Consider the following 56,827-nt stretch of genomic DNA (forward strand, 5'->3'; position numbering starts at 1 on the left):
GGACAGCGGCTCGGTGAACAGCAGGCCGACCATGCCCGAGCGGCCGAGCCGGAGCTGCCGGGCCGCCGGGTCGGGGCCCGGGTAGCCGAGTCGGCGCGCCGCGTCGAGGATCTGCTCCCGCAGTTCGGCGCCGAGCCTTTCGGGCCGGTTGTAGGCGTTCGAGACCGTGGCCCGGGAGACCCCGACGAGGTCCGCGACCGTCTGGAGTGTCACTCGTGAGCCGGCGCCGGCCCTTCTTGTCTGCATGTCATGTGTGCTTACTACGAGGTGGGAGCGAGCCGGTCCGCCAGTGAGCGCAGCGTGCGGGCGAGCCGGAACCGCATGGTCCGTTGCTCCCGGCGGGCGACGGGCGCGCGGCGCTCGGGAGCTGGGTCGTCCTGCGTCGGGGCGTGCGGCAGCGCCGAGTTCGCGACGCCTTCCACCGCGCTCCGCGCTAAAGAGCCGGCCATGCTTTCGAACATAGCGATCCCCCTCGGTCGAGTTCAATCAATCGGTCTACTAGATCGATATAGTCCAGGCCGCCGGTGACCCTGTCAACCGCCCGTGAGGGGGCTGCGACCGCCCCACCTGCCATCGGCGCGGGGAAGAGCAGGCCACGGGGCATATCGCGGTGCGATCGAAGGGTGGGTGGAAGCAGCGGGGCCGGTCCCGCGAACCCTCTTGACGCCTTCGGAGGGGCTTCTGTATCAATTTAGTAGATCGATTCACTCACGTACACCTGCTGCGGCAGCGAAGGGGGAAGTTCCGATGACGTGGACGCGCGAACTCGGCCGTCTCGACAGCGAGTTGCCGCCCATCGGCATGGGCTGCTGGGCGATCGGCGGCCCCTGGACCTTCGACGGAGCCGCCGCGGGCTGGGGAGAGGTGGACGACGAGGAGTCCGTCCGCGCCGTCCGCACCGCGCTCGAGTCGGGCGTGACCCTCTTCGACACGGCCGACGTCTACGGCTGCGGACACAGCGAGCGTGTTCTCGGCAGGGCTCTCGCCTCGGTACGGGACGAAGTACGCATCGCCACCAAGGGCGGGCTGCTGTTCGACGAGGAGTCCCGCTCGGGCAGCGGCGCGGACGCCGGCCGCCGGTATCTGCGCGAGGCGGTGCGCGGCAGCCTCCGGCGGCTGGGCACCGACCGTGTGGACGTCTACCAGCTGCACGCGGGTGCCGAGACGCCGCAGCAGGCCGAGGACGTCGTCGCCGTCTTCGAGGAACTGGTCGCCGAGGGCTTGATCCGGGCCTACGGAACGAGCATCGACGACCCCGCGATCGTCGAGGTGTTCGCCGCGGGAGAGCGCTGCGCCACCGTGCAGCACCAGTGCAACGTCTTCGGGGTGGACGACCGGCTCCTGGACGTCTGCGCGGCGTCCGGGGTGACGAGCCTCGGCCGAAGCCCCCTGGCCATGGGTCTGTTGAGCGGAAAATACAGCGCGCCCCGGGATCTGGCGGACAGCGACGTGCGCCGGGTGACCCCGCACTGGACCTACTTCCAGGCCGGCGCGATGGACGGCTGGCTGGACCGCATCGCGCGCGTCCGCGAGGTCCTCACCAGCGAGGGCCGGTCGCTCGTGCAGGGCGCGCTGGCCTGGGTGTGGGCGCGCAGCGAGGTCACCGTCCCGATCCCCGGGTTCCGTACGCCGGAGCAGGTGCGCGAGAACGTCGCGGCGGTCGGCTACGGGCCGCTCACCCGGTCCCAGCTCGACGAGATCGACAAGCTCCTCGGCAGGTGATCGCCGGCCGCGCCCAGGGCTGAGCCGTACCGGGCCGTACCGGGCCGGGGTGGACGCGGCGGGACCGCCGCCGCGTCGTGCGGGAACAAGTGGCCCCGCGTGCCGAGGGCTTGGGCGGCGGCGACGTTGTACTCGTCCCACAGGTCCGACATGAAGGCGTCCCCGTTCGGGGGCGAGCCGTGCCGCCCCGGCGAATCCCGACGCGGTGACACTGCGGCCTCCCCCCAGGGCAGGGTCAAGCGACCGGCCCGGCCAAGGGGGACAACTCGCGGCCGACGTCGGCGAGTTGCGCTCGCGGCGGTTCAGCCCTGGAGCTGCTCCGTCCCGTCGAAGAGCGTTTCGGCGAGGTCGGGCGGCAGCGCGGGGGTGGAGAGAGTGAGCGGCTGTTCGGCCCAGATCGTCTTCCCGTCGCGCACGTAACGCGTCCCCCAGCGCTGGGCGAGCTGGGCGATCAGGAAGAGGCCGCGGCCGCCTTCGTCCGTGCTGCGGGCGCGGCGCATCCGGGGCGAGGTGCTGCTGGTGTCGGAGACCTCGCAGATCAGGTCCCTGTCCCGGATGAGACGCAGCGTCATCGGTCCGTCCGCGTAGCGGTACGCGTTGGTGACCAGTTCGCTCACGATGAGCTCGGTCGTGAAGGACATCTCCTCCAGTCCCCACTCTGCGAGCCGGCGTGCCGCCAGCGCCCGCGCACGGGCGGCGGCGGTGGAGTGCGCGGACAGCTCCCAGGTGGCGACCTTCTCCTCCGTCAGCGCTCGGGTACGGGCGAGGAGGAGCGCCACGTCGTCGGTGGGGCCCTCGGGCAGCAGCGCCTCCTCCACCGCGGTGCAGGTGTCCTCCAGCGTGCGGCCGGTGCCGGCGAGCGCACCGCGCAGCCGGGCCATCCCGTCGTCGAGGTCCCGCCGCCGGGCCTCGACCAGGCCGTCGGTGAACAGGGCCAGCACGCTCCCCTCCTCCAGCTCCAACTCGGAGGCCTCGTACGGCAGTCCGCCCAGACCGAGCGGCGGGCCCGCCGCGATGTCGGGGACGCTCACCTCGCCGCCCGGGGTGACGACGGCGGGCGGCAGATGGCCCGCCCGGGCCAGGGTGCAGATCCGCGAGACCGGGTCGTAGACGGCGTAGAGGCAGGTCGCGCCGACGAGCTGCGGGGAGTGCGCGTCGGTCGTCTCCCGCTCGGCGGCCAGCCGGTCGACGAGGTCGTCGAGATGGGCGAGCACCTCGTCCGGCGTGAGGTCGAGGTTGGCGAGGGTGTGCACGGCGGTGCGCAGCCGCCCCATGGTGACCGCGGCGTGGGTGCCGTGGCCGACGACGTCGCCGACGACGAGGGCGATGCGGAGCCCGGAGAGCGGGATGGCGTCGAACCAGTCGCCGCCGACGCCGGAGGCCGGGTCGGCCGGACGGTAGCGGTGGGCGATCTCGGCCGCCGGATGCCCGGGGACGTCGTGCGGCAGCAGGCTGTGCTGGAGGGTGAGCGCGGCCTGCTGCTGCTGGGTGTAACGGCGGGCGTTGTCGATGCACAGTGCCGCGCGGGAGGCGATCTCCTCCGCGAGAGTGACATCGTCCTCCTCGTACGGGGCGGGCCGCCGGGACCGCCAGAGGCCGAGCGTCCCGAGCACGATCCCGCGGGCGGCGAGCGGCACCACCATGAGCGAGTGGACGCCCAGGCCCAGCGCCCGCGCGGCCAGTTCGGGGCGGGCGGCGAGCCACGGAAGCCCGTCGTGCAGACGCGGTTCCAGAACGGGACGCTGCTCGAACACGCACTGGAGGTGCGGAGAGCGCGGCGGGAAGGAGATCACGTCGCCGACCGGGGCCATGACCTGCAGCATCTCCGGCTGGACGCAGTGGACCGCCATGCGGCGCGCCGGCCCGTACGCCCCCCTGACGGGCTCGTCTCCGCGGACCACCGGCTCCAGCAGGTCCACGGAGACGCAGTCGGCCAGCTCGGGCACGACCGCCTCGGCGAGTTCACGGGCGGTCCTCGCCACGTCCAGAGTGGTTCCGATGCGGCCGCTGGCCTCGTTGAGCAGCGCCAGCCGCTGGCGGGCGCGGTAGCGCTCGGTGACGTCCTCGACCGTCTGGGCGACACCGAAGACCCGGCCGGCCGGGTCCTGCATGCGGAACGCCGAGACCGACACGAGCATCTCCCTCGCCGGGTCGGAGTTGGTCCGGCAGAGCTGCTCGGCGAAGAGCGAGGACCGTCCCGAGTCCAGCACCTCCCGCAGTTGCGCGTCGACCGCGTCCGCATCGGGCCGGAGCAGGAAGTCGCCGACGCGCCGCCCCCGATGCTCCGCGGCCGAGACCTCGCTGAACTTCGCGATCGCCCGGTTCACCCGCAGGATGCTCAGGTCCGGGGCGAAGACCGCCAGGCCGATCGGGCACTTCCGGAAGAGTCCGTACAGGAGCGAGCGCTCCGTCTCCCACTGGAGCACCTCCTCGGCGGGCGAGCCGACGAGGAACCACTCGTGGGTGGCGTCGGGGCGCAGAACGGCCCTGGCACGGCACCCCATCTCCACCCGGCGGCCGTCGCTGGTCCGCACGGGCACGACGCCGAACCATTTCCGGTCGCGCGTGCACTGCGCGACGGCTGCCATGACCGTGTCACGATCGGCGGGGTCCGTCAGGACGTCGTACGCGGGGCGGCCCAGCACGTCCGCGGGAGCGTGGCCGAGCAGCTCCTCGGCCCGCTCGCTCCACCCCACGACCGTCCCGTGCACGTCGATGACGGCCGAGGCCGCGGGACCGACCGCGAACGGATCCTCCGGCCCCTCGCTGAACAGCGACGCCTCCATCACCACCACCTCGTGCTTTCCGGGCGGAACCACGGGCAGCGCCGCCCGGGACGGCCCCCGGGCGCCGCCCGGCGGCGACTCCCACCGGGTCCGACGGCGGCACCCGCGGTGCCTGTCCCAGTATCGGCCCCCGGGACGATCCTCGCGTTTCCGTCGTGCCCGTACAGAACAGCGCCACACAGCGCCGGTGTGTGTCTCCGCCCGCCGGGACGGCGCCCCCGTGGTCCGGTGGGTGGGCCCGGGAGGGGCGGCGTAGTTTCCCTGCCTGCGGACACCCGGCCCCCACCTGGCGTTGCCGGTCGGATGACGGGTGGTGGGTGAGGTGGTGGGTGACGGATGACAGATGACAGACGGCCAACGCCAGATGACAGATCACAGATGTCCGATGACAGATCGCAGACGGCAGACGGCAGACGGCAGACGGCAGCAGCCCACCCCGGGGGTAGCGATGCGGCAGACCAACCTGAAGGAACCGCCCGAGTACGTCAGCGCCCGCGAGGAGCTGCAGCGTGCGGAGATCGAGCTGATGCGGCAGCGGGAGCGGGTCGCCGAGCTGCGGCGGCGGATGCCGCAAGGCCCCGTCGTCGACGACTACGCGTTCGACGAAGGCCCCGCCGACCTGTCGGAAGGTGACGCGCCTGCGCGGTCCGTGCGCCTGAGCGAGCTGTTCGGCGGGCCCGGACGCGACCTGATCGTCTACCACTTCATGTACGGCAAGCGGCAGACCGAGCCGTGCCCCATGTGCACGATGTGGCTCGACGGGCTGAACGGGGTCGCCCGACACGTCACGCAGAACGCGGACCTCGCGGTCGTCGCCGCGGCAGGGCTGCCCGAGCTGCGCGCCCACGCCCGGGCACGCGGGTGGAGGAACCTGCGGCTGCTCAGCGCCGGGTCCGGGTCGTTCAAGTACGACCTGGGGAGCGAGGACGCGGACGGTGCCCAGGACTCGACGGTGTCGGTGTTCACGCGCGACGAGGACGGGGCCGTGCGGCACTTCTATTCAGTGCATCCGCGGATGTCCGAGGACATCGACCAGCGCGGCATCGACCTGTACAGCCCCGTGTGGCACGTCCTGGACCTCACCCGCCGGGGCCGGGACGACTGGGCCGCCTCCCTCGACTACTGAGCGCGGCGGCAGTGCTGAGGCGGCAGTGCTGAGGCGCGGCGGTTTCGCGGAGCCGCCGCGGCGGTCCGGCGGCGGGCGGCCGGGAAGCGGAGTGTCGAGCTCAGCGTGGCGCCGGTCACGAGCAAACGGCTGTCCAAGTGACCGCGTGCGCCGGACGCTAAGGTCCCAGGCATGACGGCAGAGCATGTGACACCGAGTGACCGCACACTTTTCGACTCCCCGGTCGTCGTGGTGAACCAGAAGGGCAAGCTGGTCGAACTCACCAACGAGTACCAGGTGTTCGACGAGGACGGCAGGAGCCTGGGGTCGGTGGTGCAGACCGGCCAGAGCAAGGCGAAGAAGGTGCTGCGGTTCCTCACCGACGTCGACCAGTACCTCACGCACCGCCTCGAGGTACGGGACGCGGCCGGCGCGCTGCAGCTCGTCCTGACGAGGCCGAGGAAGTTCGTGAAGTCGCGGCTGGTCGTCGAACGCCCCGACGGATCGCAGGTCGGGGAGATCGTGCAGCAGAACGTCTTCGGGAAGATCGCTTTCTCGATGGAGGCGGGCGGACGGCAGGTCGGCACCCTCCAGGCGGAGAACTGGCGGGCCTGGAACTTCTCCATCACCGACAAGGACGGCAAGGAGGTCGCCCGCATCACCAAGAAGTGGGCGGGACTTGCCAAGGCGGCGTTCACCTCCGCGGACAACTACGTCCTGGAGGTCCACCGCCCGCTCGAAGAGCCGCTGCGCAGCCTGGTCGTCTCGACGGCCCTCGCTGTGGACACCGCGCTCAAGCAGGACACCGGATCCGGCGGCTGACCGGACCCTGCGCTTCATGTGACGGGGCGGGGCGACGCCCCACCACCTCTCGGTGGCGGGGCTGTCGCGGTCGGCTTCAGTCGGTGCCGGGTCGGTCCCGGTCCTGGGGGTCGTCGTCAGGTGGTTCTTCGCCGTCCGCCGAGGGCCGGTCGTCGTCGGCGGCGGGCTCGCCCTCGTCCGTGTCGGCGTCCGCGTCGGTCTCCGCGGGTGCGTCCGCGGGCGCGGGCGCGGGCGCGGGTTTGCGGAGGTCGATGGCGATGTCGACGTGGTCGTCGCCCTTAGCCCGCGCTCCGTCCTCGAGCTTCGTCAGAGCCGTCGTGATCGAGTCGTACAGGACCTTGGCCTGGGCCCAGTCGCCCGGATCCTCGCCGGGTGACGGGCAGCGGCGTCCTTCCCGGAGGACCGTAAGGACCGCGATGAGCGAAGGGCCGGACAGTGCTACCCGGCAGCAGCCGTTGCCGGTGTCCTCTGCTTCCCCGGGGAGACGGAAGTGCGCGGCGCCGGCCGCCTTACCGACGAGGAACGCCCAGAGGTCGCGGTGGCAGTCGAGCCGGACGGTGGTGATCCTCGCGGCTGCCCGTAGCGCCGCGAGGTGTTCCTCGTCGTGACAGGCTTCCGGTTCGTGACAGGCGTCCGGCCCGTTGCCGGCTTCGCGTTCGTGGCCGGCTTCGCGCTCGTGGCCGGTTGGTGCCGTCGCGGGCTCGGTCGTCCGAGCCGGCTCGGTCGTCTGGGCGGACTCCGTCGTCCGAGCGGGCTCGGTCGTCCGAGCGGGCTCGGTCGTCTGGGCGGGCTCCGTCGTCCGAGCGCGTCCCAGTCCCTGCGCGGGCTCCGGCTGCGGGCCGGATTCGGCGGTTTCCGGTTCGGGCTTCGACGCCGTTTCCGCTTCGGAGCCGGGTTCGCCTCCGGCGTCGGGTCCTGGCTGCGGCTCGGCCGACGGCGGCGGCGCTGCCGGTTGCGGAGGTTCGGGGCGTTGCAGCCGGGCGACATCTGCGCGGACGGCTTCGATGCGGGAGGCGAAGTCCTGGCGGGTCGCGTGAACAGCGCTGTCGAGGAGCGTGTGGGTCTGGTTGACGGAGCCGTTGACGCTGTCTCGGGTCTCCTGGGATTCGAGTCGGTTGGCGGTTTCGAGACTCTCGACTCGCGCGCTGAGCGCCTGGACTTGTTCCGCGAGGTTGTCGACTGCCGTCTTCAAGCGTTCGATGCCGAAGGCCACGTTCGGGTCTCCTCCTATCGTCGCGCTGACGAGGGAGGCTCCCCACGGAGGACGCGGTCGACGCGGCGGCTTTCGGCCTGCTTGTGACGCACGGAGCGGGCGGTCACGGCAGCGCGCGCCGCCCCTGCCGCTCCCCCCACGCGCGCCGAGGACCCGCCGGGAACGCGCCGGGGGCGCGCCGGAGATCGCCCCGGTGTCGGCCCGGTATCGATCCGCCCACCCAGCGCCCGCCCCCGTGGACGCCTGTGAATACTGGAGCCACCCGGCCACCGGAGGCCAGGGCGTCCGCGTCCGGCCGGGGCACCGGTGCGGTGTGAGTCCGGACGGACGGGTGAACGCGTGACCGGGAGACGGGCAGGACCCGGGCTCTCGCCCGTGGTGCCGGAGCCGCCGGGCCGCGAAGGGGCGGCCGGGCGGCATCACCCGGTACGGGTCCGCGGAGAGCGAAGGAAGGCATGGCTGTGACAGTGCCGGAACCTCAGCAGCAACTCGACGGCGCCGGCCGCGGGGGCTTCGACGCGGCGGTCCGCGTGCGCGGGCTGCGCAAGCAGTTCGGCGAGCAGGTCGCCGTCGGCGGCATCGACCTCGACATACCCGCTGGGCAGTTCGTCGGGCTGGTCGGGCCGAACGGCGCGGGCAAGACCACCACGCTCTCCATGATCACCGGTCTGCTCCGCCCGGACTCCGGCACCGTCGAAGTGGCCGGCCGCGACGTGTGGCGCGACCCCGTGGACGTCAAGTCGCGGATCGGTGTGCTGCCCGAGGGGCTACGGCTTTTCGAGAGGCTCTCCGGACGCGAACTGCTCACCCATCTCGGCGCGCTGCGTGGCTTCCCCCGCGACGAGGCGGAACGGCGCGCGACGCAGCTGCTGGAGACGCTCGACCTCGCCGGCTCGCAGCACAAGCTGGTCGTCGACTACTCCACGGGCATGCGCAAGAAGATCGGCCTCGCCGCCGCGCTGCTCCACAACCCCGAAGTGCTCTTCCTGGACGAGCCGTTCGAAGGCGTCGACCCCGTCTCCGCGCAGACGATCCGCACCGTCCTGGAGCGCTACACCGGCTCCGGCGCGACGGTCGTCTTCTCCAGCCACGTGATGGAGCTCGTCGAGTCGCTGTGCGACTGGGTCGCCGTCATGGCGTCCGGCAGCATCCGCGCGCACGGTCCGCTCGCCGAGGTGAAAGGCCCCGCGGACTCGCTCCACGAGGCGTTCCTGCAGCTCGTCGGGGCGCGCGAGCGGGCGGCCGCCGGGGACGGCCTGGACTGGCTGGGCGGCCGTGCCGGACGGCCGGACGGTGCCGAGTGAGCGCGGCGCCGTCCGTCACATGGACGTTCACACGGATCAAGCTGTCGCTGCTGCGGAACGGTCTGCGCCAGTCCTCCGGACGCACCGCCGCCTTCATCACCTCGATCGTGCTGGTGCTGCTGTTCGGCACGGCCCAGCTTCTGGGGCTGATCGTGCTGCGGGGCAACGAGCACGCCGGGGCCGTCGTCGTTCCGCTGGCGGCGCTGCTCGCGCTCGGCTGGGCGGTGATGCCGCTGTTCTTCCCCGGCGGTGACGAGACGCTCGACCCGACCCGCCTGGTCATGCTCCCGCTGCGGGCCCGGCGGCTGATGCCGGCGCTGCTGACCGCGTCCCTCGTCGGGATCGGGCCGCTGTTCACCGTGCTGATCGCCTTCGGCGCGGTCCTGGCCGTCGCCCACGGGGCGGTGGCGACGGCGGTCGCGGTGGTCGCCATGCCGCTGCTCGTCCTCGTGTGCGTGGCGCTGGCACGTGCCTCGGCGACCGCCAACGTCCGGCTGCTCACCAGCCGCCGCGGCCGGGACCTGGCGCTGCTCAGCGGTCTGCTCATCGCGGTCGGCATCCAGGTCCTCAACCTCGGTGTCCAGCGCCTGGGCGAACAGGGCGGGCTCTCGGCCCTGGAGCCCGTCGCCGGGGTGCTGGCGTGGCTGCCGCCCGCCTCGGCCGTCGCGTCGGTGCAGTCGGCGAGCGACGGCGCGTACGGTCCCGCCGCCGCTCAACTCGCCCTGTCCGGTGCAGCGCTGGCCGCGCTGCTGTGGTGGTGGTACGGCGGCCTGGAACGGCTGATGACCTCTCCTGACGCCTCGACCGTCCAGTCCGCGACCGCGCCGGGGAAGGCGCGCCGGCGCACCGGCGGCACGGGGCTCGCCCGGTTCCTGCCGCGGGACCGCACGGGCGCGGTGATGCTGCGCGTCCTGCGCTACGCCTGGCGGGACCCGAAGACGAGGGTGGGCTGGGCCTCTTCGCTGGGCGTCGGGCTCATGCTCCCGGTGGTGTTCGCGGCGCAGGGCAACGGAAGCGCGTACAACGCCTGCTGGGTCGCCGGGCTGCTCGGCATCCAGATGTACAACCAGTTCGGGCAGGACTACTCGGGCTTCTGGCTGGTCGCCTCGACGATCTCCTCCGCGCGGGACGCCTACTCCGAACTGCGGGGACGGATGCTGGCGATCGCGCTGGTGGCGGTGCCGTACGTCACCGCGGTCGTGGTGGCGTACTCCGGGTTCCTGGGGCAGTGGCAGAGGATTCCCGAAGTCCTCGGCCTGGCCCTGGGGCTGCTCGGTGCGCTGCTGGCCACGGGCGTCTTCACCTCGTACCGCTTCCCCTACTCCATCCCGCAGGACAGCGGCCACAAGAACGTGGCCCCGGGCCAGGGCTCTCTCGCCTACCTCAGCATCTTCGGCGGCATGGCGGCGGGCGTGCTGCTGTGCGCTCCGCTCGTCGCGCTGACGGTCTGGCTGCATCTCTCCGGCGGCCACACATGGCTGTGGACGGTGCTGCCCGCCGGGCTCCTCTACGGGCTCGCCGCACCGTCCCTCGCTCTGCGCGGGGCGTCGCCGCGTGTGGCGGCCCGGCTTCCGGAGATCCTGACGGCGGTCAGCCGGGGCTGACGGAGCGGGCGGACGCGGCCGGGGTCAGAGGACGCGGCAGGTCAGGCTCGGTGCGGGGCTCCCGCTGCCGGTGGCTTCGAACCCGAAGGTGACCTCGCCGGACGGGGCGATCGCCTGGTTCGTGCTGATCTTGCGTGCGGTGACCGCGTTGCCGGACTGCTCGATCTCGGCGTTCCAGGTCTTCGTGAACCGCTTGCCGTCCGGCCAGGTCCAGGAGACCTCCCAGTCGTGGGCGGGGCGACTCGTGGTGTTCGTGACCCGGACCGTGGCGGTGAAGTCCTCCCACTGGCTGTCCACGTGCCAGGACGCCTCGCAGCCGCTGCCTCCGCCCCCGCCCGGGGCCGGGGTCTGCGGGCCGGAGGGGGGCCTGTTCCCGTCCGCTCCGGTTCCCTCGTCCTTCGCGCCGTCCCCGGACTCGCTCTCCGCGGGGTCCGCCGCCTTCGGCGAGGAGGAGGCGGGGCCGGGCTTCTCGTCCTTCTCCTCCTTCTTCCCCGACGGTGCGTCCGTCTCGGGGGCCCGGCTCTGCGGGGCCGCGGGGAGCCGGGCCTCCGCCCGCGGTGCCGTGTCGCCGCTCTGCCCGAAGGGCCAGCCGCCCGCCTGGTACAGCACGGCCGCCAGTACGAGCAGCAGCACACCGGTGAGAGCGGCGCCCGTCAGTACCGGCCGCCGAGCGGCGATGGAGCGGCGGCCGGCGCCGCTTCCCCCCGCTTCGTCCTGGGCGTCGGCCTCGTCGAGGGCGTCGAAGGCGGAGGTGTTCGGGACGGCGGGCGGCTCGACCGTCTGCGCCGGGAGGTGGGCGTACGGACGGACGAGCGACGGGGCGGCAGCGTCCCCGGAGGCGTCGTCTGCGCCGTCCTCCCCCTGATCCGGCACGGCCGCCGGGCCGGGCCCTTCCGGGGAACCAGGTGCGGACGGCTGGGCGTTCTCCGGGCCGTCCGGGGCGTTCTCCGGGGCGGCTTCAGGCGCGGTTCCGGCTTCGGCCCCAGGTGCGGGTTCCGCTCCAGGTGCGGCTCCGGCCTCGGGTATGCCTTCCGCGGATGCCGCGTCCGCCTCCCCGGGCTGCCGGGCGGCGCCGTGTGACGCGGAGTCTTCGGTGCTCAACGGAACTCCCTCTGGCGACGTTCGGAGGAACCGGCGCGGACCGGATGCGGAGCGGGCCCACCGGGGAAAAGCAGGCTACCTTCGGGCACCGGTCACAGCACCAGGGCTGTGGCCGGGAAGGTTTGCCGGGAAGCTCGCGGCGTCCGGTGCGGTGCATCGCAAGGCGGAGGATCGTCCTCGTACCGGGTGTACTCGGGCGACTCCGACAACGCAGAGAGGTGCCGTGCCGGGCGTCGCGAGCCGGTGAACCTTCCCGGCCACAGCACCAGCTACTCGCGAGTGTCCGCCGACCTGGAATTCCGCCGCGGCACGGCGTGATCCGTCTCCCCGCGGGGCGGGCGTGGGCGGGGAGTCCAGCCCGTGGGCCACCGGGGAGTGCCACGGCGCACACGCCAAGAAGCCTGCGGGCGCGGGCAGTCGACCGTTACGGCAGTGCGTCGTGCCGTCCGTTGCTAGGTTGCTTCGGGCATCGAAATCGGCATGTGCATGGGCATCGGCATGGGCATCCGCATCGGCATCGAGGGGGAAGACATGGCGTCGGTCCGCAGGATCGCGTTGCCGGCCGTGGCTCTCGCCGCGCTGGGAGGTGCGCTGCTGTCCGGCACGGGCGCCGCGACGCCCGCCGCCGGCGAGGAGAAGGCAGCGGTCGCTCCGGTCGAGTTCGTCACGGCGAACGTGCCGTTCACTCTCTCCGCGAAGAAGGCACGCGCCCAGGTGAAGCACGTGCTGTCGGCCGATCCCGACGTCCTGGTGCTCCAGGAGGTACGCCACCGCGACGTGAAGGAGATCGTCGACGGGGTGAGCGGCAAGGGCACTTGGAAGGTCCTGCAACCCGAAGGCGCGAAGGGCGCCTCCGCCGTCGTCTGGAGGAAGGAGAGGTTCAGGCCTCTCGGGCAGGGGTCGCGCGTCGCGTTCCGCAGCAAGGCGTACGACCGCCACCTGCTGTGGGCGGCGCTCAAGGACGTCCGGACGGACCGCGTGTACACGGCTGTCGGGCTGCACTACCCGCCGGACGCGAGCAACGACCCGGCCATGCGGGACCTCTACATCACGATGAACGGCAACTACCGCAAGCTCGTCCGGGAGTTGCGCGGCAAGGGAAGGCACCCGATCGCGGGCGGCGACTGGAACCACCCCCTGGACGTGCGCCGCGAGCCGTGGAGCCCGGTCCCCGTCAACCGCGCCCTGGGGATGACGACCAACTGGCTGCAGGGCACGCCGTGTTCGAGCGGGACCAGTGCCCGGGGCGGACGGATCGACGGTTTCGCCTTCGACAAGTCCCGTACGGCGCTGCGGAGTCAGGGCTGCATGAAGCGGCTCCACTCGGACCACCGGCCCGTGCACATGACCGTGGTCTCCAAGGCGAAGTAGCGGGCGGGACAGGCAGGTTGAGGGGCGGCCCCGCCCGGCTTCCTCATTTTCTCGCACCGGCACTTCCGGGGTTCCGGCGTCCCGCATACGGGGTCCCGGCATAAAAGCCCCGGAAGACGAGTCCCGGCGTTCCGGCGTTCCGCATCCGCGTCTCGCAGTTCATGCGTTCCGGAATTCGGAGTCGGCGTCCTCGTTGCGGCGCCGCGGCGCCCTACTGGGTCGCGACGGCGACGCACCGGCGGAATTCGTCGACCGCCTCCTGGGCGCCTTCCACCGCCACGCCGCCCGGTTCGCCCTCGGCGTCGCGGTTCCACACCCAGCGCAGCAGCGCGGAAGGCGCGCCGCTGACCGTCACGTCCGCCGGGTCGTCCGCGCTTCCGCCGGAGCCGTCACCGCCGCTCGCGCCCGGTCCGCCCTCGACGGCGAAGAGGCCGGGGCCTGTCCGCACCCGCCAGGCGGCTCCGCTCGTGCGCAGGTGGTACGTACGGCCCGGTGAGCCGGACAGGATCGCGGTGAAGTACTCGCCCCACTCCTCGACCGCGTACGCGACGAAGATCCGCAGCAGCTCGTCGACTCCGTCGACGGCGAGGCCGTCCGGCGTCTCGCTGACGGGCCCGCCGGCGGCGAGTTCGGCGTCGATGCGGTGCACGGCCGTCTCGTGGGCCATCCGCCGGATCCAGAAGCCGACGGTCCGGTCGGGGGTGTACCAACTGCCCGCGGGGTCCCCGGGTCTGCGGGCGGCGAATTCGCCGGTGAGCTCCGCGTGAGCGCGGTCGAGGAGCGTCAGCGGCTCCTCTTCCGCGAGTTCGCGCGGCGGCCACGGCTCGGGTTCGACGCCCTCCCTCATGGCGAGGGCTTTGTGGAGGTACACCTCGCCCACGTGGCGCACCAGGTCGGACGCGGTCCAGCCGGGACAGGTCGGCACCGCGGCCGTCAGGTCACGGGACGCGGCGGCCTTCATGCGGGCGAAGTCGGCGTCGAGGCATTCGAGGAATCCGGGGTTCTCCATGCGGGGAGTGCAGCACATGCCCGTGACCACGTCAGCCCGATAATCCGCGCCTCCACCTGACTTCCCTTCCGACCGCCCGGGCCCTGCTTCCGGGCGCGAGGGCGTCGCTCGCCGGGGCGTGCGCGGTTGCCGCCCCCCGGGGCCCGCCCCTGCTGCTCGGCTTCCAGTCGGCTTCTCCCCGTCGTACGCGGCGTACGACGGTGACGCTCCCCGCCCGTGCGTCACCGGCGCCCCCGTGCACCCGCGTCCGCGCGCACGGGCTTCATCGGGTCGTGCCCCAGCGTCATCAGGCGATGCCGCCAGTTCGGCTGGCCCGGGGTGGGCTCCATGTCGGCGCCCCGCTCGGCGGTGACGGTGTCGACGACCTTGCGCATGACGCGGACGTCGTCGTCGTTGAGGTCGCCGCGGCGCTTGCCGAGGATCCTCAGCACGTGCCGCCCGTTCTCGGTTCCCGCCTGGTCGGGAAGCTCCTCGCTGTCCTGGCCGGCCGACCGGGTCCGCAGCCATTCCTCCAGCTCCCGGGACGACATGTTGACGACGGCGTGGAACTCCTCCCAGAGCTCGTCCCGCTCGTGTCCGTGGGTCTCCGCCATGAGCGCCTCCTTCCAGACTCCCCCGCCGGGACCCGGACCGGGTAGCCCGCGCACCGGAGCGGAAACAGCGGACGGAACGGAAACGGCCGGCCCGGGCCCCGCGCGCGCTCACCGGGACAGGGCGGTTGTCCGGCCGCCCGGACGTCACTAGCATGCAATGCATGGTACCTGGCAATGCAAGCAACGAGGCGGACGGCGGGCGCGTGGCCAGCCAGCTGCGGAAGGGGGTGCTGGAGTACTGCGTACTGGCCCTGCTGCGCGGACGGCCCCTCTGCGGCGTGGAGTTGGTGGAGCAGCTCTCCGCGGGTCACGTCATGGCGACCACTCAGGGCACCATCTACCCCCTGCTGTCGCGGCTGCGCCGGGACGCACTGGTCGACTCGCAGCTGCGGGAGTCGGCGGCCGGGCCCCCGCGCCGCTACTACTCCCTGACCGACGGCGGCCACGCCGCGCTCGAGGCATTCGCCACGTACTGGCCGGACTTCCGCGACACCGTCGACCACTTCCTCGCCGAACCCCTGGAGACCAGCGATGAGAATCCGTGAACACGCCCTGATACGCAGCTACTTGACGGCTGTCGAGCAGGAGGCCGCAGCGCTGCCCGACGGCCGCCGCGAGGAGCTGCTCGCCGATCTGACCGAGCACATCTCCGTCTCCCTGGCGGAGGCCGGGGACGAGAGCGACGAGACCGTGCGGCAGGTACTCGGCGAACTGGGCACGCCCCGCGCCATCGTCGAGTCCGCGGTGGCCGAGGACCCGGGCCCGGCCGTGGACCGCCTCCACGCCGGGAGCGACCTGCGGACGGGGCTGGTCCTGATACTGCTGCCGCTGTCGGGGTCGGTGGGGCCCCTACTGCACACCGTCGGCCTCGTCGCCGCCGTCGTGGGCGTCTCCCTGCTGTGGAGCTCGAAGCAGTGGGGCCTGCGCGACCGCGTCCTCGGCACCCTGATCCCGGTGTCGGCCCTGGTGGTGGGCTACGCACTGGAGATGTTCTTCGGCTACATGTCCTTCGACTTCGGCTACCCGCCGTTCGCCGTCACCGCTGTACTCGCCGCAGTGGTGCCCGTGCTGGGCAGCGTGCACCTGTTCCGAGCAGCCCGGCGCCGCAACGCCGCCCGGACGGCTCCGAGCGTGTGACGGCGGGCCCGCCCGCTCACAGCCGCGGTCGACGGGGTCCGACTCCAGGGCGAGGACGCCGAAGAACGCCTCATGGACGCGCCCCAGCGGCTCCCCGACGTCGACGCCCGGCCCGCCGCGCGCTCCAGGGCGGCGACGGCACCGGGGAGGGCGGCGCGTGCGGCGTGATATACCTGCCGACCGCCCGGTCGCAGGTCGCGGGAGACCGGCGGAGGACGAGCAGGGGGACGGGATGACGACGGCCCGACGGAACATGCGGGGAGGCCTCGCCGGCCTCGTCGGCCTGACCGCGGTCTCGGCGGTGTGCGTGACCGCGGCGCTCACGCAGGGGTCGGAGCAGACGATCGCGGTCTGCGAGGGCCGCGCGCAGCCGGAGGACCTCTACGTCCTCAGCGCCCCTGGCCTGATCGCCGCGGTGCTCGCGGTGGCTCTCTACTTCGTCCTCCGCAGGCGCGCGTCCGCCGGAAGCGGAACCGCTGAGGCCCCCGGCCGGGCCGGGCTCGTGACGGCGCTGCTCGCGGGCGTCGCCCTGCTGGGCGGCGCCCTCGCCGTCTGGGGCGACTACCACCGGACGGTCATGGCGGACCTTGCGGCACAGCCCAACACGCTGGTGACGTGCAGGATGGCCTGACCCCCGCCGCCGGCCGGGCCGGCCGCCCGCGCGTGGCGGGCGTCACGACTCCGGGCCGAGCCTCACGGGGAGCGTGGTGACGCTGTTGGAGAACATCGACGGCACCGGGGCGAGCGTCTCCGGGTCGGCGCCGAGGGACAGTCCGGGATAGCGGGCGAACAGCTTCGGCAGCGCGATGCCCGCTTCGAGACGGGCGAGGGGCGCGCCGAGGCAGGTGTGGGCACCGTGGCCGAAGGCGAGATGGCGCTCCTGTTCGCGGGTGACGTCGAAGCTGCCCGCGTCGGGCCCGTGCTGCGCGGTGTCCCTGCCGACTGCGCTGTAGGGAGCCATGATCGGTTCGCCCGCCGGGATGACGACGCCGCCGATCTCGATGTCCTCCGTCGGGTAGCGGAAGGGGAAGTTGCCGATGGGGGCGTCCCAGCGCAGCGTCTCCTCGACGACGGCGGGCCACAGGTCGTCCCGGCTCCGCACGAGGGCGAGCTGGCCGGGGTGGGTGAGCAGGGCGCGGACGGCGTTGACGATGAGGCTGAGGGTCGTCTCGTGCCCGGCGGAGAGCATCACGAGGAGGGTGCCGACGAGCTCCTCCTGGGTGAGGGCGTCCGGCTCGGCCTCCCGCGCCGTGACGAGCGCGCTGGTGAGGTCGTCGCCCCGCTCCCTGCCGCGCAGTTCGACGACGCGGGCGAGGAGCTGGTAGACGGCGATCTGGTTGGCGGCGACCTCTTCGGGGTCGAGGTCCGAGCGGAAGATCTTGTCGACCGCTTCGCGCAGTTCCGGGCGCTCGTACTCGGGGATGCCGAAGAGGTCGCTGATGACCTGCATCGGCACGGGGTACGCGAGGTGCCTGCGCAGGTCCACCGTCCCGTCGGACTCGGCGTGGGAGGGCAGTTCGTCCAGCAGGCGGTCGACGATCGCGGTGGTCCGCGGACGCAGTTCCTCGACGCGGCGCGCCGTGAAGGTCTGGCTGACGAGCTTGCGCAGCCGCCGGTGCTCCGCCCCGTCGGCGGTCACCATGTTGGTGACCTTGACCATGCCGATGAGCGGCCAGTCGTCGGGGATCTCGCCGCGCTGCATGGCGCCCCAGTTGTGCCAGTCCTTGGAGATGCGGGGGTCCATCACGAGCTGCGTGAGCAGGTCGTGGCGCGCGACGCTCCACGCCGTGACGTCTCCCGGCAGCTCGACGCGGACGACCGGCCCGCGCTCCCGCAGCCGTGCCGCTTCTCCGTGGTGGTCGCGCCCGTACGGGTCGAGGACGAGGTGCGGGACACCGGACGTGTGTGCCTGGTCGGCGGTCATGCGTGGTCTCCAACGGGTCGAAGGCGGTCGGACGCGGGGCTGCTGAAGTGCGGGACGACAGCGAACGAGACGGGCAGCTGGGCCGGGCAGCGGGTCCACGGCGAGGGGTTCCAGGTGACCTCGTCGGGGCTGATGGTCAGCCGCAGGCCGGGCAGCAGGTGCAGGGCGGTGTCCACGGCGGTCCGGGTGATGACGCGGGCAGTGTCCTGGGCGGGGCACATGTGCGGGCCCGCCGAATAGGCCATGTGGGCACGGTTGTTGGGCTGCTTCCTGCCGGGCGGGGCCAGCGTGTGGTCCGAGTTGGCCGCGGACAGGCCGAGGATGAGGACGTCGCCGTGCCTGATCGGCTGCCCGCCGAGGTCGATGTCGCGCAGGGCGTACCGGGCCGGCATGTGCGTCATGGGCGGCTCGCGCCACAGCACCTCGTCGAGGGCGTCGTCCACGCCGAGCCGGCCGCCGCGCAGCCGGTCGTCGAACGACGTGTCGGTGATCATCCGGTAGAGGGTGTGGGCGATCCAGCAGGTCGTGGTCTCGTTGCCGGCGGAGATCATCACCACCATCGACTGCAGGACCTCCGGGTCGTCCTGAAGGTTGGGGTGGTTCATCAGGGCGGTGGTGAGGTCGTCGGTGGGGTTCTTCTGCCGTTCCCGCAGCGTGTCGAAGAGGATCTGCTCGAAGCTGCGGTTGCCGACCTGCGAGTCGGTCTGGCTGCTGAACAGCGCGATGAGGGCGGCACGCAGCTCGTGCCCCTGGCTCATGTCGAGTCCGAAGAGGCTCGCGACGGCCAGCATCGGCACGTACGCCGCGTAGTTGGCGACGAGGTCGGCGTACCCCTGCTGCGAGAACGTTCCGATCAGCTCACGGCAGATGTACTGCACCTGCCTGCGCAGCGCCCGGTGGTTGATGCGGCCGATGCCGTCGTCGAGGGGCTGCCGCAGGCGACGGTGCTCCTGCTGGTCGGCTCCGATGACGTTGGGCCGGTAGCCCATCATCGGCAGCAGACCCGAATCGGGCGAGACGATCCCGTCGTTGAGGTCGCGCCAGTTGCGCGCGTCACGCGAGAAGAAGGCCTCGCGTTCGGTGATGACGCGCAGCTGCTCGACGCCCATCACCAGCCACGCCCGGACCCCGGGCTCCAGCTCCACGGGGGCGACGGGACCGTACTGCAGGCGCAGCTGGTCGTAGATGCGGTGCGGGTCGCTGGACTGGGTGATGTTGGTCAGGGATACGAGAGTCCGGGCCGGATGGGTGTCCAGCGTGCCTGGGGTGGTCAAGCGACCTTCTCCTGTGCCTTGAGACGGGCGGCGTACTCGACGAGGGCGAGCAGGGCCCGCGTCGACGACTCGTGGCTGCGGGCGTCCAGGTGGACCAGCGGAGTCTCGGGAAGCAGGTCCAGGGCGTCCCGCAGGTCCGCGTCTTCGTAGCGGACGGAATCGGGGAAGCAGTTGACGGCGACGGCGAACGGCAGCCCGCGCAGGTCGAGTTGGTCGAGGATGTCGAAGCTCTCCTCGATACGGCGGGTGTCGACGAGGACGAGCAGCCCGATCGCCCCGATGACGAGGCCCTCCCACAGGTCCCAGAAGCGCCGCTGGCCCGGAGCGCCGAACAGGTAGAGCACCATGCGGGAGTTGAGCGTGATGCGCCCGAAGTCCATCGCCACGGTGGTGGAGGTCTTCTCCGCCACGCCGGAGAGGTCGTCGACACCGCTGCTGGCCTGGGTGATCGTCTCCTCGGTGCGCAGCGGGTCGATCTCGCTGACGCTCCCGACGAGCGTGGTCTTGCCGACCCCGAACGCGCCGACGACGAGGATCTTCAGCGCCTGGTCGACCGTGGAGGCCAGATAGCGCGGTTCACGCGCTGAGTTGTCTGCGGAGTCCATCCAACACCTCTTGGAGTATGTGCACGTCGGGAAGGTGCGCCTGGGGAGCCGAGGACCGCGTCGTCACGTAGCCGGCGTCGATCAGGTCGCAGGCGAGGATCATCACCACGCTGACCGGCAGGGCCAGGTGGGCGGCGGCCTCCGCGACGGACAGCCGGTGCCTGCACAGACGCCACAGCATCTGCTCCTGCCGGGCGGCGGTGACGGGGAGTTCGGTCTTCCCGGCGCCGACGGCCTCCAGCAGCGTCTCCACCGCCAGGCGGCGGCGGGGGCGAGCGCGTCCATGTGTCAGGACGTAGGGCCGGACAGGTCCTCTTCCCGGCTCGGTCACGGTATTGACTGCCTCCTCGGCGGAGTGGCCTGATGCTCGCCGAACCGCTGCACCTGCAGCACCATCTGGGAGGCGATCACGCCGGGGTCGACCCTGCTGCTGGTGATCACCGCGAGCCTCGACCCGTCCCCCGCGGCCCGCAGGAAGAGGAAGCCGCCCTTCCACTCGATCATGTGCTGCTTGGTGCCCCCCTCGCCGAACCGGCCGGCGAGGCTCGTGCCGAGCGACTGCAGACCGGCGGCCGCGGCGGCGAGCGTGTCGGCGTCGTCGGCGCCGAGGCCGCTGGTCCGCGCCCTGACCAGGCCGTCGGCGCTGAGTACCACCGCATGCTGGACGCCGGGGACATCAGCCACGTCACTGAGCATCCAGGACTGGTCGTGCGCGGCTGCTTCCTGACTCATCAGTCGTTCTCTCCCATGGGCGGGTCGGATTCGTCGCCGGTGCGTCCCCCGAGCACGAAGGTGCTCATGAAGGAGGCTGCGGCGTCGGGGTCGTCTTCGGTGGCGGCGCCGTGCTCCTGCGGCCCGGCGACGGCGGCGGGACGCGTGTGCCGCGGCGAGCGGCGGCGGGGAAGCCCGGCCGCGGTTCCCTCCTCGACGGGCACGCGGCGCGGGAGTTCGCCGGCGCCCCCGGACGGCGCCGCCGCGGCCCGCTGCGCGACCTCCCGCCGCGGAGCGGGGTCCGGCACCGGGGCGGGCGCCGCGGCGTGTTCCTCTTCCGCCTCGGTCACCAGCGGTTCCGCCTCCCGCACCACTCCCTCGGGGAGCGGCATCGTGTCCACGGGGTCGATGGCTTCGAGCAGGTCCATCGGGACCAGTACGACGGCGCGGATGCCTCCGTACGGCGAACGGCCCAGGCTCACGCGGAGCTTCAGCCGGCGTGCGATGTTGCCGACGACGGCGAGTCCGACCTGCGGCGTCTGCAGGTCGCGCAGGGTGATGTCGCGTTCTCCGGCGACGAGTTCGAGGGCCCGCTGGAGCCGGGCCTCCGTCATGCCCGTCCCGCGGTCGTCGATCTGGATGACCGCTCCGGAGGGCACCGCCTCCAGCGTCGCGGTCACCTCCTTCGTGCTGGGGCTGTACATCGTCGCGTTGCCGAGCAGCTCCGCCACGAGGTGGATCAGCCACTCGGCTGCGAAGTCCCGTACGCCCAGGTCGGGTTCGCCGCCGATGACCACGCGCCGGTAGTCGGTGATCTGGCCGCCGGCGGCGCGTACGACATCCGTGAGGGGGACGGTCTGCTGCCACTGCTGGCCGGTCCACGAACCGCCGAGGATGCGCAGGCTCTGGGCATGGTGGGCGAACGTCGTCGCCAAGTGGTCGATCTCCATGCCGAGTTCGGGCAGCCCGGGCTCCGGCCTGCCCATGAGGGCGCTCGTCCTCTCCTGGATCTGCAGACCGCCCGCCTGGAGACGCTGGGCCAGGAAGACGACGGCGTGCTCGCAGGCGTCCTGGACGTCCACCAGTTCCTCGTCGACCTCTTCGAGCGCACGGCCGAGCAGCTCGGCGGTCTGCGGGCTCAGCCTCGGCAGCGCGACCTCGGGCCTGCGCCGCTCCGTCAGCACGGTGCGCAGGTCGTGGCACCAGATCTCCACCGACTCGTGGAACGCCTCGAGCTGGCTCTGCCTCCACGACTGCCACTGCTCGTTCATGTGGGCCCGCTCGCTGCCGAGCCGGGATTCGGCGGCGCGGCGTATCTGCTCGGCCTGCGCCTCGGCCCCCGCGGCGCGGTCCACGTCTTCGCGGTGCCTGCGCCACAGGTGCGGCAGGCAGACCAGCAGCCCGAGCGTGGCCACGGTTCCGCCGGCCATCACCGCGGGGGAGCGCGCCCACCAGCAGGCGATCTGCGCGGCGAACGCCGCCCCCGCGAATACCAGCGCAATGGGCCACACGTTCCGCTTGCTGGGCCCTGGTCGCTCGGCGATTGATTGGGTACTCAAATTTGACCGCAGCTTTCACTTATCGACGACGCGGTATGACGGGCTGACGCCGCGTCAGTGTAGAAGCCATAACGGCAACTCTGCGCCAAAAAGCGGAAGTTGACGGTCCCCCCGGAAGAGTTTCCAGCGCACAAAGGTTTTTCCCCGTACGTGCTTCCACTCGGCCCGTACGGCGAAGCGGGCGGAACACGGTGTTCAGGAGATGACCATCAAGTCTGGAATCACCGCGCAGAACGGGCATCACAGATATGGGAAAACGGTTTCAAATACCCGTTCCCGCCCTGGCGGCCGCGGGCCGCACCATGGCCGCAATCCGACTGCGCGGTGGACCGCCGGGGCCGGCGGCGGAATTCACGGGAGGGCGGACCGCGGCACGGCACTTCGGATCACGGAATAGCGCGCACGCACTCCGGATCAAGTACCACCGGGCCGGTTTTTTTGTTTGCCGCACTCCGCGCGGACTCCCGGAAGGCGAAGGCCAGGCGCCACCGTTCGCGCACGGGCAGGAAAGAGGCACGGCACGGCGCAGACGAAGGAGAAGTACGTGACCGCCGGAGATCCGTAGGCGAATCCATACGGTGGTGTTCAGCGATACACCGAAGAGCGTCGGCGCACCCGGCGCGGCAGTCTGCGCGGCAGCGGAAGGTGAGCCGGGAGCCGTTCGCAGAGACGGGTCGAACAGCCGCGGACGGGCGAATATCCGTGGAACGCCCCTACGGCGCCGGCCGCAACCGCGTCCGACTCGCCGTCGCCGCACACCCGTCGGGAATGCGGGCCACCTGCGCCGCGGCCCGGCGCACGGCAGGGCGGGCCGGACGGCACGGGGACGGCCGCCGCCCCCGGAGAGGTCGGGCGGCGGCCGGAACCCGCGTCCCGTGCGTCCGGCGGCGCCGCGCCGCTCAGCGCCCCATGCGCAGGCCCTGCTTCGCGGCGCCCCGGCTCAGCACGGTCTTCTTGATCTTCTCGTACGCCTCGGCCCGTCCCGCGCCGCCCGCGCGTGCGGCAGGCGAGCTCAGATCGACCACGCTGATCCGCGGGGAGGTCTGCACGAAGAGAGGCACGAACTCGGCCTTCTTCACCGTCCATTCGCCGTCGCGGCCGGGCCGCCCGTCGTCCGCGCCGCGCCTCCCCTTGCCGGGTTTCGCTTCGAGAGGCACCTTCCCCTCCAGCGCCTCCCCCGTCCCGCCGGACTTGCGGGAACCCCCGCCCTTCGGCGGTACGAAGGTGAAGCGCGCCGCAGAACTCATCGCTCCGCGCGGGTCGTTCATCTTCCCGGCGAGCTGGTCGCCCATTCCGTACACGACCCAGGTGCCGTTGACCTTCTCGTACGCCTGCGGCACGTGCGCGTGCGTGCCGATGATGAGGTCGATGTCCTTGCGTCCGTCGTGGCGGGAGGCCGTCAGCTGCTTGGCGAGTGTCTTCTGCTGCCGGTCGGGCGCCTCCTGCCACTCGGTCCCCCAGTGCAGGCTCGCCACCACGACGTCCGCACCGGCCCGGCGTGCCGCGCGGGCGTCGGCGATGATGCGCGCCGGGTCGATCAGGTTGACCGCCCAGGGCTTGTTCTTCGGCACGGGCAGCCCGTTCGTGCCGTAGGTGTAGGCGAGTTGGGCGACGGTCGCGCCGCCCGCCTTCATGAGGGTCGGACGGTGGCGCTGCCGCTCGGACCGGGCGGAACCGGCGTGCTTCAGGCCCGCCTCGTCCATGGCCTCGATGGTGCGTCTCACTCCCCCGAAGCCGTCGTCCATGGTGTGGTTCGACGCCGACGAGCAGCTGTCGTAGCCGGTGTCCTTGATCGCCCCCGCCACTTCCGGCGGCGTCCTGAAGGCGGGGTAGCCGGTGAACGGCCCGCCGGAGGCGCCGTAGACGGTCTCCATGTGGCATATCGCGAGGTCGGCCTCGGACGCGAGGGGCTTGGCGCCCGACAGCATCTCGCGGAAGTCGTAGCCGGAGCCGCCGGCGTCCGCGCGGGCCTGCCGTATGACCGAGTCGTGGGACAGGATGTCGCCGGTGGCGAGGAGGGTGAACGGCTTCTGCGCTCCGCCGCGGGACGGCGTGCTCCGTGCGGCTGCGTCCTGGCTGCCATGCTCCGTGCGGCGCTGGTCCTGCGGGTGGGGGTTCCGGCCGGGGCTGCCGCAGCCCGCGAGGGTACCGAGCAGGGTCGTCGTGGCGGCGAGCAGTGCGGCCTTGCGTATGTGCGCGGTCATGGGGGTCTCGCTCTCTCCCGGAGAAAGTCGACAAACCCACGTATATGGCGCGCAGATGTGTGCCGCCGGGGCTCAGAGCCGAACGGCCCAGTCCGCCACCCGCCCGTGTCCCGCGGCTGACGGTGCGTGAAGCGGAGGGCAGGGCCTCAGGGGTGCCGTAGCACCCGCACCACCGCCGGCCGTCGCACGCCCCGTACGCGGACGTGGCCGCGCAGGCGTCCGCTCGCACGCCGCCGCGCACACCGCCTCAGCCGTAGGCGGCGAAGAGCGCCCCGACGTAGTCGTCCAGCCTCCGCGCGAGCACGCCCGGGGTCAGGTCCCCGCGCCCCGACTCGCGCCACGGGCCCGCGACCTTCTCCGCGTCCGGGGCGAAGGCGAGGGCGTCGAGGAGCCGCCAGTACAGATGCTCCGCGGACGGTGCGAGCGTGCCCCCCGCGTCGAGGTAGTGGCCGGCGAAGCGCATTCCGGCCTCCGGCCCGTGCAGCAGCGCGAGGGCCGTCGAGCAGTGCGCCACGTCCAGGTCCGCCGGCCCGTAGGAGGTCTCCACCCAGTCCACGACGCCGCTGACGCGGAGCGCGGGGCCGTCGCCCTCGAAGAGGACGTTGCCCGGGTGGAAGTCGCGGTGCAGGAAGCAGCCCCGGTACTCCGGGGCGGCGCCGCCGATGATCCGCACCGCCCGCCGCCACAGCTCGGGGCGGCTCGTGCCGCCGGGCGGGCGGACCCTCTCGGGCGAGGTCCAGGGCTGGTAGGTGCGGGGACGGGCGTGATCCGGCACGGACAGCGCGTGGACGGCGGCCAGTTGGCGGGCCAGGAGCCTCGACCGGCGCTCGGCGTCCCGCCCGTCCAGCCGGATGCGCCCGGGCAGGCAGGACATCAGCAGCGACGGGTGGTCGCACTCCGCCGCGGTGGCGTCGACGGCGACGAGCGAGGCCGCCGGCACGTCCGTGTCCCTCAGCAGCCGCAGCACGTCCGCTTCGCGGTTCAGCAGCCCTTCGGCGTGCCGCACGAAGAAGGGCTTGTGGAACGACCGCAGTACGAGCCGGGTGACGCCCCCGTCCGTGCCGGGCCCGCCCTCGACGAGCAGCCGCCGCATCTCGGACGTCCAGCCGCCCTTGAGCCGGTCGACGGCGGTGACACGCGCGCCGGGCGGCAGCATCCCGTCCACCCAGGCACGGGTGCCCGGCCCGCCCCGGCCGGCGCAGCCGCCGTCCCCGTCCACGCCCCCCTCGGTCCGGCGGCCCTCCCCGCCCGCGCTCACGGCTTCCGGCCGACGCCGCCGAACATCGCCACGTCCGGGACGCCGAGGCTGCTGCCCGGCTGCCAGCGCGAGCAGGAGACGACACCGGGTTCCAGGAGTTCGAGCCCGTCGAAGTACCGCTCGATCTGCTCGGGCGTGCGCTGCGTGAGCTTCGGGGTGCCGTTGGCGTTCCAGAAGGCGACGGCGTCGTCGACGTCGGGCATCCCGGGGGACGAGATGGTGTGGGAGAGCACGAGATGGCTGCCGGAGGGCAGGGCGTCGAGCAGTTGCCGCACGATGCCGTGCGCTTCCTCGTCGTCCTCGATGAAGATGACGACGCCCAGCAGGATCAGCCCGACGGGTTCGCCGAAGTCCAGCGTCGCAGCCGCCCGTTCGAGGATCGTGCCGACGTCGCGCAGGTCGCAGTCGAGGTACTGGGTGCTGCCCTTCCCCGTCCCGGTGAGCAGCGCCTGGGCGTGGGCGAGGACGATCGGGTCGTTGTCGACGTAGACGACCCGGCTCCCCGGTGCGGCGCGCTGAGCGACTTCGTGCGTGTTGTCGGCCGTGGGCAGGCCCGTGCCGATGTCGAGGAACTGCCGGATGCCCGCCTCGCGGGCCAGGTAGGTGACGGCTTCGCGGAGGAAGCGGCGGTCCGCGCGCGCGTATTCGCCGATGCCCGGGTGGAGCGCGCGGATCTGGTCGCCCGCCTCGCGGTCGACTTCGTAGTTGTCCCTGCCGCCCAGCCAGTAGTTCCACACACGCGCCGTGTGGGGTTTGCCGGTATCGATCCTGAGATGGACGTCTTCGGCCGTTCCGTACCCGTCCTGGTCCCCTCTGCCACCGCTCACTGTGCCCTCCCCGGTGCTGCGGCCGAGCCCCCCGGCTCCCGGCTCGAACTGTCAACTGGCCCTCGGCACAACCATCTTGGCACCGTCCGACGGCCGGCGTTCCGTAGGTCGCGGACATACGGGGCGGCCGACGCGGCATTCTCCGTCCCCCGCACGGCCTCCCCCGCTTCCCGTGCCGCAACATTGTCGTTACCGCAAGACCCCTGCGTGACTACGCGCGTTGACAATAGGCTGCCGTCGGCCCGCTCAGTCCCAGAAGGAGAACCTCGATGTCAGCGAAACCTCAACGCAGCAGACGCCGGAATCTGTTGGCGGCAGGCGTGGCAGCCGTGGCTGCCGCCGGCGTCCTCGCGGCGGCTCTTCCCGCCGGCGCGGAGAGCGGCGAAACCGCACAGGGCAAGGGCAAGGCCGGCCGCACCGTCGACGTGCAGCTGCTCTCCTTCAACGACTTGCACGGCAACCTCGAACCCCCCGCCGGCTCCTCGGGCGAGGTGACGCGCGAGAAGGAGGACGGCACGGTCGAGAAGATCCCGGCAGGCGGTGCCGAGTACCTGGCGACGTCGCTGCGCAAGGCGCGCAAGGGCCAGGACTACAGCGTCACCGCGGCCGCCGGCGACCTGATCGGCGCCAGCCCGCTCGTGTCCGGCCTCTTCCACGACGAGCCCACCATCGACGCGCTGAACAAGGCGAAGCTGGACGTCGCGGGCGTCGGCAACCACGAGTTCGACGAGGGCCGCGAAGAGCTCAAGCGCATGCAGGACGGCGGCTGCCACCCGGAGGACGGCTGCTCCGAGGAGGGCGAGAAGTTCGAGGGTTCCGACTTCCCGTACCTCGCGGCGAACGTGACGGACGAGAAGACGAAGCGCCCCATCCTCAAGCCGTACACGGTGTGGAAGAAGAAGGGCGTCAAGATCGGCTTCATCGGGGTCACGCTGGAGGGCACCCCCGACATCGTCACCGAAGAGGGCGTCAAGGGCCTGAAGTTCCACGACGAGATCAAGACGGTCAACAAGTACGCCAAGGAGCTGGAGAAGAAGGGCGTCAAGTCGGTCGTCGCGCTCATCCACGAGGGCGGCACCCCGAAGAAGCCCGAGTACAACTACGACTGCGACAGCCCCGGTCCCGGCGACGGCATCTCCGGCCCCATCACCGACATCGCCAAGGGCATCACCCCGAAGGTCGACGCGCTCGTCACCGGCCACACGCACCAGGCGTACGCCTGCACCGTCCCCGACCCGGCGGGCAACCCGCGCACGGTCACCTCGGCCTCGTCGTTCGGCAAGCTCTACACGGACACCACGCTCACCTACGACCGGAAGACCGGCGACATCGTGCGGACGGGCGTGAAGTCCGCCAACCACGTCGTGAGCCGTGAGCAGGCCAAGGCCAAGGACATGACGGCCCTCATCAAGAAGTGGAGCAAGCTCGCGGAGCCCGTGGCGAACAGGCCCATCGGCTACATCTCCGACGACATCCCGGGACGCGGCGCCACGACGCCCGAGTCGCCGCTGGGCGACCTCGTGGCGGACGCGCAGCTCGAGGCCATGGCGACGGAGGAGAACGGCGGCGCGCAGCTCGCGCTGATGAACCCCGGCGGCATCCGCTCCGACCTCACCCACGCCGCCTCCGGCAAGGAGGGCGACGGCGTCGTGACGTACGGCGAGGGCTTCACCGTGCAGCCCTTCACCAACATGATGACGACCATCGACCTCACCGGCGAGCAGCTGATCACCGCTCTCCAGCAGCAGGTCAGCGGGGACAACGAAGCCGAGCCCAAGATCCTCCAGCCCTCCGAGGGCTTCACCTACACCCTCGACATGACGAAGTCCGGCAAGGACCGCATCGTCACGGACTCGGTGAAGCTGGACGGCAAGGCCATCGAGGCGGGCGAGACGTACCACGTCGCGATGAACGAGTTCCTCGCGGGCGGCGGCGACGGCTTCCCGATCTTCAAGGAGGCCAAGGACAAGCTCGTCGGCGCGTCCGACCTGGAGGCCCTGGAGGCCTACTTCGCGGAGCACTCCTCGGAGTCCGGCCCGCTGGCCCCGCCGAAGGCGGACCGCATCAAGATCGTCGAGTGACGATCGGCCCCTGACCGGAAGGGCGCGAGCGCGTCCCTCCGGCCCGGCCGCGCACGACGGTGCCCTGCCCCGTGGAAGACCACGGGGCAGGGCACCGCCGCGTGTGCGGAGCGGTGCGGCTCCCGGCCGTGCGCGGGGTCAGGTTTGAAGGCGACCGCCGCGTGCTACCCGGCTCCGGGCCGTCCGTGCTCCTCCAGGAGCGGGGGCGGGCACAGCAATGCCGCGAACGTATGCCGTCAGGAGCGATCCATGACTACCGCACGCGATGTGATGAGCCCCGGCGCCGAGTGTGTGAAGACGGATCAGACCGCCGCCGACGCCGCCCGAATAATGACGAGGACCGGCCTGGGCGCCCTGCCGATCTGCGGCAAGGACGACAAGCTCAAGGGCGTGGTCACGGACCGGGACATCGTCGTGAAGGTGCTCGGCCAGGGCCGCGATCCCGGGGCCTTCCCCGCCGGCGACCTCAACCAGAGGGAGGCCGTCACGATCGGCGCCGACGACACCACCGACGAGGTGCTCGCCACCATGAGCCGCCACAAGGTGCGCCGTCTGCCGGTGATCGACGGACACCGGCTCGTCGGCATGGTGGCGGTCGCGGACGTGGCCCGCACGCTGCCGAACGCCACGACCGGCGAACTCGTCGAGGCCCTGTCGGCGGACTACTGACGGCGCGGCCCGGGCACCGTCCCGCCCCGGGCGGCGGTCACCAGGACGAGAGAGGACGCGAACAGGTCCGGCACCGGCGCACCGCGAAAGACCCGTGAAGAGCAGTCAGTCAGCCTCTTCCACCTCACGAAGTCACCACGTCACCACGTCCCTTCCTTTCCTTCACGCTTTCCTTCACGCCACCGAGGAGCCGAGATGGCCGTATGTGAAGTCTGCGGAAACGACTACGCCGAGACCTTCGAAGTCCGCGCGGCCGGTGCCGTGCACGTCTTCGACAGCTTCGAATGCGCCGCACAGAAGATGGCGCCCATCTGCGAGAACTGCGGGTGCCGCATCCTGGGGCACGGACTGCAGGCCGAGGGGCGCTACTACTGCTGTGCCAGCTGCGCCCGCATGCAGGGCCGGATGGAGCTGGCCGACAGCGTCTGAGGCTCCCCGTGGGCCGCCGCGAACGGACGGCGGCCCACGGAGGTGTCTCTCCGGTGCGGCGGCGTCTACCTGACGGAGCGCACCAGCAGTACGGCGGCGCCTCCCGCGGCACTGACGACGGCCGTCAGCACGTACAGGCCGCCGTAGCCGGCGACGGCGAGCACGGGAACCGCCAGGACGGGCGCCAGGACCTGCGGCGTCGCCGTGGCGATGGCGAAGATTCCCAGGTCGCGGCCCGTGTCGGCCGCCGACGGCAGTACGGAGGCGATGACGGCCAGGTCGACGGCGAGGAACGTGCCGAAGCCCGTGCCGACGGCGATCGCCGCACCGACGGTGACGGGCCAGCTCGGCAGCAGCGCCAGACCGAGGGCGCCCAGGCCCATCGCGGCGCCGCCCGCGGCGACGAACACGCGCCTGCGGCCGGCCCTGTCGGACCAGCGGCCCGCGATCAGCGCCGCCGCCATGGCGCACAGCACCGTCGCTGCGGTGACCGTGAGCATCGCCTCCTGGGGCTCGTCCACCCGCAACGCGTCCGTCAGGTAGTACAGGAGGTACTGCGTGATCAGCGCGAAGCCCAGGACGACGAGGAACCTGCTCACCCACGTCCACAGCAGGTCGCGCGGCACGGAGGCGGGCCGGGAGAGCAGCGGACGTCCGGACTTCCGGGGTCCGCTCACCGGGCCGCCGGCCGGCGGGGCGGGGGCGGCCGTGGCGGGGCGGGCCGGAGCGGCCTCCGCTCCGCGGGTGTCCTGCTCGCGGTGCCCCGCGAGGAACGGCACGACGGAGACGACGGCGACCACGGCACAGGCCGCGTATCCGGCGACGAGGCCGGTGACGAGCTGGTTGACCAGCACCGTCCCCAGCAGGGCCCCCAGCATCTGCGTCATCCCGGCCCACCCCGCGACCGTGCCCAGCTGCGGCTTCGGCACCCGGTCCGGGATGGCGGCGACCAGCCCCGCCTGCACGGCGGACAGCCCGAGTTGGGCCACCGCCCATCCGCAGACCATCGTCACCGCCCCGGTCGCGGTGGCCAGCAGCAGGATCCCCACCGCCGCCAGCAGGCTCCCCAGCGCCACCCACGGCCTGCGGCGCCCGAAGCGGGAGCGTGTCCTGTCGCTGACGGCTCCGAAAGCGGGGACCGCCACCGCCGTCACCGCCGCGCCCACCCCGGTGGCCAGCCCCAGCAGGGCCTCCTTGCCGTCAGGCGAGAACACCTCGGCCTGACGGGCGATCTGCACCTGCGCCGGAGTGAGGAAGGCGAGCCACATGCCGGTGCTGGCGAGCGCGTAGCGCGCGGTCCAGCCCTTGGTGACCGGTGCGCCGGGCACCTCGACGACGGCTCCCCGGACACCGGGGTCGTACGGGGTCGTCGTCTTCTGGGGCATGTCGCTCTCCGCGGTGCGCGTCCGGCAGGGGCAAGGGCTGGGGCGGGGACTGGGGCTGTGGCAGCGTGATGCCCTGCCCTTGCGCGCTGCTTGCGCGGCGGTGCTCCGTGCTCTGACCGCCGGGCGAGGACGACGGTCGTGGCGAGGACCGGTTGAACGAGGACCGGTTGAACGAGGGCGCCGGTCGTGCGAGGACCGGTCGTGCGAAGCCGTAGACGCATGGAAGCGCGGGGCGCCCGTCGAGGGCGCCCCGCGCTTCCTGCACGCGCTGCGGGCGTGGTCGTGCGCCGGGACCGGGCCGGGCGCGGGATCAGCCGACCGGGCTGGCCTTCTCGAAGCCCAGCACCTTCACCGCCTGGTAGTAGGTCCACGCGAGTGCGTCGCAGGAGGCCTTCGTGGCGCCGCTGTAGCCGGCGCAGACGCGCTTGAGGTCCTCGTAGAAGGCGCTGTCGACACGGGCCTTGTTGGCCTCGAAGGTGCCCTGCGCCTTGTAGTTGCGGTAGCCGAAGTCGTGCCGGATGCAGCCGTTCTCGAAGGGGAAGCCGAACGGGTTGTCCGGTGACGAGGAGCAGACGTCCGTCGACCAGTCGAAGTTGTAGGCGGCCCAGTTGCCCTGGTTCGCCCGGGCGGCGAGGAATGCGTTCTGGCTCGAGGCGCTGGTCTGCGTCCAGCTGGAGAGAACCTGAGGCTTGTCCGCGGGGTCGGCGACGGCGGTCGTCGCGGAGCCCATGACGGCGAGGAGTGCCGCGGATGAAACGACCAGACCCGAAGTGAGTCTTCGACGCATTTCATACCTCCGTGGGGGGACGCCGGTCCGGCGGTCGGACCGGGCAATGCATGAGCATGACAGAACAATCGCTTTCCAAGTAGGCGCGTGCGCCGACGATTTCGAGCCGAAAGCGGACCGCCACCGGGGGCCGCGCGGCCCCCGGCCCCCCTGGCACGGCCCGAGGCCCCGGGACGGATCCCGGGGCCTCGGTTGCCAACGTGGGGGAAGAAGCCCACGACCAGCCTGGCACTTCAATAACGAAACGGATGATGCATCGTCACGGTTTCTCGATATCCGCGACGTTTGACCGTAAAACCGATGATCCGCGCACACCTCCGTCCACACCTCCATCTCCACCCCGGGCACAAGCAGGGCACGCCCTCGGCACGCGCACCGGATCTCCGCGCGTTCCCACCAGCCAGCCACCCCCATCGCCCCCGCCCACGCACACACCGGCGCCCGACGAGCCGTCACCTCTCCTCCTCACCCCGCGGGTTCGGCCCGGCATGGATCCCGCCCGCTCGCCGAGGCCGGAGCAAGCGCGCCTCCCGGTGCGGGAGTTGACGGAACGAGGGCGCCGTGTAAAGCGGCGTGCAAATGCGCGCATGAATTCATCTGCCTCGTCTCACCATTTGAACAAGCCATTTCGCCCTTAGCGGCCCTTAGGCGCCCTTAAGGAAGCGCGGACTTCGGTGCGGACTCTCCCGGTCACCTCCTGTCACCGCACCCGAACTGCCGCTTCCACGCGGTGGATCAGCAGGTCAGAGCGGGTTGACGGCGGGAAGTGCCGTACAGCGGAGCCGATTTCAGCGAACCTGCACAACTGGTTCGTACGGGAGGCACATGGCCCCGTGAGCCCGTCCGCGCACACCCGGAAGGCGGTCGACTTGGTGCGGGAATGTCCAATTGGCAGCGCACGCACGGAGTTCCGGCCCCGGCACGCGAGGAGCGGCAAGTGAAGAGTTCGCCACGAATTCGTGGACGGTACTGCACTTGGAAGAAACAACGTGCCCGGATCTGCGCCGAACCGGCGCACGAACGAGTGGCCCGGCAGCGCTGGCGCGTGCTTTGATCGGCCCAGACGCGGAAGTTGAACGAATGGTTCCCGTTGTCGGGCATCAGACGACCGCTCGTACGGCCGGACGGCTTTCCCCGAGCCGGCCGATGCTATTGAGAGAACATCCAGAGCAAGCGAAGGGAAGCTCCTCATGGACTTCACGCCCCAGGTTGAGACCCGCGAGATTTCCGACAACGACCTGGACAACGTTTCCGGTGGCGTTCTCGGCGCGGTCGTCGGCACCGCCGTCAGCACCGCCGACTCCGTCGCCCCGGTTTCGGAGACCGTCGCCACCGTCAACGGCACCGTCTCCGGCGCCACCGGCATCGACACCTCCCAGGTCACGGGTCTCGCCGGCCTCTGAGGCGATCCCTGCCACCGAGCGGCGGAGCAGGCCGTGCTGATCGGCGCGGAACCCTGCACACCCGGCGCATCGGAATCCCAGTGGGGTGACCGTGAGCCCCGGAACCATTCCGTTCCGGGGCTCACGGATGCGTCCCGGACCGGCCGTGCCCCGGCAATGCCCGTGTATTGCCGTGCCTTTGGCAGACGCTGTCAATTCTTCTGTCAGCCACTGCCGCGAGTGGGTATCACCTCTCCCGCCACTCGTCTCTCCGGCGCCCGTCCGGCCGCCCTGTCATTCGTCCCGGCGTCGATATGGAGACGCCACCGAAGGAAGCGTCGTGCCCGAAAGCAACGAACGCAGTTGAGGGAATAGCCCCGTGCAGTTCCGGCAGAAGGCGTTTTCCAAGCTGCAGTCCCCCGAGGAACTCGACCTGCCCGTGCGCTTCGCGCGGCCGCAGGGGTGGCTCGTGCTGCTCGTGACCGTGCTCGTCATGGCCGGCGCGGGCTACTGGGCCGTCACGGGCAAGGTGTCGGGCAAGCTGCACGCGCCCGGCATCCTCACCCACTCCCAGGGCAGTTACGTCCTCCAGAGCCCCGTCTCCGGCCAGGTCACGCAGGTCCTCGCCGAGGAGGGCACGATGCTGCGCGCAGGCGCTCCCGTGCTGAAGGTCCGTACGGAGCGCGGTTTCCGCGCCGTGCGCACGGTCGCGGCCGGGAGGATGACGACACTGACGGCGAAGATCGGCACCGTCGTCACCACCGGCAAGGACGTCGCCACGGTCGAGCGGATCGAGTCCACCGACGAGCCCCTCGTGGCGATGGTCTACGTCCCCGGGCACAACGGCGCGAGCGTACGCGTCAATTCGCGGGTCGACCTGACCGTGCAGTCCGCGCCCACCGAGAAGTACGGCGTGCTGCGCGGCAGGGTGAAGGCCGTCGGCAGGGCCCCGCAGACGCGGCAGCAGCTCACCGGGTTCCTCGGGAACGCGCAGCTCGCCGAGGAGTTCTCCAAGGAGGGTCAGCCGGTGGCGGTGATGGTGCAGCTGGAGCGCGCGAGCGGCACCGAGTCGGGTTACAGGTGGTCCTCCGACGAGGGCCCGCCCTACGCACTGGACTCCATGACCATGACCGACGCCGCCGTGCACCAGCCGGCCCAGCGTCCCGTCGACTGGCTCCTCCCGTGACCGCCCCGCGGAGGACCGCGGAGGACGGGCAGCCGGGGCTCCCGCCACCGGGCCGCGGCAGGCACCGCCCCGAAGGAAAGGGCGGCGGCAGGCACCGTACGGGCAAAGGCGCGCCCGCGGGTCCCGCGCCTGTCCCGAAACCCGAGTTCAAGGCCGTCCGCAGCCCCACCGTGCTGCAGATGGAGGCGGTGGAGTGCGGCGCCGCGGCGCTGGCGATGGTGCTCGGGCACTACGGACGCCACGTGCCCCTGGAGGAGCTGCGCATCGCCTGCGGCGTCTCCCGCGACGGGTCACGGGCCAGCAACCTGCTGAAGGCGGCCCGCAGTTACGGCCTGGAGGCCAAGGGCATGCAGATGGAGCCCGCGGCGCTCGCGGCGGTCGCGGCACCGGCCGTGCTCTTCTGGGAGTTCAACCACTACGTCGTCTACGACGGCATGGGGCGGCGCTTCGGCCGGCGAGGCGTGTTCATCAACGACCCCGACAAGGGGCGCCGGTTCGTGCCGCTGGAGGAGTTCGACACCAGCTTCACGGGCGTCGTGCTGACCTTCGAACCGGGTGACGACTTCCGGCCCGGCGGCAGGCGGCCCGGCTTCCTGAGCGCCATGCCGGCCCGGTTGCGCGGCACGACGGGCACGATGCTGGCCGCGCTGCTCGCGTCCCTGCTGCTCGTCGCCGTCGGCGCGGCCGTGCCCGCGCTGAGCCGCACGTACATCGACATGTTCCTGATCGGGAACGAGACGTCGCTGCTGAGCGTGCTGTTCGCCTCCATGGGCGCCATGGTGCTGCTGACGGCGGTGCTGACGGGCCTGCAGCAGGCGAACCTGCTGCGCGGGCGCATCATCTCCTCCACACTCAGCAGCGCCCGCTTCTTCCGCCACCTGCTGAGACTCCCGGTCACGTTCTTCGCGCAGCGCAGCCCCGCGGACCTCGTGCAGCGGCTGCAGTCCAACGACACCGTCGCGGAGACCCTGGCGCGGGACCTGGCCGCCGCCGGCGTGGACGCCGTCGTCGTGGTGCTCTACGCGGTGCTGCTGTGGACGTACGACCCGCAACTGACCCTGATCGGCGTGCTCATCGCCCTGCTGAACCTCGTCGCGATGCGCGTGGTGATACGCCTGCGGGCCACCGGCACGCAGAAGCTGCGGGCCGACACCGCCCGCCTGACCAACACCTCCTACACCGGCCTCCAGCTGATCGAGACCATGAAGGCCACGGGCGGCGAGAACGGCTACTTCCGCCGCTGGGCCGGGCAGCACGCCACCACGCTGGAGGAGCAGCAGAAGCTGGGCGTGCCGAGCGCGGCCCTCGCCGTGGTCGCCCCCACGCTGGCCACGCTGAACAGCGCGATGATCCTGCTGATCGGCGGCATGCGGGCGGTCGAGGGCCACATCTCGATCGGCCTGCTCGTGGCGTTCCAGGCACTGGTGACGCGCTTCACCGCACCCATCACGCGCCTCAACGGCGTCGCGGGCCGCATCCAGGACTTCGCCGCCGACGTGGCGAGGCTGAAGGACGTGGAGAACTTCCCGGTCGACTCGCTCTATTCGCGCCGCGCTCCGGCAGCGAGCACCCGCCGCCTCAAGGGCCATGTGTCGCTGGAGAACATCACGTTCGGCTACAGCCCCCTCGACAAGCCGCTGCTGACGGAGTTCTCACTCTCCGTCAGCCCGGGCCGCCAGGTCGCTCTCGTCGGCGGTTCGGGGAGCGGCAAGTCCACCATCTCGCGGCTCATCTCGGGCCTCTACAGCCCGTGGGAAGGCGTCATACGCATCGACGGGCAGCGTCTCGAGGACATACCCCGCAGCTCGCTGGCCGCCTCCGTCTCCTTCGTCGACCAGGACGTCTTCCTCTTCGAGGGCACCGTCCGCGACAACGTCGCGCTGTGGGACCCGTCGATCCCCGACGAGGCCGTCACCGCCGCCCTTCAGGACGCCGCCGTGTACGAGGACTTCGCCCGGCGGCCCGGCGGCATCCGCTGCCGCGTCGAGCAGGACGGGCGCAACCTCTCCGGGGGTCAGCGCCAGCGTCTGGAGATCGCGCGGGCGCTGGTGCGCAGGCCCAGCATCCTCGTCCTCGACGAGGTGACCAGCGCGCTCGACGCCCGGACCGAGCAGGTCATCATCGACAACCTCCGGCGCCGCGGCTGCGCCTGCGTCGTCATCGCGCACCGGCTGAGCACCGTCCGCGACAGCGACGAGATCGTGGTACTCGACCACGGAACAGTCGTCGAACGCGGCCGCCACGAGGAGCTGGTCGCGGCCGGCGGCCAGTATGCCGAGCTGGTCAAGGAGCACTGAGGTGGCATCCGCGCACGGCCCCGGAGAGCAGAGCACCGCCGGCTACGGCCCGGGGGCGTACGGGGAGGCGCCGTACGACGGCGCCGGGACGTACGAGCACGGGAACGGCGCCGCAACGTACGCCGACGGCTCACGGGAGACGGCGGCCCGCGCCGAAGTGCCGCACGCGGGCGGCGAGGCCACGCCGTCCGCCGCCCCGCCGTCCGCGGCGTACGGCTCCGCCGCCGCAGCCACCGCGGAGCCCGCGGCCACGGCACCCGGCTCCGCCGCGTCCGATCCCGTCGTCGACGCGTTCGGCACGCTCGGCGAACCGGCGGGCAGCGACGGCCGGCGCAGCATGCCCCTCGAAGGCCCGCACGTGCTCTGGCTGGTGACGGCCGGGGCGATGGACCTGTTCGCCGTCGACGCCGCCGCGCAGGGGCACTGGCACTTCCTCGGCCGGCTGGAGGCGGGCACCCTGCTGCTCGGGCCCGTCGAAGGCCCGGAGCACACCCTCGTCGGCAGACCGCTGCGCGAATGCGGCCTGCGCCGCATCGAGTTGCGGGAGCTGTTCACGCCCGAACACGACGCGTACGGCGCGTACGGCGCGACGTCCGCGTACGGGGCCCCCTACGGCGCCGCCGGATACGGCGGGGGCGCCGCGTCCCCGTCCGCGCTCGACACGGCCTTCGCGCTGGGCGTCGGGCGCGGCCTCCGCGTACTGCACGAGGCGCCCCTGGACGGCGAGGTGACGCCTGAGGCCGGGCACCCCGGCGTCACCGGGGGCACGGACGACGACGAGATCCAGTGGATGCGGCTGGAGCCGGGGAGCGTGCAGTACGGCGCCGTCTTCAGCCAGGAGGCCGCGTCGCAGCTCCTGGTCGACGGCCGGGCCTGGCAGCGCATGGTGGACCAGCAGTTCCGGCTGCTCTCCGCCCTGGACCGCTGGATCGAGCGGCTGGAGCGCGCCCACGAGGACCGTACGGCCGCCGGCATCGAGGCCGGCGAGGCGGTGCGTGCCCAGGCCGACCAGGCGCTGCTGGCCTCCATCGACACCACGGGGAAGGGCGCGGCCGAAGCCGCCCGCGCCACGGACGACGACACTCTCACCGTCGCCCGGCTCGCCGCCGGTGCCGCCGGGATCGAGCTCTCCGCCCCGGAGGAGAGCAGTTCGCTGAGCGACCGCACGAACCCCGTGGAGCGCATCGCGCTCGCCTCGCGGGTGCGTACCCGGGTCGTCAAACTGGACGGCCGCTGGTGGCGGCGGAACGCGGGCCCGCTGGTGGGGCACCGCTCGGGCAGCGGCGCTCCGGTGGCCCTGCTGTGGCGCCGCGGCCGGTACGAGGCGGTGGACGCCTCCGGCGAGCGCGTCAGGACCGGCCGGTCCACGGCGGGCCGGTTCGAGCCGCGTGCCGTGATGTTCTACCGGCCGCTGCCCGAAGAACCCCTCAACGCCTGGCAGTTGCTCCGCTTCACTCTCCGCGGCACCCGTATGGACGTGCGGAACCTGGCGCTGGGCGGCCTGGTCGCCGTCGGCCTGGGCGCGCTGGTGCCCATCGCGACGGGCCAGGTGCTGGGCGAGTACGTGCCCAACGCGGAGACGTCCCTCATCACCCAGGTCTCACTGGCGATCGTGCTCAGCAGCCTCGTGTCCGCCGCGTTCATGCTGCTGCAGAACATCTCGATCCTGCGCATGGAGGGCCGCGTCGAAGCCGCCCTCCAGCCCGCCGTGTGGGACCGGCTGCTGCGGCTGCCGACCAAGTTCTTCGCCGAACGCTCCACCGGCGAGCTGGCGAGCGCAGCCATGGGCATCAGCACCATGCGGCGCGTGATGTCCGGTGTCGGGCCGATCGCCGTGCAGGCGTGCACCGTCGGCACGATGAACCTGGTGCTGCTGCTCTTCTACAGCGTGCCGCTGGCGCTGATGGCGGCGGCCCTGCTGATCGTCATCGCGGGTGCGTTCTTCGGCATGGGCGTGTGGCAGCTGCGCTGGCAGAGCCGGCTCGTCGACCTCAACAACAAGCTCAACAACCAGGCGTTCCAGACGCTGCGCGGTCTGCCGAAGCTGCGCGTCGCGGCGGCGGAGAGCTTCGCCTACGCGGCCTGGGCACGGGAGTTCGCCCGCAGCAGGGAGCTGCAGCAGCGCGTCGGCCGGATCAAGAACTGGACGACGGTGCTCAACTCGGTCTACCTGCCGCTCTGTTCGCTCATCATGTTCATGCTGCTGGCGGGCCCGGCCCGGGGCAGCCTCTCCGCCGCGGGCTTCCTCACGTTCAACACCGCCGTGACGATGATGCTGACGTCGGTGACGCAGCTGACCAACTCGCTGATCTCCGCCGCCTCGGCGCTGCCGATGTTCGAGAAGGTCAGACCGGTGCTGCACGAACCCACCGAGGTGCGCGGCGGCAGCGCCCAGCCCGGCGCGCTCTCCGGCGCCGTCGAGGCCAGGCAGCTCTCGTTCCGCTACAGCGACGACGGGCCGCTGACGCTCGACGACGTCTCGTTCCGCGTCGAGCCGGGCGAGTTCGTCGCGGTCGTCGGCGCGAGCGGCTGCGGAAAGTCGACGCTGCTGCGGCTCCTCATCGGCTTCGAGAAGCCCGTGTCCGGCAGCGTCCTCTACGACGGGCAGGACCTCGCCGCCCTCGACCAGTCCGCGGTCCGGCGGCAGTGCGGTGTGGTGCTGCAGAACGCGCAGCCGTTCGTCGGCTCGATCCTCGACTCCATCTGCGGAGCGGAGATCTACTCCCACGAGGAGGCGTGGGAGGCCGCCGAGATGGCGGGGCTGGCGGAGGACATCAAGCGCATGCCGATGGGCATGCACACCGTCCTCTCCGACGGCGGGGCCGCCATCTCCGGCGGGCAGCGGCAGCGTCTGATGATCGCCCAGGCCCTCATACGGCGGCCGCGCATCCTCTACTTCGACGAGGCCACCAGCGCGCTCGACAACGAGACGCAGCGCATCGTCAGCGAGAGCACACGCAAGCTCCGGGCGACGCGCATCGTCATCGCCCACCGCCTGTCGACGGTGATGGACGCGGACAGGGTGCTCGTGATGTCGGCGGGACGCGTCGTGCAGCAGGGCACGCCCGCCGAGCTGCTGGCCGACACCGCGGGGCAGTTCCACGCCCTGGTGCGGCGCCAGATCCACTGAGCGGGGCGCCGCCGCGCCGGCCGCACCGGACGCTCACCGCTTCCGGCTGTACCTGCGGACGAGCACGCCGTTGCCGAACATGCGGACGGACTCGGGCACGAACTCCGTGAGCCGGAACTCCGAGCCGAACATGGGCATTCCGGAGCCGAGCACCAGCGGGTAGGTCTTCAGCACGAGTTCGTCGATCTCGTCGAGCAACTGGCCCGCGATGTCGGAGCCCCCGCACAGGTACACGCCCATCCCGTCCTCCCGCTTGAGCGCGCGGACCCTCTCCGCCAGGTCGCCGGAGACGATCTCCACCGAGGGGTCGGGCGACGTCCCGATGCTGCGCGAGGCGACGAGCTGACGCATGTGCGCGTACGGGCTCGTGACGCCCTCCGCCAGCGCCAGGTCGTAGCTCGCGCGGCCCTGGATCACCGTGTCGAACTCCTTGTTCTCCAGGTCGTCCAGGCCGAGCGCGCGGCGCCCGCCGGTGGGCAGCGTCTCCGGGAACTCCGCCTTGAGGAACTCGAAGTACTCCTCGTCCACGTAGTCGGTGAAGAAGCCCGCCTCCCCTCCGGGGGCGCCGATGAAGCCGTCGACGGACACGGCGGCGAAGTAGGTCAGTTTTCGCAAGGCGACTCCCTCGGTCGTGGGCGTGGGGCTCCCTGCGCGGGCTGCGCGAACAGAACCACTACGGCTAGAGTGCTTCGCCTGTAGTGGTCCCCGCAAGGTGTTTTCGGCGCAGGGCTTCTGCGGATCAGGGCGTCGCGGGCGCAAGGCACATGGAGCCCGAGGCGTGAGCGCGAGACGTTCGACGCGTCGCGTCGAGGACGCACACCCGAGGGAGGCGGACGCGCATGGTCAGCAACCCGCGGCGCAGGACGGCACTCGTCGACGCCGCGATCGAGGTCCTGGCACGCGAGGGCGCCCGCGGTCTGACCTTCCGGGCCGTCGACGCCGAGGCGGACGTCCCCGCCGGCACCGCGTCCAACTACTTCACCTCCAGGGACGACCTGCTCACCCAGGCCGGCGGCCGCATCCGGGTACGGATGACCCCGGATCCCGCCGAGGTCGCCCGTGCCCTGGGCTCGGCGCCGCCGCACCGCGAACTCGTCGCGGAGCTGATGCGGTGGCTGGTGCGCCGCATGGCCGAGGAGCGCACCGGCTACCTGGCGATGCTCGAACTGCGCCTCGAAGCGACGCGCAGACCCGCGCTGCGGAGCGAACTCACCCGCACCGTCCGTGCCGACCTCGCCGAGAACGTGCGCGTGCACCTCGAAGCCGGGCTACCCGGCGACGCGGACACCGTGCTCGTCCTCTACCTGGCGATGACAGGGCTGCTGCTGGAGCAGTTCACGCTGCCCGGGATGCTCTCCGACGGCGAGGTGGACGAGCTGGTGGAGACAGTCGTCGACAGGGTCCTTCCCCGGCGCTGACTCCACCAGGACGGCCTGCGGGGGCGGTCACCGCCGGGCCGCCCGCGAGGTGCCGGATCGAACAGCGGGCCGGTGCCGGGCAGGGTGTGACCCGCGCGTGATCGAACGCGGGCCCTCGTCGCGGTGAAGAGGCCGCCCAGACGGTGTCCCGCCGTCGCCGGCCGCTGTTGCCCCGGCATGGGAAACACGTCATTCATCCTCGTCCGCGACGCGCAGCGCGACGAACTCACCGGCCCCTCCACCCAGTTCGCGGAGCTGACGGGCGCCTACTGGCTGGAGCCGATCTACGCCCGGCTCGCGAACGAGTGGAGCCGCCAGGGCAGGACCGTCCCCGGCGCGCACTCGGGACGGCTGCGGCTGCTGACCGACGGGGCAGCCGAACCCGTGCCGCCCGACGAAGCGGAACGGGCGTCCGGGGACACGGCCGCGGGCGAACCCGGCCGGCGGCCGCAGCCGAGGGGCCTGACGCTCGAACCGGCCCCGCTCGCGGGGGTCACCGTGCTGCCGGGCCGCGCTTCCCGGAGCGGCGGCGACGCGGACGGGCACGACGCGGACCGGCACGGCGCGGACGGCGGCCGCGAGCCCGGACGGCCGCACACGGACCCGGAGGACCACGGCAGCGGCAGCGGACCCGCGTGAACCAACGCCCCGGTGTGCCCGCGCACGGGCAGCGCGGGTGCACACGCGGGTCCGCGCACGGGCGCACGTGTCACCGGGCGAGCCGCCGGGGAGGCGGGCCCTCCGTCTGCGGTGCGGGATAGCTCGTTCGAGTCAATGTGCCGTTCGGTGCGCGACGCGTCCCCCCTGTCCGGCGTTGGCGGGCCAAAAGACTGCCGTAAGGCCCCGCTCGCAACCAGTCCGTGCCCGTCCCGCCCGTCACCGCGTCCAGGGAGTCTCCATGCACCTCCGCCGTCTCGCCGTCACCGCGACCGCTGCTGCCGCCGCCGCTCTGACCGTCGCCCCGCAGGCACTCGCCCAGGCAGTCCCGGGCGCCGCGGAGCACCGTCCCGCCGACCACCTCACCGTCACCGTCGCCGACTCCGGCCGCGCCGCCACCGACGGCACCTTCGAGCTCTACTGCCACCCCACGTCCGGCGACCACCCGCGCGCCGAAGCGGCGTGCGACGGGCTGGACGAGCTGACGACCTGGGGCAAGGACCCCTTCGCCCCCGTCGGCAGCGGCACGCGCTGCACCATGCAGTACGGCGGCCCGGTCAGCGCGCACGTCCGCGGCTGGTGGGCGGGGAAGCGCGTGAACGCCCACTTCAACCGGGAGAACGGCTGCGAGATGAAGCGCTGGGACACGCTCGTACCGCTGCTGCCCCGCACGAACATCCAGTCGCAGCAGATGTGAACGGGGCGGCCCGCGCGTGAACCGGGCCGCCCCGTGAACCGGGCTCGCCGGTGCGGGAGTTGAGCCCTCCGTCTCCCGGCCGGCCCCTTCCCGTCGCCCCTCCGCCCCCTCCCCCGGAGCCGGGCGTGCGGCTCGCAGCCGCACGCCCGGCTCCTCCCTGTGCGCACCCTGCGCAGGCCCCTGTGCGAGCACGGACCTCCGGCCCCGGCGGGGCGCTAACCTGTCGCTCCTGTCGCTCGGCGAGGCGGTCCGCGCCCATGGCCCATGGCCCACGGCCGGACGCCGGGACGACGAGCAGGCACAGGGGGCGAGCAGACGCATGGGGGCGAGCAGGCAGTGGTACGAACACCCGGGGGTGCGGACCGCGCTGAACTCGAAGAGGCCGCGCGCTTCCTGCGCGGCGCGGGCGTCGACCCGGACGGCGTCGTCTCGCTGGAGCCGATGACCGGCGGCTCCTACAACACCCTTCACCGGGTGCGCACCACGGACGGCACCTGCCTCGTCCTCAAGACGGCGCCGCCGGAGTGCGGCCCGCGCCTGCGGTACGAGCAGCGGCTGCTGGAAGGCGAGGCCGCCTACTACCGGGCCGCCGCCCGCTGCGGGGGAGTGCCCGTGCCCCGCGTCGTGCACTCCGGGACGGACGGAGCGACGGCCCCGGACGGAGCGGCCCGCGCGGCCCTGCTGATGACGCAGCGCCCGGGCACCGCCTGGAGCGAGGTGTCCGGCGGCTTGACCGGCGGGGAACGCTCGGCGCTGCGCAGGTCCCTCGGCGGGATGATCGCCCGCGTCCACACCGTCCGGGGGCCGCGGTTCGGATATCCGGCACAACCGCCGCCCGCAGGCCTCCCCCCGGCCGGCTGGCGGGACGTGTTCACAGCGATGCTCCGCGCACTGCTGGAGGACGCCGAACGGTACGCGGCCCCGCTTCCCCTGCCCGTCCCGGCGCTGCGCACGTGCCTCGACCGGGCCCTGCCCGCGCTCGAACACGTGCACCGCCCGGTGCCGGTGCACTTCGACCTGTGGGAGGGCAACGTCCTGCTCGACGGCGCACGCGGCAGCCGGCACGTGAGCGGGATAGTCGACGGCGAGCGGATGTTCTGGGGCGACCCGCTGGCCGACTTCCCGTCCCTCCAGCTCTTCGGCCGGGCGGAGAACGACCCGGACCTGATGGCCGGCTACCGTGCCGCCGCCGGCGGCGGGCCCGACCTGGGCGACGAGGCCGTCCTCACCCGCCTCGCCCTCTACCGCTGCTACCTCTACCTGATCATGCTCGTGGAGACGGTGCCGCGCGCCCCCGGGGCGGAGGCCGTGCGGTGGACCCGCGCACACGCCGGGCCCGCGCTGCTGGAAGCCCTCGACGCGCTCGGTCCCGGCACCGGTCCCGCCGCGGGCACGCCGGCGCCTCAGCCTCCGGTCCGACACCCCTCCCCCGACCGCGGACCTACGCCCGAAGACGGCGTGCGGCCGGGGAATCCGGGCCCGCACCGTCCCCGTTGACGTGCGCGAGGGGCACTGCGCCGCTGCCGCCCGGGCAGCGGCCCCGGACCGCCCCGGAGGAGACAGCATGGCCGTACAGCTCAACCACACCATCGTCGCCGCCACCGACAAGAGGGCCTCGGCGGACTTCACCGCCTCACTGCTCGGACTCGAAGTGCAGCCGCAGTACGGACCGTTCCTGCCCGTCGTCACCGCGAACGGCGTGGCCCTCGACTACATGGACGCCGGCGACGAGCCCGTCACGCCGCAGCACTACGCGTTCCTCGTCTCGGAGGAGGAGTTCGACGCGATCTTCGGCCGGATCAAGGAGGCCGGACTCACCTACTACGCGGACCCCCACCGGCGGCGCGTCAACGAGATCAACCGCAACGACGGCGGCCGAGGGGTCTACTGGGCCGATCCCGACGGGCACTTCATGGAGATCATCACCCGTCCGTACGGCAGCGGCGGCTGAGCGACCGCACCACGGCGGGAGGCGCCCCGCACCCGTCCGCAGCCGGCGTCACTCCGGGGAGGAGTCCCGTCCCCGGCCGAGGTCTCCGTCCGCGGCCGGGGCTCCGCGCTCGCCGTCCTCCCCGCCGACGCGCGGCCCCGGGGGCAGGCTGTCCGGGCACGTCGTACCGCGCGGCAGCCGGTAGGGCGCCGCCAGGCGGTACGTACCGGGGCGGGGCGCCTCCAGCAGTGTCCAGGTGTCCATGACGGGCTCCTCCTCCCCCGGCGCCGGTGCCCCGCCGACGGTCGGCCGGGCCTTGCGCAGGCAGCCGTAGCGGTTCGGGGCGCCCTCCTCCGGAGCGTCGACGCGGGAGCCCGACGCGTCGACCAGGCCGAGCCACGGCGACCACGGGATCCGCACGAGCACGGCGCCGCGTTCCCGCACGCGCACCTCGACCTGGCCCGCCCCCGCGTGCTCCACGGTCGCGGGCTTCTCGGCGAGCGGCAGCGGATCGGTGACGCGGAACAGCCGCCAGTTCTCGTCGCTCCAGACCTCCCGCAGGTAGGGCTGGCCCGCACGGACGATCTCGGCCTCCTCTATGGCCGCGCCGTCCGGGGGCGATGAAGTGGGAAGCACCACGAAGTGCACCGCCCAGCGCCGCAGCCACTCGTGGTAGCTGTCCGGCGTGAGGCCGCCGTTCTCGTAGAAGAGCGGGTTGCGGTCGGTGTCCGCCTGCCTGTTCCAGCCGCGGGCCAGGTTGACGTGCGGAGCGAGGGCGGACGCCTCCCGGTGGCTGCGCACGGGGACCACCTCGACCCGGCCCCGCTCGGCGCCCACCTCCTTCAACTGCCCTATCAGCGGGGTGAGTTCGCGGCTCCACGCCTTGTCCGGGGTGGTCGCGAAGACGTCGTACGCCGGTTTCGCCAGCTGCCAGCCCACGGCTACGACCAGAGTGACCGCCATGGCCGCGCCGCGCCGCGAACGCCAGTCGGAGACCACCAGCGGCGCCGCGGCCAGCAGCACCACGACACCGAAGAGCAGGCTGAGGCGTTCGACGTTCGAGCCGACCTGCGACGGGATCAGCCAGGTGAGGACGACGCCGACCGAGTACACCAGCGCGCCCAGCCGCACCGTGCGCCACGTACGCGGCACGAGCAGCAGCACCGGCACGGCGCCCAGCAGCGGGAAGAGCGCGGACCACCACGGGATGGGCTGCAGGCCCTCGAAGGGGAAGAAGACCGCCGAGACGGCGACCACGAGGGGCGGCGCCACCGCTATCGCGTACGCGGCCTGCCTGCGGCGGTCCAGGAACAGCGCGGCGGCGACCACTTCCAGGAACAGGCCGGCGACCGGGCTGCCCGTCGTCGCCAGCGCGGCCAGCAGCGCCGCCGCGGCCCCCCTGGCGAACCGCCCCTTGCCCCTGCTCCGCCACCAGCGGCGCGGCCACGCCCACACGACGGCCACCGCGCCCAGCGCGAAGAGGATGCCGAGGCCGAAGGTGACGCGGCCGGATGCGGCGTTGCAGGTGAAGGAGAACGCGCCCCACAGCGCGGGCACCAGCGGCCTGTCGAGGACGCGGCGGAGAATCAGCGCGAGCAGGCCGGAGGAGAGGATGCCCGCCAGCATCAGGGTGCTGCGGACCCCTATCGCCGCCATCAGATACGGCGAGAGCACGCTGTACGAGAAGGGGTGGAGACCCCCGTACCAGGCGAGGTTGTACGCCGAGTCGGGATGCCGCTGCACGAACTCGGCCCAGGCGTCCTGCGCGGCGAGGTCCCCGCCGCCGCTCGCCAGCAGCCACAGCCATATCAGGTGCAGGACGGTGGCGAGCAGCACGGGCGAGAGCACCGGATGACGGACGAGGCCCGCCGCGGCGTCCACGAGACGGCGGTGCGCGGGGCGGCCGGCCGGCCGCGCCGGCGAACCCGTGCCGGACGGGCCGTCGTCCGGGGGAGCGGCGTCCGACGGGCCGGTACCGGAGCCTCCGGCCGCGCGTCCGGGGCCCGCGCCGTCCGGGTGCCCGCCTCCGGGACGGCCGCCTCCCGCCGCTTCGGGCCCCTTCCTGGGGCGGGGCACGGAGCCGGTGCCGGAAGCCGTCCGCGCAGCGGCACCGCCCCTGGGCACGGTCACGTCCCCAGGGGGCGTCTCGCCCTCACCGTCCGGCATCTGCGACTCCCGCAAGGCGGCCACCGCGCTCTCCCCCGTGCTGCTCGGCCCCGGTTCCGCCACGTGCGGGCCGGGCACTACCTGCGTCCGGGCTCATGGCACCCGCTTCACAGGATCCTGGTCAACTTCGCCCCGAAGCCGGGCTCCGCCATGTCCTCCTTGAGAGCCAGCGGCACCCGCACCTGGCCGGGCCCGTCGCCCACGGTCAGGGTGCCCGCCCTGTCGCCCCGGCTGCCCTCGTGCGGCAGCGGCTTCCCGCCGTCCGACATCGCGAGCTTCACCTTCAGGCCGGACCAGCCGACGGCCGTGACGTCCCTCGTCGCCACGACGGGCGTCCTGCCGCCGAGCTGGTCGTCGACGTAGCCCACGACGTCGCCCTTGCGGACCACCTTCTGCGCGCGCAGCGCGTCCTGGGCGGTGTCGATGAGCCTCTTGCTCTCCTGGAGCACGGTGTCGAGTATCGACGGGCGGTACTGCCCGAGCACGGCGCCGACGATGAGCTGCTTCGTGCCGCCGATCTCCTCCTCCGCGGCGAAGAGGAGGTTGCCGCCGGCCTTCGTGGTGGTGCCCGTCTTGATGCCGACGACGCCGTCGACCGGCACGAGCTTGTTCCAGTTGCCGTGCTCCTCCCCCTTGGCGTCGCGGTAGCCGGGAAGCCGGACGATCTCGCGGAACAGGTCGATGCCCATCGCCTTCTTCGCCAGCTTGACCTGGTCCTCGGCGGTGCTCACGGTCGAGGCGGTGAGCCCGCTGGGGTCGGTGTAGTGGGTGTTCTTCATCCCCAGGTCGTCCGCGGCGGCGTTCATCTTCTTCGCGAACGCCTTCTCCGAGCCGGCGTCCCAGCGGGCCAGCAGACGCGCGACGTTGTTCGCGGAAGCAATCATGAGCGCCTGGACGGCCTCCCGCTGCGAGATCTTGTCGCCCTCCTCGACCTCGACGGTCGACTCGTTCTGCGCGCTGAGCCCCGCCTCCTCCTCGGCCTTCTTGTCGACGGGGATGGACGCGCCGTCCGTCCCCTTCTTGACCGGGTGCTCGCGGAGGATGACGTACGCCGTCATCACCTTGGCCACGCTCGCGATCGGCACCGGCTTCTGCTTGCCGGACGAGCCGAACGAGCCCAGCCCCTGCACGTCGAGCCGGGCCTGGCCCTCGGAGGGCCACGGCACGGACGGCTTCGGCCCCTGGAAGGTGTGGGTCGGCGACGCGGTGAGCGCCAGTTTCGCCTCCGGCAGCGGTCGCACGGCCTGCGCGACAGCGAAGAGGACGATCAGCAGCAGCACCAGCGGCGTCCAGATCTTGACCCGGCGCACCGCGGTCCGCAGCGGAGTCTCCGGCGGCGGCGGGGTGTTGGTGAGCTGCGCCAGCAGGTCCAGCGGCGCCTGGTCGGGCCGCACCTCCTGCCGCGTCCGCTCGGCCTCGCTCAGGCCGGCCGCCGGCGCCTCGGCCGGGAGTTCACCCGCCGCCGGGGCGGCGGGCCGGCCCAGCGGCTTCGGCGGCGCGGCCGGGCCGTCGGGCTTACGGGTGGGGCGGGGCGGTGCGTCCGCGGACCTGAGGGGGACGAACTGGCTCGTGCGCTCCGAGTCGGTCTCCTCCTCGGAGCTCTTGGCCGGGGCCTTCTCCGGGGCCTTCTCCGGCGTCTTCCCCGCGGCCTCGGCCAGTTCCCCGGCCGGGGTCCCCTTCGAGCCGCCGTCCGCGCCCGTCTCCGGCTCGGCCTTCTTCCCGGCGCCGCTCTCCGGTTCCTTCTTCTGCGCGGGGAGCCTGCCGGTCCCGCCGTCGGCCGCGACCGCGAGCCGCGGATCGACGGGCCGCACGAGCTGCGTGGTCGCGTCCTTGTCGCGGGGTTCGGGCAGCGTCTCCGTCTTCGCGTCGCCCGGGAGCCCGGCACCGGAGTCACCGGTCCCGGGCTCGTCCTCGCCGGACTTCTCGGTTCCGGACTTCTCGCTTCCGGACTTCTCCGCCTCGGGCTTCCTCTCCTCGGTCTTCCCCGCGGCCGGAGCCTCGTCCGTCTCACCGGGCTCGACGGTGCGGAAGACCGCCGTGGGCTGGTCCCCGCGCGCCGCCGCACCGGCGGGCTCCTGCGCCGAGGGCGTACGGAAGACCGCCGTCGGCTCGTCCACGCGGGGAGCAGCGGGCTCGGCGGAAGCGGCCGGCTCCGCATCCCGGGTTCCGCCGGACGGTTCCGGGGCCGGCGCGGCCGGCTCCTCGGCGTCTTCACGTTCGCGAACGTCGGAGGCGTCCTCACCCGGTGCGGCCCCGCCCGGGCTCTCGGCACCGGACCCCTCGGCACCGGTCTCCTCGCCACCGGTCTCTTCCGCGCCGGATTCCTGGCCGCCCGGCGACGCGGACTCCGGCTGCTCCGCGTCAGTGGCCTCGCCCCCCGTCACGGCGCCGTCGGCGGTCGCCGGAGCGGAAGAGGGCTCGCCGGCGACGTCGGCGTCACCGGAGCCCTGCTTCCCGGCGGACCTGCCCGGCCCGAAGAAGGCGGATGTCATGCGCTCCGCCCGCCTGGCGGCCGCCTCGCTGTCCTCCTCCTCCGAACGCACGAGATCGGCGTCCACGGTGCGGAACATGGCCGTGGGGTTGTCGACCCCCTCCACGGCCCCCGCGACGCCCGTGGAGGCCCGCTCAGGGCCTTCGCCGGCGCTTCCCGGGCCCACCCCGCCTCGGCCCTCCGCGGATTGGCTTGTTTTCCCCTCCCCCGCAGCCGAATCTCCGCGCTCACGCCGCGGCTCTCCGTCCGGCTCGTCACCCGAACCCGCGACCCACGCCGCGACGGCTGCTTTCAGCCTTTCGTCGTTGTGCCCGTGACCCACGGGCTGACCTGCTCCGTCGTCCGCATCGGCGGCGGCACCCTCGCCGGAGGTTCCGGCTTCCGGCACGTCTCCCGGCACGTCGCCGGGGCCGGCCGCAGTGTCGGGAGCCGCAGGCGGCGCCTGCTCGTCCGTCCCCGCCGGCGTGGCCTCGGCTGCCGCCTCGTCCGCTGCCGGAGCGGCTTCGGGAGCGGTCGGTGAGGCGTCCGCCGGCTCCGGCGAACCGCCCTCGGCAGGCGGCGAAGCGGCGTCGGGCGCACTCTTCCCGGGCGCGGTGTCCGTACTCTTCGCGGGCTTCGAACTCCTGGGCGCCGCAGCCGGCTTCGTGCCGCCGCCGGACTTGCCGCCCTTCCCGGACTTCGCCGGCTTCGCGGCCGTCGCACCCTTCGGCGACCTGGGCTTCGAGGACTTCGCGCTCTTCGACGGAGCGGCCCCGGTCCCGGCCTCGTTCCCGCTCCGGCGGGGCGACTTGGAGCCGGACTTCTTTCCGCGCGAGGACGCAACCGCGCGCCCCTCGTCCGTCGTCTCCCCCGACGACTTCCCGCGCTCCACCTTGTCGGGGGACTCGCCCGCCACCGATGCCTCCTGATGCTGAGTGCTCGCCGCTCGCCGTACCAGTTAACAGTGTCCTGGGCCCCCCGCCGCCACATTCCGCTGGGGCGGACCGACAGGGGCTTGGATCGGTCTTTCCACCGCGCAGACGAGAACGACATACCTACTGGTTCCCGTACATAACACCCACGCACTCTCGACAGACCATTGTGAGAGGAGTCACCCTGTCTGACATCCACGCGGGGAGGCATGGATGGGCAGGAGCCGCAGAACTATTCCGGAGGAGCTTCTGCTGCTGGCCTTGGACCCGGCCACGGGCACCACGGCACAGCCGCAGTCGCTTGACCTCGGCCTGGCCGGGGCCCAGCTCGTCGAGCTGGCTCTCGCAGGACGTATAGCCCCAGACGGGGACCGCATCGCCGTGGTGCTGCCACGGCCGACCGGAGATCCGACACTGGACTCCGCACTCGAGTTGCTGCGCAGGCGCGGCAGCCCGGTGCGTGCTGTCCATTGGATCGGTGGACCCCGATTGGGGCTCCGCCAAACCTATCTCACACACCTGGAGCGCTGCGGCATGGTGCATGCCGTATCAAGCCAGATGTGCGGGGTGTTGCCGACGACGCGGTACCAGGCGACGGAGACGGCGATCAGCAGGGAGATCAGAACCCGGCTGGACGCGGCGATCCGTACGGGCGTGCCGCCGGACCCCCGGACAGCGGCGCTCGCCGCGCTGGCCCACGCGGTCGGCCTCGGCAAGCACCTCTATCCCGGCAACGAGGGGCGCTCGAGCCGCTCCCGGCTGCGGGACCTCATCAGGCACGACCCGATGGGCGGTCTCGTGGCGCACGCCGTGATGGACGTGCAGAACGGCGCGGGGGCGCAGCCCCGGCGTGCGGCGGGCAACGGCGCTCCGAACGGTCAGCCGGCACCTTCCGGTGCGGGCGGTCGGCCGGCGGCGGCACGCGTGCCGGCGGGCAGTCCGTCGCGGCAGCTGGCGGATCAGGCACGCCACACGGTGGGCGGGATGGTCCGGGCGGGCTGAGCCAGGAGCGCAGCCACCGCACAGCACAACAGCACAACGAGACACCACGGAAAGCACGGCTCGTGCGGGGTGGTGGTCCGGCCGTGACGGCGAGTCGCGGCCGGACCACCACCCCGTGCGCATGTCCGGACGCAGCAGGTCGCGGGTGCGCAGGGACCGCGGGTGCGCAGAGTCGGTGCGCTGAGTCGGCGTGCAGGGACGGCGTGCAGGGACGGCGTGGGGGAAGAGCGAGGCGGCGGCCGTCACGGCCGAATCCCGGGGCGGCGCCGGGGAGTTGGAGCCGGTTCCGTCTTCCGGTTCACGAAGCGGCTGCGAGAGGCTGCGAGGGCTGGGTGGCGGCGCCCCGCCCCCGGGGGCGCTCAACCACGTTGCGAGCGCGGGCGCGTGGCCGTAAACGTCCCGCCTCCGTGCTCGCTCCGGCACCCTCTGTTGCCATTCTCCAGCGAGATCGCTCACGGTGGTGGCAACCTGCTTGACAAGTAGTCGTACTTTACGCGGAGGTGCAGTACCCGTGGCGTCCAACGTCAATCCCACCGTCCGACGCCGCCGACTGGGCCAGGAGTTGCGTCGCCTCCGCGAAGTCAAGGGGCTCACGGCCGAGGAGGTCGCCGAGCGGCTGCTGGTCTCCCAGTCGAAGATCAGCCGGCTGGAGAACGGCCGGCGCAGCATCAGCCAGCGCGACGTGCGCGATCTGTGCGGGGTCTACGAGGTGGAGGACAACCGCATAGTCGAGTCGCTGATGCAGATGGCCAAGGAGTCGCGCCAGCAGGGCTGGTGGCACGCGTTCGGCGACATCCCCTACAGCGTGTACATCGGCCTGGAGACCGACGCCGCGTCCCTGCGGGTCTACGAACCGCAGGTCGTGCCGGGCCTGTTGCAGACCCAGGCGTACGCGCAGGCCGTCTGCGAGGGGGCTTCACCCGAGGCGACGCCGGCCGACATCGAGAAGCGCGTGCAGGTGCGGATGCGGCGCCAGGACCGCATCAACGACGTCCGTCATCCGCTGCGGCTGTGGGCCGTGCTCGACGAGTCGGCGCTGCGGCGGGCCGTCGGCGGGGCGCAGACGATGGTGGAGCAGCTCGAGCGGCTGAACGAGGTGTCCCAACTGCCCCACGTCACCGTGCAGGTGATGCCGTTCTCGATGGGCGCGCACCCGGGCGTCAACGGGCAGTACGCGATCCTCGAGTTCCCGGAGGCGTCCGACTCGTCGGTCGTCTATCTGGAGGGGGTCACGAGCGACCTTTATCTGGAGAAGCCGCACGATGTGCAGAGTTACAGCGTCATGTACGAGCATTTGCGCGCCGAGGCCCTCAACCCGGACCAGACTCGCGAGTTCATCGAGAATGTGGCAAAGGACTATGCCCGAGGCTGAGCGCGGGGAGAGTACACGTCAGGCGTAGACGCGTGAAGGCCAGTCTGGAATATGCCATCCGGTCGAGTGAACGATTCCTTCGCTTCGGGAAATCGAGGCGTACGGTCGAGCACACGAGTCGAACAACCGGAGCAGACATGGCAATTCAGCAGGGAAACACCACCCGATGGATCAAATCGAGCTACTCGGCCAACGGTGCGTGCGTCGAAGTGAAGTCGCCGACGCCGGGCGCGGTGGGGGTGCGCGACTCGAAGGCCCCGGAAGGGCCGGCGCTGAGCTTCCCTCCGGGACCGTGGGCCGGCTTCGTCGCCCAGGTGCGCGGTTCCGGCCGTCCCAGCTGAACCGCCGGAGCACGAACCGTGCGTGCGGGCCCGCCGGCGGGCCCGGGTTCACACGTACCGGGAGCGGTCGTCGGACCGCATCCGAACCCGCGGGAAGGCGCCCGGAACGCCCGCTCGCGAACGCCGCCGGCCCGTCGCCGTCCTGACACGGCGTCACCTGGAACTGAGCCCTCTCGACCGGTCCGCCGTCCCTGCCGAGGGGGCTCTTCCCTGCCGCTCCCGCCTCCCCGCGGTGCGGCCGCACGGACGCCGCGGCAGCCGCGCGGGCGGTCCGCGTCACACGACGGCAGCCGTCCGCGTCACGCGCGCGGGTAGCGCTCCAGCCACGCCGGGGACGCCTGCCCCGGGGCGTGCAGAGCCGGGCCCTGCGTCATCTCCATGGCGAAGTCGTCGGCGAGTTCGAGCACCGTGGCCCGCCCCTCCAGCTCCGCGACCCAGTCCGGCGGGAGGGCCGTCTCCCCGTGGATGGTGCCGAGCAGGTTGCCGCACACGGAACCTGTGGAGTCGCTGTCCCCACTGTGGTTGACGGCCAGCAGCAGACCGTGGCGCAGGTCTTCCGCGACGAGCGCGCAGTAGACGCCGATCGACAGCGCCTCCTCGGCCGTCCAGCCCTCCCCGAGCGACTCGACACGCTCCGCCGACGGCATTCCCTGCCGCACCGCGCCGACGGCTCGTTTCAGCGCCTGGGTGGTCTCGTCGTGGCCGGGCCGGGTCGCGAGCTGGACCAGGGCCTTCTGGACGGCGTTGTCGAGATTGTCGCCCCGGGCGGTCGCGTGGACGATCGCGGCGAACGCCCCTGCCGCCAGGTACCCCGTGGGGTGCCCGTGCGTCTGCGCCGCGCACTCCACCGCGAGCTGGAAGACCAGCTGCGGTTCCCATCCGACGAGCAGGCCGAACGGAGCGGAGCGCATGACGGTGCCGCAGCCCTTCGACTCCGGGTTCTTCGGGGCGTCGAGGGTGCCCATGCGCTCGTCGGACAGCCCCGAGAGGCACGCGTTCCCCGGCGCGCGGCGCGCGTAGAGCCACTCTTCCCGGGCGAGCCAGCCGTCCTCCTTCTTCCGCAGGTCCGGCCCCCAGTCCCGCTGGGTGGCGGCCCATCTGCGGTAGGCGGCGTGGACGTCGGTCGGCGGGTGCCAGGCGCCGGTGTCGCGGCGTACGTGCGCGCGGATGAGGCCGTCGACCGTGAAGAGGGTCATCTGGGTGTCGTCCGTGACGGCGCCCCGCCGGCCGTAGGCGGTGACGTAGTCCGTCACACCCGCGGCGCCGTGCTTCTGCCGGATGTCGCTCAGCGAGTCGAACTCGATGCCCGCGCCCAGCGCGTCCCCGATCGCACCGCCCAGCAGGCAGCCGCGCACCCGGCTGCGGAAGCTCTGCTGCTCGGTGCGGCCCCATACGGCATCACCGCCTGAAGCGGTCACGTCTCTCTCCCCTGTGTGACGGCTGTCCGGTGCAGGCAGGGGACGGAGCGCCCCGACCGCGTCTGCACTCTAGAACGCCGGTTCAGGTTTCCAACACCGGTAGCAGGTCCGGCAGCCGCCCGTCCGAGTCCATGGCCGTCCGCAGGCGCTCCTCGGGCACCTCTCCGTAGAGCGTCGTACGGGCTCGGGCCGGGCGTCCCGCCGACTCCGCGATGTCCGTGAGGTCCCTGATCGAGCGGTACGAGCCGTAGGACGACCCGGCCATCCGCGAGATCGTCTCCTCCATCAGGGTGCCGCCGAGGTCGTTCGCCCCGGACCGCAGCATCTCCGCCGCGCCCTCAGCGCCGAGCTTCACCCAGCTCGTCTGGATGTTGGTGATGTACGGGTGCAGCAGCAGCCTCGCCATCGCGGTGACTGCCCTGTTGTCGCGGGTCGTCGGGCCGGGGCGGGCGATGCCGGCCAGGTAGACGGGGGCGTTGGTGTGGATGAAGGGGAGCGTGACGAACTCGGTGAACCCCTCGACGCCCTTCTCCAGTGCCGAGCGCTGGATCTCCGCGAGCTTCCGCAGGTGCCCCAGCCAGTGGCGGGGCTGGTCGACGTGCCCGTACATCATCGTGGAGGACGAGCGGATGCCGAGTTCGTGCGCGGTCCCGACGACCTCGACCCACGTGGCCGCCGGCAGCTTCCCCTTGGTGAGGATCCAGCGGACCTCGTCGTCGAGGATCTCCGCCGCGGTGCCCGGGATCGAGCCGAGACCGGCGTCGCGGGCCTCGGTGAGCCAGTCCCGCACGGACAGGCCGGTGCGGCTGGCGCCGTTGACCACCTCCATCGGCGAGAAGGCGTGCACGTGCATGCCGGGCACGCGTTCCCGCACCGCGCGGGCGATGTCGAAGTAGGCGCTGCCCGGCAGGTCCGGGTGGATGCCGCCCTGCATGCACACCTCGACGGCGCCCACGTCCCACGCCTGCTGCGCCCGGTCGGCGACCTGGTCCAGCGAGAGTGTGTAGGCGTCGGCGTCGGTGCGGCGCTGCGCGAAGGCGCAGAACCGGCAGCCCGTGTAGCAGACGTTGGTGAAGTTGATGTTGCGCGTGACGATGTACGTCACGTCGTCCCCCACCACGTCGCGCCGGAGCTGGTCGGCGATGCCGCACAGCGCGTCGAGCGCGGGACCGTCCGCGTGCAGCAGCGCGAGCGCCTCGTCGTCGGTGAGGCGGGTGGGGTCGTCGGCGGCGCGTGACAGGGCCGCGCGGACGTCGGTGTCGATGCGCTGCGGTGCCATGCCGGGCCGCGCCGCCTCGCGCAGGCTCTCCCAGTCGCCGTAGACCTCGTCGAAGTCGTCGCGGCGGTCGGAGGTGCGCCCGTCGGTGTCGATGGTGCGGTGCAGGTCGGTACGTCCGGACGGGGCGAGGAACCCCTCGTCCGGCTCCTGCCAGGGACGGCCCACCAGCGGGGCGTCCTCGCGGGCGAGTCCGGTCCCGGTCTCCGTCAGCGCCTCGACGTGGGGGAGCAGCCGGGGGTCGAGCCAGGGCTCTCCGCGCTTGACGAACTCCGGGTAGACGGGCAGGCGTTCACGCAGCGTGAAGCCGGACGCGGCGGTGTGCTGCGCCAGTTCGTCGATCTGCGGCCAGGGGCGCTCGGGATTGACGTGGTCCTTCGTGAGCGGGGAGACGCCGCCCCAGTCGTCGATGCCGGCGTCGATGAGCAGCTTGTACTCCCCGTCGACGAGGTTCGGCGGCGCCTGGATGCGGACCGACGGGCCCATGATGTGCCGCGCGACGGCGATGGTCGCGGCCAGCTCCTCCAGTTCGGCGTCCGGCATGCCGCGCATCGCCGTGTCGGGCTTGGCACGGAAGTTCTGCATGATGAGTTCCTGGATGCCCTGGTACGCCCGCTGGACCCGGCGCAGCGCGAAGAGGGACTCGGCCCGCTCCTCGTACGTCTCGCCGATGCCGATCAGCAGGCCCGTGGTGAAGGGCACGTTGGAGCGGCCCGCGTCCTCCAGGACGCGCAGCCGTACGGCGGGCTCCTTGTCGGGCGAACCGTGGTGCGGGCCGCCGGGTTCGCTCCACAGCCGCTCGGCGGTGGTCTCCAGCATCATGCCCATGGACGGCGAGACGGGCTTGAGCCGCTGGAAGTCCGACCACGACAGCACCCCCGGGTTGAGGTGCGGCAGCAGGCCGGTCTCCTCCAGTACGCGGATGGCCATGGCCCGCACGTAGGAGAGGGTGTCGTCGTAGCCGTGCGACTCCAGCCATTCGCGGGCCTCGGGCCAGCGGTCCTCCGGCTTGTCGCCGAGCGTGAACAGGGCTTCCTTGCAGCCCGTTTCGGCTCCCCGGCGGGCGATGTCCAGGACCTCGTCGGGCGAGAGGAACATGCCGTGGCCGTCGCGGCGCAGCTTCCCGGGGACGGTGACGAAGGTGCAGTAGTGGCACTTGTCCCGGCACAGCCGCGTGAGCGGGATGAAGACGCCGCGCGAGTACGTGATCACGCCGGGGCGTCCGGCCGCCTCCAGCCCGGCGTCGCGCACCCGGGCGGCGGACTTCGCGAGTTCCGCGAGGTCCCCTCCCCGCGCCTGGAGCAGCACGGCCGCCTCGGCGGTGTCGAGCGTCACCCCGTCGCGGGCGCGGCGGAGGGCACGCCGCATGGCGTTGGCGGTGGGGGCTGCCTGCGCGCTCGAAGTCATGGACCGAGCATACGAGCGGGTCCGATCACGGCCCCGGACCGACCGCTGCGGGCTATCTCACACCGGCTCTGGTGCAGGGGGGTTACACGACCGAGCTGTTACCGGGACAGGCTGTCCTGCCATCCTTGCCTCCGACGACAACCACGGGGGAAAGCATGCGTGTTGGGATATCCGCGTTGCTGCTGTGCACCTTGCTCGCGGGATCGGCGGGGACCGCGTACGCCGCCGCGGACTCGGCGCCGGTGCGGGCAGAGCGGTCCGCCGGC

48 protein-coding genes and 1 pseudogene (2 of these 49 cut by a window edge) are annotated in these 56,827 nt (G+C 72.2%); 25 read left to right on the forward strand and 24 right to left on the reverse strand.

Annotation, left to right across the window (positions count from 1 at the left end; all coding sequences use genetic code 11):
- Together H181DRAFT_RS17115 and H181DRAFT_RS29195 are read right to left on the reverse strand one after the other, a co-directional pair.
- Positions 1-213, reverse strand: partial view of a LacI family DNA-binding transcriptional regulator gene (locus H181DRAFT_RS17115; protein ID WP_052708617.1) — the start only. The gene continues 840 nt to the left of window position 1, outside the view; only the first 213 of its 1,053 coding nucleotides appear in the window; the start codon lies at positions 211-213; its stop codon lies off the left edge, out of view.
- 47 nt (positions 214-260) lie between these two features.
- The gene (locus H181DRAFT_RS29195; protein ID WP_175439789.1) at positions 261-449 is read right to left on the reverse strand and encodes a hypothetical protein; all 189 of its coding nucleotides are present in this window, start codon (positions 447-449) and stop codon (positions 261-263) included.
- Between the two features lie 298 nt (positions 450-747).
- Between H181DRAFT_RS29195 and H181DRAFT_RS17120 the strand changes: the two genes are divergently transcribed.
- Positions 748-1,722 (forward strand): aldo/keto reductase, encoded by a 975-nt coding sequence (locus tag H181DRAFT_RS17120; RefSeq protein WP_045865337.1) that lies wholly within the window; start codon positions 748-750, stop codon positions 1,720-1,722.
- A gap of 302 nt (positions 1,723-2,024) precedes the next feature.
- Here the strand turns inward: H181DRAFT_RS17120 and H181DRAFT_RS17125 are convergent, their stop codons facing one another.
- On the reverse strand, positions 2,025-4,508 hold the full coding sequence (locus H181DRAFT_RS17125) for a SpoIIE family protein phosphatase (protein ID WP_045865439.1): 2,484 nt from the start codon (positions 4,506-4,508) through the stop codon (positions 2,025-2,027).
- Positions 4,509-4,893: 385 nt separating this feature from the next.
- Between H181DRAFT_RS17125 and H181DRAFT_RS17130 the strand changes: the two genes are divergently transcribed.
- Both H181DRAFT_RS17130 and H181DRAFT_RS17135 read left to right on the forward strand, forming a co-directional pair.
- Positions 4,894-5,634 (forward strand): DUF899 family protein, encoded by a 741-nt coding sequence (locus H181DRAFT_RS17130; RefSeq protein WP_254666883.1) that lies wholly within the window; start codon positions 4,894-4,896, stop codon positions 5,632-5,634.
- A 204-nt stretch (positions 5,635-5,838) separates the two neighbouring features.
- A pseudogene (locus H181DRAFT_RS17135) lies at positions 5,839-6,435 on the forward strand (LURP-one-related/scramblase family protein); the annotation flags it as partial.
- Positions 6,436-6,511: 76 nt separating this feature from the next.
- Here H181DRAFT_RS17135 and H181DRAFT_RS17140 read toward each other — a convergent pair.
- Positions 6,512-7,648, reverse strand: coding sequence for a hypothetical protein (locus H181DRAFT_RS17140; RefSeq protein WP_052708619.1), 1,137 nt, complete (start codon positions 7,646-7,648; stop codon positions 6,512-6,514).
- Positions 7,649-8,103: 455 nt separating this feature from the next.
- On the opposite strand from H181DRAFT_RS17140, the gene H181DRAFT_RS17145 reads away from it, so the two are divergent.
- Positions 8,104-8,952, forward strand: coding sequence for an ABC transporter ATP-binding protein (locus H181DRAFT_RS17145; protein ID WP_074467907.1), 849 nt, complete (start codon positions 8,104-8,106; stop codon positions 8,950-8,952).
- Positions 8,949-10,556 (forward strand): hypothetical protein, encoded by a 1,608-nt coding sequence (locus tag H181DRAFT_RS17150; RefSeq protein WP_045865340.1) that lies wholly within the window; start codon positions 8,949-8,951, stop codon positions 10,554-10,556. The genes H181DRAFT_RS17145 and H181DRAFT_RS17150 overlap by 4 nt, the downstream gene beginning before the upstream one ends.
- 24 nt (positions 10,557-10,580) lie before the next feature.
- Here H181DRAFT_RS17150 and H181DRAFT_RS17155 read toward each other — a convergent pair whose 3' ends face one another.
- The gene (locus H181DRAFT_RS17155) at positions 10,581-11,657 is read right to left on the reverse strand and encodes a cellulose binding domain-containing protein (protein ID WP_045865341.1); all 1,077 of its coding nucleotides are present in this window, start codon (positions 11,655-11,657) and stop codon (positions 10,581-10,583) included.
- Positions 11,658-12,137: 480 nt separating this feature from the next.
- On the opposite strand from H181DRAFT_RS17155, the gene H181DRAFT_RS17160 reads away from it, so the two are divergent.
- Entirely contained in the window at positions 12,138-13,028 is an 891-nt protein-coding gene (locus tag H181DRAFT_RS17160) for an endonuclease/exonuclease/phosphatase family protein (protein WP_045865342.1), read from the forward strand.
- A gap of 211 nt (positions 13,029-13,239) precedes the next feature.
- Here H181DRAFT_RS17160 and H181DRAFT_RS17165 read toward each other — a convergent pair whose 3' ends face one another.
- A complete protein-coding gene (locus H181DRAFT_RS17165; RefSeq protein ID WP_045865442.1) occupies positions 13,240-14,037 on the reverse strand; it encodes a maleylpyruvate isomerase family mycothiol-dependent enzyme in 798 nt (265 codons plus the stop codon).
- Positions 14,038-14,258: 221 nt separating this feature from the next.
- Complete coding sequence (locus H181DRAFT_RS17170) at positions 14,259-14,630, reverse strand: DUF3140 domain-containing protein (RefSeq protein ID WP_045865343.1); 372 nt, start codon at positions 14,628-14,630, stop codon at positions 14,259-14,261.
- A 161-nt stretch (positions 14,631-14,791) separates the two neighbouring features.
- On the opposite strand from H181DRAFT_RS17170, the gene H181DRAFT_RS17175 reads away from it, so the two are divergent.
- The 3 genes from H181DRAFT_RS17175 (at position 14,792) to H181DRAFT_RS17185 (ending at position 16,398) form a co-directional block, all read left to right on the forward strand.
- Positions 14,792-15,175 (forward strand): PadR family transcriptional regulator, encoded by a 384-nt coding sequence (locus H181DRAFT_RS17175; protein WP_045865344.1) that lies wholly within the window; start codon positions 14,792-14,794, stop codon positions 15,173-15,175.
- Positions 15,162-15,767: an HAAS signaling domain-containing protein gene (locus H181DRAFT_RS29970; protein WP_052708620.1), complete on the forward strand. Its 606-nt coding sequence runs from the start codon at positions 15,162-15,164 to the stop codon at positions 15,765-15,767. Before H181DRAFT_RS17175 ends, H181DRAFT_RS29970 begins: the two co-directional genes overlap by 14 nt.
- A 232-nt stretch (positions 15,768-15,999) precedes the next feature.
- Positions 16,000-16,398, forward strand: a complete 399-nt coding sequence (locus H181DRAFT_RS17185) for a hypothetical protein (RefSeq protein WP_045865345.1) — start codon at positions 16,000-16,002, stop codon at positions 16,396-16,398.
- Between the two features lie 42 nt (positions 16,399-16,440).
- Here H181DRAFT_RS17185 and H181DRAFT_RS17190 read toward each other — a convergent pair whose 3' ends face one another.
- The 9 genes from H181DRAFT_RS17190 to H181DRAFT_RS17230 all read right to left on the reverse strand — a co-directional run bounded on the left by H181DRAFT_RS17190 (position 16,441) and on the right by H181DRAFT_RS17230 (position 26,129).
- A complete protein-coding gene (locus H181DRAFT_RS17190; RefSeq protein ID WP_045865346.1) occupies positions 16,441-17,691 on the reverse strand; it encodes a cytochrome P450 family protein in 1,251 nt (416 codons plus the stop codon).
- Positions 17,688-18,914 carry a cytochrome P450 family protein gene (locus H181DRAFT_RS17195; RefSeq protein WP_107068787.1) on the reverse strand — a complete coding sequence of 409 codons (1,227 nt, stop codon included), beginning with the start codon at positions 18,912-18,914 and terminating at the stop codon, positions 17,688-17,690. The genes H181DRAFT_RS17190 and H181DRAFT_RS17195 overlap by 4 nt, the downstream gene beginning before the upstream one ends.
- A 47-nt stretch (positions 18,915-18,961) precedes the next feature.
- Positions 18,962-19,570, reverse strand: coding sequence for a GTP-binding protein (locus tag H181DRAFT_RS17200; RefSeq protein WP_045865347.1), 609 nt, complete (start codon positions 19,568-19,570; stop codon positions 18,962-18,964).
- On the reverse strand, positions 19,542-19,901 hold the full coding sequence (locus H181DRAFT_RS17205; protein ID WP_045865348.1) for a DUF742 domain-containing protein: 360 nt from the start codon (positions 19,899-19,901) through the stop codon (positions 19,542-19,544). Before H181DRAFT_RS17205 ends, H181DRAFT_RS17200 begins: the two co-directional genes overlap by 29 nt.
- Positions 19,898-20,302 (reverse strand): roadblock/LC7 domain-containing protein, encoded by a 405-nt coding sequence (locus H181DRAFT_RS17210; RefSeq protein ID WP_045865349.1) that lies wholly within the window; start codon positions 20,300-20,302, stop codon positions 19,898-19,900. The genes H181DRAFT_RS17205 and H181DRAFT_RS17210 overlap by 4 nt, the downstream gene beginning before the upstream one ends.
- Entirely contained in the window at positions 20,302-21,840 is a 1,539-nt protein-coding gene (locus H181DRAFT_RS17215) for an ATP-binding protein (protein WP_139131715.1), read from the reverse strand. Before H181DRAFT_RS17215 ends, H181DRAFT_RS17210 begins: the two co-directional genes overlap by 1 nt.
- Before the next feature lie 899 nt (positions 21,841-22,739).
- On the reverse strand, positions 22,740-24,044 hold the full coding sequence (locus H181DRAFT_RS28480) for a CapA family protein (protein WP_045865350.1): 1,305 nt from the start codon (positions 24,042-24,044) through the stop codon (positions 22,740-22,742).
- A 247-nt stretch (positions 24,045-24,291) separates the two neighbouring features.
- The gene (locus tag H181DRAFT_RS17225; RefSeq protein WP_078895807.1) at positions 24,292-25,200 is read right to left on the reverse strand and encodes a phosphotransferase family protein; all 909 of its coding nucleotides are present in this window, start codon (positions 25,198-25,200) and stop codon (positions 24,292-24,294) included.
- A gap of 98 nt (positions 25,201-25,298) precedes the next feature.
- A complete protein-coding gene (locus H181DRAFT_RS17230) occupies positions 25,299-26,129 on the reverse strand; it encodes an SAM-dependent methyltransferase (protein ID WP_045865351.1) in 831 nt (276 codons plus the stop codon).
- A 269-nt stretch (positions 26,130-26,398) separates the two neighbouring features.
- On the opposite strand from H181DRAFT_RS17230, the gene H181DRAFT_RS17235 reads away from it, so the two are divergent.
- The 3 genes from H181DRAFT_RS17235 to H181DRAFT_RS17245 all read left to right on the forward strand — a co-directional run bounded on the left by H181DRAFT_RS17235 (position 26,399) and on the right by H181DRAFT_RS17245 (position 29,308).
- Positions 26,399-28,210, forward strand: coding sequence for a bifunctional metallophosphatase/5'-nucleotidase (locus H181DRAFT_RS17235; RefSeq protein WP_045865352.1), 1,812 nt, complete (start codon positions 26,399-26,401; stop codon positions 28,208-28,210).
- 249 nt (positions 28,211-28,459) lie between these two features.
- A complete protein-coding gene (locus H181DRAFT_RS17240; RefSeq protein WP_045865353.1) occupies positions 28,460-28,879 on the forward strand; it encodes a CBS domain-containing protein in 420 nt (139 codons plus the stop codon).
- A gap of 195 nt (positions 28,880-29,074) precedes the next feature.
- Positions 29,075-29,308 carry a hypothetical protein gene (locus tag H181DRAFT_RS17245; RefSeq protein ID WP_045865354.1) on the forward strand — a complete coding sequence of 78 codons (234 nt, stop codon included), beginning with the start codon at positions 29,075-29,077 and terminating at the stop codon, positions 29,306-29,308.
- Positions 29,309-29,373: 65 nt separating this feature from the next.
- Here H181DRAFT_RS17245 and H181DRAFT_RS17250 read toward each other — a convergent pair whose 3' ends face one another.
- Positions 29,374-30,693, reverse strand: a complete 1,320-nt coding sequence (locus H181DRAFT_RS17250) for an MFS transporter (protein ID WP_045865355.1) — start codon at positions 30,691-30,693, stop codon at positions 29,374-29,376.
- 310 nt (positions 30,694-31,003) lie between these two features.
- On the reverse strand, positions 31,004-31,480 hold the full coding sequence (locus tag H181DRAFT_RS17255) for a phospholipase (RefSeq protein ID WP_045865356.1): 477 nt from the start codon (positions 31,478-31,480) through the stop codon (positions 31,004-31,006).
- 1,190 nt (positions 31,481-32,670) lie between these two features.
- Here H181DRAFT_RS17255 and H181DRAFT_RS17260 point away from each other — a divergent pair.
- The 4 genes from H181DRAFT_RS17260 (at position 32,671) to H181DRAFT_RS17275 (ending at position 39,475) form a co-directional block, all read left to right on the forward strand.
- Positions 32,671-32,883, forward strand: coding sequence for a hypothetical protein (locus H181DRAFT_RS17260; protein ID WP_045865357.1), 213 nt, complete (start codon positions 32,671-32,673; stop codon positions 32,881-32,883).
- Between the two features lie 358 nt (positions 32,884-33,241).
- Complete coding sequence (locus tag H181DRAFT_RS17265) at positions 33,242-34,048, forward strand: HlyD family efflux transporter periplasmic adaptor subunit (protein WP_045865358.1); 807 nt, start codon at positions 33,242-33,244, stop codon at positions 34,046-34,048.
- A gap of 170 nt (positions 34,049-34,218) precedes the next feature.
- Complete coding sequence (locus tag H181DRAFT_RS17270; RefSeq protein ID WP_302622646.1) at positions 34,219-36,345, forward strand: NHLP family bacteriocin export ABC transporter peptidase/permease/ATPase subunit; 2,127 nt, start codon at positions 34,219-34,221, stop codon at positions 36,343-36,345.
- A 1-nt stretch (position 36,346) separates the two neighbouring features.
- Positions 36,347-39,475, forward strand: coding sequence for an NHLP bacteriocin export ABC transporter permease/ATPase subunit (locus H181DRAFT_RS17275; RefSeq protein ID WP_254666884.1), 3,129 nt, complete (start codon positions 36,347-36,349; stop codon positions 39,473-39,475).
- Between the two features lie 33 nt (positions 39,476-39,508).
- Here the strand turns inward: H181DRAFT_RS17275 and H181DRAFT_RS17280 are convergent, their stop codons facing one another.
- Complete coding sequence (locus H181DRAFT_RS17280) at positions 39,509-40,090, reverse strand: dihydrofolate reductase family protein (RefSeq protein ID WP_045865359.1); 582 nt, start codon at positions 40,088-40,090, stop codon at positions 39,509-39,511.
- Between the two features lie 224 nt (positions 40,091-40,314).
- Here H181DRAFT_RS17280 and H181DRAFT_RS17285 point away from each other — a divergent pair, with 224 nt between their 5' ends.
- The 5 genes from H181DRAFT_RS17285 to H181DRAFT_RS17305 all read left to right on the forward strand — a co-directional run bounded on the left by H181DRAFT_RS17285 (position 40,315) and on the right by H181DRAFT_RS17305 (position 44,198).
- Positions 40,315-40,893, forward strand: coding sequence for a TetR/AcrR family transcriptional regulator (locus H181DRAFT_RS17285; protein ID WP_045865360.1), 579 nt, complete (start codon positions 40,315-40,317; stop codon positions 40,891-40,893).
- A 177-nt stretch (positions 40,894-41,070) separates the two neighbouring features.
- A complete protein-coding gene (locus H181DRAFT_RS17290) occupies positions 41,071-41,532 on the forward strand; it encodes a hypothetical protein (RefSeq protein ID WP_045865361.1) in 462 nt (153 codons plus the stop codon).
- Between the two features lie 259 nt (positions 41,533-41,791).
- On the forward strand, positions 41,792-42,247 hold the full coding sequence (locus H181DRAFT_RS17295) for an SSI family serine proteinase inhibitor (protein WP_045865362.1): 456 nt from the start codon (positions 41,792-41,794) through the stop codon (positions 42,245-42,247).
- 336 nt (positions 42,248-42,583) lie between these two features.
- Positions 42,584-43,744: a phosphotransferase family protein gene (locus tag H181DRAFT_RS17300; RefSeq protein WP_074467909.1), complete on the forward strand. Its 1,161-nt coding sequence runs from the start codon at positions 42,584-42,586 to the stop codon at positions 43,742-43,744.
- Positions 43,745-43,811: 67 nt separating this feature from the next.
- On the forward strand, positions 43,812-44,198 hold the full coding sequence (locus tag H181DRAFT_RS17305; protein WP_045865363.1) for a VOC family protein: 387 nt from the start codon (positions 43,812-43,814) through the stop codon (positions 44,196-44,198).
- A 48-nt stretch (positions 44,199-44,246) separates the two neighbouring features.
- Here the strand turns inward: H181DRAFT_RS17305 and H181DRAFT_RS17310 are convergent, their stop codons facing one another.
- Both H181DRAFT_RS17310 and H181DRAFT_RS17315 read right to left on the reverse strand, forming a co-directional pair.
- Complete coding sequence (locus H181DRAFT_RS17310) at positions 44,247-46,367, reverse strand: MFS transporter (protein WP_175439790.1); 2,121 nt, start codon at positions 46,365-46,367, stop codon at positions 44,247-44,249.
- Between the two features lie 83 nt (positions 46,368-46,450).
- Positions 46,451-49,000, reverse strand: coding sequence for a D-alanyl-D-alanine carboxypeptidase (locus tag H181DRAFT_RS17315; protein ID WP_052708622.1), 2,550 nt, complete (start codon positions 48,998-49,000; stop codon positions 46,451-46,453).
- A 253-nt stretch (positions 49,001-49,253) separates the two neighbouring features.
- Here H181DRAFT_RS17315 and H181DRAFT_RS28485 point away from each other — a divergent pair, with 253 nt between their 5' ends.
- From H181DRAFT_RS28485 to H181DRAFT_RS17330, 4 genes are all read left to right on the forward strand, one after another.
- Positions 49,254-49,742, forward strand: a complete 489-nt coding sequence (locus tag H181DRAFT_RS28485; protein ID WP_052708623.1) for a hypothetical protein — start codon at positions 49,254-49,256, stop codon at positions 49,740-49,742.
- 216 nt (positions 49,743-49,958) lie between these two features.
- The gene (locus H181DRAFT_RS17320; protein ID WP_074467912.1) at positions 49,959-50,747 is read left to right on the forward strand and encodes a GOLPH3/VPS74 family protein; all 789 of its coding nucleotides are present in this window, start codon (positions 49,959-49,961) and stop codon (positions 50,745-50,747) included.
- Between the two features lie 511 nt (positions 50,748-51,258).
- Positions 51,259-52,119, forward strand: a complete 861-nt coding sequence (locus H181DRAFT_RS17325) for a helix-turn-helix domain-containing protein (RefSeq protein WP_045865364.1) — start codon at positions 51,259-51,261, stop codon at positions 52,117-52,119.
- Between the two features lie 137 nt (positions 52,120-52,256).
- The gene (locus tag H181DRAFT_RS17330; RefSeq protein ID WP_045865365.1) at positions 52,257-52,460 is read left to right on the forward strand and encodes a DUF397 domain-containing protein; all 204 of its coding nucleotides are present in this window, start codon (positions 52,257-52,259) and stop codon (positions 52,458-52,460) included.
- A gap of 299 nt (positions 52,461-52,759) precedes the next feature.
- Here the strand turns inward: H181DRAFT_RS17330 and H181DRAFT_RS17335 are convergent, their stop codons facing one another.
- The 3 genes from H181DRAFT_RS17335 to H181DRAFT_RS17345 all read right to left on the reverse strand — a co-directional run.
- Positions 52,760-53,878 (reverse strand): ADP-ribosylglycohydrolase family protein, encoded by a 1,119-nt coding sequence (locus H181DRAFT_RS17335; protein WP_045865366.1) that lies wholly within the window; start codon positions 53,876-53,878, stop codon positions 52,760-52,762.
- 82 nt (positions 53,879-53,960) lie between these two features.
- Entirely contained in the window at positions 53,961-56,561 is a 2,601-nt protein-coding gene (locus H181DRAFT_RS17340) for a bifunctional FO biosynthesis protein CofGH (protein ID WP_074467913.1), read from the reverse strand.
- Between the two features lie 82 nt (positions 56,562-56,643).
- Positions 56,644-56,827, reverse strand: the final stretch of a protein-coding gene (locus H181DRAFT_RS17345) for a hypothetical protein (RefSeq protein WP_139131717.1). 341 nt of this gene lie beyond the right edge of the window; only the last 184 of its 525 coding nucleotides appear in the window; the start codon falls outside the window, past its right edge; its stop codon occupies positions 56,644-56,646.

The organism is Streptomyces sp. WMMB 714, from assembly GCF_900090125.1.
Classification (GTDB): Bacteria; Actinomycetota; Actinomycetes; order Streptomycetales; family Streptomycetaceae; genus Streptomyces; species Streptomyces daqingensis.

Coding starts and splice junctions, on each gene's coding strand:
- H181DRAFT_RS29195 (WP_175439789.1), bottom strand. CDS start 449: ATGGCCGGCTCTTTAGCGCGGAGCGCGGTGGAAGGCGTCGCGAACTCG.
- H181DRAFT_RS17120 (WP_045865337.1), top strand. CDS start 748: ATGACGTGGACGCGCGAACTCGGCCGTCTCGACAGCGAGTTGCCGCCC.
- H181DRAFT_RS17125 (WP_045865439.1), bottom strand. CDS start 4,508: ATGGAGGCGTCGCTGTTCAGCGAGGGGCCGGAGGATCCGTTCGCGGTC.
- H181DRAFT_RS17130 (WP_254666883.1), top strand. CDS start 4,894: ATGACAGATCGCAGACGGCAGACGGCAGACGGCAGACGGCAGCAGCCC.
- H181DRAFT_RS17145 (WP_074467907.1), top strand. CDS start 8,104: ATGGCTGTGACAGTGCCGGAACCTCAGCAGCAACTCGACGGCGCCGGC.
- H181DRAFT_RS17160 (WP_045865342.1), top strand. CDS start 12,138: ATGTGCATGGGCATCGGCATGGGCATCCGCATCGGCATCGAGGGGGAA.
- H181DRAFT_RS17165 (WP_045865442.1), bottom strand. CDS start 14,037: ATGGAGAACCCCGGATTCCTCGAATGCCTCGACGCCGACTTCGCCCGC.
- H181DRAFT_RS17170 (WP_045865343.1), bottom strand. CDS start 14,630: ATGGCGGAGACCCACGGACACGAGCGGGACGAGCTCTGGGAGGAGTTC.
- H181DRAFT_RS17175 (WP_045865344.1), top strand. CDS start 14,792: ATGGTACCTGGCAATGCAAGCAACGAGGCGGACGGCGGGCGCGTGGCC.
- H181DRAFT_RS29970 (WP_052708620.1), top strand. CDS start 15,162: ATGAGAATCCGTGAACACGCCCTGATACGCAGCTACTTGACGGCTGTC.
- H181DRAFT_RS17185 (WP_045865345.1), top strand. CDS start 16,000: ATGACGACGGCCCGACGGAACATGCGGGGAGGCCTCGCCGGCCTCGTC.
- H181DRAFT_RS17190 (WP_045865346.1), bottom strand. CDS start 17,691: ATGACCGCCGACCAGGCACACACGTCCGGTGTCCCGCACCTCGTCCTC.
- H181DRAFT_RS17200 (WP_045865347.1), bottom strand. CDS start 19,570: ATGGACTCCGCAGACAACTCAGCGCGTGAACCGCGCTATCTGGCCTCC.
- H181DRAFT_RS17210 (WP_045865349.1), bottom strand. CDS start 20,302: ATGAGTCAGGAAGCAGCCGCGCACGACCAGTCCTGGATGCTCAGTGAC.
- H181DRAFT_RS28480 (WP_045865350.1), bottom strand. CDS start 24,044: ATGACCGCGCACATACGCAAGGCCGCACTGCTCGCCGCCACGACGACC.
- H181DRAFT_RS17225 (WP_078895807.1), bottom strand. CDS start 25,200: ATGCTGCCGCCCGGCGCGCGTGTCACCGCCGTCGACCGGCTCAAGGGC.
- H181DRAFT_RS17235 (WP_045865352.1), top strand. CDS start 26,399: ATGTCAGCGAAACCTCAACGCAGCAGACGCCGGAATCTGTTGGCGGCA.
- H181DRAFT_RS17240 (WP_045865353.1), top strand. CDS start 28,460: ATGACTACCGCACGCGATGTGATGAGCCCCGGCGCCGAGTGTGTGAAG.
- H181DRAFT_RS17245 (WP_045865354.1), top strand. CDS start 29,075: ATGGCCGTATGTGAAGTCTGCGGAAACGACTACGCCGAGACCTTCGAA.
- H181DRAFT_RS17250 (WP_045865355.1), bottom strand. CDS start 30,693: ATGCCCCAGAAGACGACGACCCCGTACGACCCCGGTGTCCGGGGAGCC.
- H181DRAFT_RS17255 (WP_045865356.1), bottom strand. CDS start 31,480: ATGCGTCGAAGACTCACTTCGGGTCTGGTCGTTTCATCCGCGGCACTC.
- H181DRAFT_RS17260 (WP_045865357.1), top strand. CDS start 32,671: ATGGACTTCACGCCCCAGGTTGAGACCCGCGAGATTTCCGACAACGAC.
- H181DRAFT_RS17285 (WP_045865360.1), top strand. CDS start 40,315: ATGGTCAGCAACCCGCGGCGCAGGACGGCACTCGTCGACGCCGCGATC.
- H181DRAFT_RS17290 (WP_045865361.1), top strand. CDS start 41,071: ATGGGAAACACGTCATTCATCCTCGTCCGCGACGCGCAGCGCGACGAA.
- H181DRAFT_RS17295 (WP_045865362.1), top strand. CDS start 41,792: ATGCACCTCCGCCGTCTCGCCGTCACCGCGACCGCTGCTGCCGCCGCC.
- H181DRAFT_RS17305 (WP_045865363.1), top strand. CDS start 43,812: ATGGCCGTACAGCTCAACCACACCATCGTCGCCGCCACCGACAAGAGG.
- H181DRAFT_RS17320 (WP_074467912.1), top strand. CDS start 49,959: ATGGGCAGGAGCCGCAGAACTATTCCGGAGGAGCTTCTGCTGCTGGCC.
- H181DRAFT_RS17330 (WP_045865365.1), top strand. CDS start 52,257: ATGGCAATTCAGCAGGGAAACACCACCCGATGGATCAAATCGAGCTAC.
- H181DRAFT_RS17340 (WP_074467913.1), bottom strand. CDS start 56,561: ATGACTTCGAGCGCGCAGGCAGCCCCCACCGCCAACGCCATGCGGCGT.